Below are 57,272 nucleotides of genomic sequence, written 5' to 3'. Positions count from 1 at the left end.
CTGACCGATTCAAGCTTCTTCGTCATCGAGGCCGACGAATACGACACCGCGTTCTTCGACAAGCGCTCGAAGTTCGTCCACTATCGTCCGCGCACGGCCGTGCTCAACAATCTTGAATTCGATCACGCCGACATCTTCCCCGATCTCGCGTCGATCGAAACGCAATTCCATCATCTCGTGCGCACGGTGCCGGGCATCGGCCGCATCGTTACGAACGGGCGCGAGGCCGCGCTCGAACGCGTGCTGACGCGGGGCTGCTGGTCGGGCGTGGAGCGCTTCGGCGTCGAGGGCGGCTGGCAGGCGTTGCCCGCGGAAGAAGGCGCGCGCGCCGACGAGCAGTTCGCCGTGTACTGGGAAGGCGTGCGGCAGGGCGTCGTCGACTGGCAGGTGCAGGGTGAGCACAATCGCATGAACGCGCTCGCGGCGATCGCGGCGGCGCGCTCGGTCGGCGTGCCGGCGGCGCAGTCGGTGAAATCGCTCGCCGCGTTTCGCAACGTCAAGCGGCGCATGGAAGTGAAAGGCGGCGTCGACGGCGTCACGGTCTACGACGACTTCGCGCATCATCCGACCGCCATCGAAACGACGGTCGCCGGTTTGCGCACGCGCATCGGCAAATCGGACAACACGCGCATTCTCGCCGTGCTCGAACCGCGCTCGAACACGATGAAGCTCGGCACGATGAAAGCGCAGTTGCCCGCGAGTCTCGCCGAGGCCGATCTGGTATTCGGCTATGGCGCGCGCGAAGGCCGCGACAAGCTCGGCTGGGATCTGGCCGAAGCGCTGTCCCCGCTCGGCGACAAGGCGCGGGCGTTCAACGAAATCGAACCTCTGGTGAAGGCGGTCACGGCCGCCGCGCGCCCTGGCGACCACGTGCTCGTGATGAGCAACGGCGGCTTTGGCGGCGTGCATCAGAAACTGCTCGACGCGCTTTCGGCGCGTGGCGCAGGAGGACATTCGTGATTCTCTATCTGCACGGCTTTCGCTCGTCTCCCCAGTCGTTCAAGGCGCGCGTGATGCATGCGCGGCTCGCGGAACTCGGGCGGCTTGGCGAATGGCAGTGCCCGACGCTGCCGGTGTCGCCGTTCGAGGCCGTCGCGCTGGCGGAATCGCTCGCGGCGGGCACCGCGGCGGGCGACGTCACCGTCGTCGGCAGTTCGCTCGGCGGCTACTACGCCACGCATCTCGCGGAAAAGCACGGCTGGCGCGCCGTGCTGCTCAACCCCGCCGTGGTGCCGGATCGCGATCTGAGCCACTATCTCGGCGAGCAGCCGCTCTGGCATGGCGACGGCAGCATCACCGTATTGCCGCGTCATCTCGACGAACTGCGCGCGCTCGCGGTCGAAACGATCACGCGGCCCGAGCGCTACTATCTGATCGCGGCAAGCGGCGACGAAGTGCTCGATTACCGCACCATGCTCGCCCACTATCCCGGCGTGCGGACCACGCTGATTCAGGGCGGCGATCACGCGATCAGCGACTTTCCGGCCTATCTCGCCGATGTCATCGCGTTCTGCGATCAGACGCCGCCGCCGCTCGCGACACCCGCGGCAGCCTGACACCATTCAACCACCGGCGCGAACGACGCGACCCGGTCCACCGTCTTACGAGAGTATTGAGTGAACGTTTTCTTCGAGGAATCGGGTAGTTTCAAGGCCGGATCGGTGCTGTCCAAACAGGGCGACGCATTCCAGGTCGAGTTGCCGGGCGGGCGGCGCGCGAAGGTGCGCGCGAAAGACGTGCTGATCGAATTCGAGAAACCCGCCGCCGGCGACCTGATGCAGGAAGCCGACGCCATCGCGCAGGAGATCGATCTCGACTTTCTGTGGGAATGCGCGCCCGACGACGAGTTTCCGTTCGCCGCGCTCGGCGCGGACTATTTCGGCGACAAGTTCGGCCCCGCCGAACGCGCCGCGCTGGTGTTGCGCATGCACGGCGCGCCGGTGTATTTCCGCCGCAAGGGGCGCGGGCAGTATCAGCGCGCGCCGCAGGAGCAATTGCAGATGGCGCTCGCCGGCCTCGAACGCAAGCGTCAGCAGGCGCTCGTGCAGCAAGGCTACGAAGACGAGCTGAAGGCGGGCAAACTGCCCGAGGCGCTCAAGGGCAAGGCGCTCGGCCTGCTCACGAAGCCCGACAAGAATTCCATCGAATACAAGGCGCTCGAAGCGGCGGCCGCCGCGCGCGGCATTTCGCAGGCGCGGCTGATGCTCGAATGCGGCGGCATCGCGTCGCCGCGGGCGCTGCACGAAGCGCGCTTTCTGTCGGAGTACTTTCCGCACGGCATCGGCTTTCCGTCGGTGCAGCCGGGGCCGTTGCCCGAAGATCTGCCCGAAGCGAACGTCCAGGCGTTCTCCATCGACGACGTCACCACGACCGAAATCGACGACGCCTTCTCCGTCGAGGATCTTTCCGATGGCCGCGTGCGAATCGGCATTCACATCGCGGCGCCGGCGCTCGGCATCGCGCGCGGCGACGCCATCGACGCGATCGCGCGCGGGCGTCTGTCGACCGTCTACATGCCCGGCGACAAGATCACGATGCTGCCCGATAACGTCGTCGATGTATTCACGCTCGGCGAAGGCGGATTGCGCCCGGCGCTGTCGCTCTACATCATTGTGAATCGGGAGACGCAGGATATCGTCGCGACCGAAACGCGCGCCGAACGCGTGTTCGTGAAAAGCAACCTGCGCCACAACCATCTCGACGAGCACGTCACCGAGGAAAGCCTCGCCGCCGGCACAGGCGATTATCCGCACAAGGAAGACATTGCCGTGCTGTGGCCGCTCGCGCAGGCGCTCTTCGAAAAGCGCCAGCAGGCGCGTGCCACGTATGGCCTGAAGCGCGAAGTGCAGCGCAACAACGACTTCAATTTTTACGTGGATGGCGAGCACATCACCATCACGCCGCGCCGCCGCGGTTCGCCGCTCGATCTGATCGTCGCGGAACTGGCGATTCTCGCGAACTCGTCGTGGGGCGCGTTCCTCAACGATCACGGCGTGCCGGGCATCTACCGTTCGCAGCGCGGTTTCGGCGGTCCGGGCCCGAAGCGCACGCGCATGCAGACGACGCCCGCGCCGCACGAAGGGCTCGGCGTCGCGCAATATGCGTGGAGCACGTCGCCGCTGCGCCGCTATGTCGATCTCGTCAATCAATGGCAACTGATCGCGTGCGTGCAGCACGGCGTGACCGCGAAGCTCGCCGCGCCGTTCAAGCCGAAGGACGCCGATCTCTTCGCCGTCGTGCAAGGCTTCGACGATACCTACACCGCGTACGCCGATCATCAGCGCCGCATGGAGTATTTCTGGTGCCTGCGCTGGCTGAAGCAGGAAAACAAGCGGCACGTTCCGGCATCCGTCATCAAGGACGATCTCGTGCGCCTCGAAGAGATTCCGCTGATCCTGCACGTGCCCGGCTTGGGCGTGCATGCGCGGGGCACGCGTGTGATGCTCGAAGTCGTATCCATCGATGAACTCACGGTCGAAGCGTCGTGCCGTCTGCTGAACGTGATCGATGCGCCGGGCGCGGCGGTCGAGGAAGACGAAGCGGAAGAAGAAATCATCGAGGCCGACGATCTCTCCGCCGAGAGCGAAGCCGAAGCGCAGGCGGAAGCATCGACGGCCCAACCCTCCGAAACGCCCGGCAACGCGCAGGAACCGACGCCATGAAAGATCAATACGCGGTGATCGGCAATCCGATCGAGCACAGCAAGTCGCCTTGGATTCACGCGAAATTCGCCGCGCAGACCGGCGAGCCGGTCGAATACGGGCGCATTCTCGGACCGCTCGGCGGCTTCGAGCGTGAAGTCAGGCAATTCATCGCGTCGGGCGGGCGCGGCATGAACGTCACCGTGCCGTTCAAGCTCGACGCGCACGCGTTCGCGGATTCGCTGTCGCCGCGCGCGGCGGCGGCGGGCGCGGTGAACACGCTGGCGTTCGGTCCCGATGGCGTGCGCGGCGACAACACCGACGGCGTCGGGCTCGTGCGCGACATCGAAGTGAATCTGGGCGTGAGTCTGAAGGGCGCGCGCATTCTGCTGCTCGGCGCGGGCGGCGCTGCCCGCGGCGTCGTGCTGCCGATCTTCGATCGTGCGCCGGCGGCGCTCACCATCGTCAACCGGACGGCGGCGAAAGCGCATCAGCTCGTCGATCAGTTCGCGCAGAACGCGGCCGACTGCGGCGTGCGCTTCTCGGGCGGCGGCGCGGACAGCGGGGGAATCGTCGATAGCGGGTGCTACGACGTGATCGTCAACGCGACCGCCGGCAGCCTCGACGCCGCCTTGCCCGATTGCGACGACGGCGCGTTCGGCGCGAACACGCTCGCCTACGACATGATGTACGGCGCGCAGCCCACGGTTTTCATGCAGCACGCAACCAAGCTCGGCGCGCGCGCGTCGGACGGTCTCGGCATGCTCGTCGAGCAGGCGGCCGAATCGTTTTTCATCTGGCGCGGCGTGCGCCCGGACGGCGGCGCCGTGTTGCGCGAATTGCGCCAGATGCTCGCAGCCAAAGCCTGACATGACCACCGCGCCTATCGGCAGTCGCGACCACCGCACGCCGCGCGCGCACAAGGCGGTGCGGCTCGGGCCGGCGCGCTGGATCGCGTATGGCGTGTCGGTGCTGGGTATCGCGTTCATTGCCACGCAGCTTTATTTCTTCGCGCAGATCGGCGTATGGACGGTCGTGAATCCCGGTCCGACCGCGTTCATGCGCGCCGACGCCTGGACGCTCGCGAAGACGCATCCCGGCGTTGCGCTGCAGCGCACGTGGGTGCCGTACGACCAGATTTCGCGCAATCTGAAGCGCGCGATCATCGCATCGGAAGACGCCAACTTCGTCAACAACAACGGCTACGAGACCGACGCGATTCTGCAGGCGTGGGAGAAGAACAAGGCGCGCGGGAAGATCGTCGCGGGCGGTTCGACGATTTCGCAGCAGCTCGCGCGCAATCTCTTCCTCTCGCGCGAAAAGAGCTACGTGCGCAAGGCGCAGGAGCTCGCCATCACATGGATGCTCGAATTCTGGATGGACAAGGAACGGATCTTCGAGATCTATCTGAATTCGGTCGAGTGGGGCAACGGCGTGTACGGCGCGGAGGCGGCGGCGCGCTATTACTACAAGACATCGGCGGCGAAACTTACCGCGTGGCAAAGCGCGCGCCTCGCCGTGATGCTGCCGCGCCCGAAGTATTTCGACGATCACCGGAACGCGCCGTATCTGTCGCAGCGCGCAGGGGTGATCGCGCGCCGGATGGGCGCGGCGGAGCTGCCTCAATGAAATTTAGTTCGCCGCGCTAAACAATATAAAGCCCTGATTTTTCAGGGCTTTTTTGTTTTACAAAGGCTGTCGACCGTCAGCTTTCTTCCCATTATGTGAGCGGTGCGGTCACATATTGAATAAATCAAAGAGCCGGAACTACAATCCGACCAAAGCCTGAACGGCATAGGCGTGCGACGACCCGAAACCCACCGGCGCGCACGACCAGAACAATGGAGACACCGTCATGCATCCGATTGCCTGCCCGCACGCGCGGGCCACTTCGCTCGACTTGCACGTCCGGTCCGCGCCCGCGTGCGCGGATCGATGCGCATCGTGACAGCCGGGAGACCTGCGCCATGACCAAGTTCCAGAACCCGGAAACCGACGCCGCCGAAGCGCAAGCCGCGCATACGAGCGGTCCTCGCGTGAAGCCCGTCGGCACGAGCGCGCCGAAGCACGCGCCCGATCCCGACGCAATCGCACTGCCGAGCGCGCTCGTCGATATCACGCCGCAGCAGGCCGGCACCCAGACGCTCCTGCGCGGTCTCGCGATTCTCGAAGCCGCCGCGAACGGCGCGCGCGATCTGCGCTCGTTCGGCGCGGCGCTCGGTACGACGCGCAGCACGACGCACCGGCTCGTCAGCTCGCTCGTGCAGGCGCGCTATCTGCGGCAAGTGCAGGGCGGCTATCTGCTCGGGCCGAAGCTGATCGAACTGGGCACGATCGCGCTCGAACAAATGCCGCTCACCGCCGTAGCGCGCCCGCATCTCCAGGCGCTCGCCGATCACACGCACGACACGATTCACCTCGGCGTGCGCGATGGCGACGACGTCCTCTATATCGACAAGATTCCCGGCACGCGCGGGCTGGAAATGCGCTCGCGCGTCGGGCATCGCATGCCGCTCGCGTCGACGGGCATCGGCAAGGCGATGATGCTCGATCTCGAATCGGTCGCGTGGAAGCGGCTGCTCGAAGCGTCGCATCGCGCGCTCGCGAAGACGAGTTTCAAGCCCGATAACCGCCCCGACTTCGACACGTTCAACCAGCGCATGACGCGCTATGCGCAGGGCGGCTTCACCTTCGACCTCGAAGAGAACGAAGCGTCGATCCGCTGCGTCGCCGCGCCCGTGCGCGATGCGTCGGGTGCGATCGTCGCGGCGCTGTCGGTGGCGAGCACGATTCCGTATATGCCCCACGAGCGCATGGAAGAACTGATCCCGGTCGTGCAGCGCGAGGCGCGCGCGATTTCCGAGGAACTCGGCTGGCGGGCCCCGCAGCCCGCCCGCAGGATCAAGCGATGACTTCATCCGGATCGAACCCCGCACTCATCGCGCTCGACTGGGGCACGACGTCCCTGCGCGCCTATCTGCTCGGCAGCGACGGCCTCGCGCTCGATACGCGCACGTCGGCGGCGGGCATCATGAATCTGCCCGCGGGCGGCTTCGATCAGGCGTTCGAGGACACCTGCGGCATGTGGCTCGATGCGCATGCGCGCTTGCCCGTCATCGCGGCGGGCATGGTCGGCAGCGCGCAGGGCTGGGTCGAGGCGCCGTATGTCGAGACGCCCGCCGATGCCGATGCGCTCGTCGCCGGCATCGTCACGGTGAAAACGGCGCGCGGCGTGACTTTGCACGTCGTGCCGGGCGTGCTGCAGCAAGGCGCGCTGCCCAATGTGATGCGCGGCGAGGAAACGCAGATCTTCGGTGCGCTGTCGAGCGATGCGTCGCTGACCGCAGCCGATGGCGCGTTGATCGGCTTGCCGGGCACGCATGCGAAATGGGCATTCGTCGCCGATGCGCGCATCGAACGTTTCTACACCTTCATGACGGGCGAGACCTTCGGCGCGCTGCGCGATCACACGATTCTCGGCCGCACGATGCATCCGAGCGCGACGCACGACGAGCCGGCGTTTCTGCGCGGCGTCGATACGGCGCGCGATGCCGGTCATCCCGGCCTGCTCGCGACGATCTTCAGCACGCGCACGCTTGGCCTCACCGGCCAGCTTTCGGCGGAACAGCAGCCGGATTATCTGTCCGGACTTCTGATCGGCCACGAGTTGCGCGGACTGAACGAAGTGCTCGCGCGCCAGCAGTCGTCGCTTTCCGGCAGGACGCTGCGCCTGATCGGCAACGACGCGCTGTGCAACCGCTATCGCGCGGCGCTCGCGCGCTTCGGCTGCCACGATGCCCCGACGGTCGCGCACGCCACCGAGCACGGCCTTCACCGAATCGCCGCACGGGCGGGCCTGATCGCCGCGCCCGCCCGCGCAGCCTGACAAGGAGTCAACACGATGCAGCCCCCCATCAATCTGCCCGCGCCGTACGGCATGCACGACGGTCTCGCGAAGGCGTTCGACGCGTGCCCGCTGATCGCGATCCTGCGCGGCGTCACGCCGGCCGAAGCCGCCGGTCATGGCCGCGCGCTGTACGAAGCGGGCTTTCGCATCGTCGAGGTGCCGCTCAATTCGCCGCAGCCGTTCGACAGCATCGCGGCCATCCGCCAGGCGTTGCCGCGCGACGCGATCGTCGGCGCGGGAACGGTGCTGCATCCGAGTTACGTCGATAGCGTGAAGGCCGCGGGCGGCGAGCTTATCGTCATGCCGCACAGCGATGCCGATGTCGTGCGCGCCGCGAAAGCGCAAGGTCTTGCGTGCGCGCCGGGCGTCGCGACGCCGAACGAGGCGTTTCTCGCACTGAAGAACGGCGCGGACGTGCTGAAGATGTTTCCCGCCGAGCAGCTCGGCCCGGCGATCGCGAAGGCATGGCGCGCGGTGATCGCGAAGGACGTGCCGCTCGTGCCGGTCGGCGGCATCGCGCCGGACAACATGGGACCGTTTCTCGCCGCCGGCGCGAACGGTTTCGGCCTCGGTTCCGCGCTGTACAAGCCGGGCCAGAGCGCGGATGTCACGGCGTCGCACGCGAAGGCGTTCATCGACGGGCTGGCGCTTGCGCGAGGCGAGGCGAAATGAACCGCCTGGCCGGCAAAGTCGCGATGATCACGGGCGCGGGACGCGGCATCGGCGCGGCGATCGCGCTGGCGTTCGCGCGCGAGGGCGCGTGCGTCGTGCTGGCGGAGCTGGACATCGCCACGGCGCGTGAAACGGCGGAACGCATCGGACACGAAACCGGCACGACGAACGTGATCGCGCTCGAAACCGACGTCACGCAGAGCGCATCGGTGCAAGCAGCGGTGACGCAGACCGAAGCGCGCTTCGGCCCGCTCGACGTGCTCGTGAACAACGCAGGCATCAACGTGTTCTGCGACCCGCTCACGATGACCGACGAGGACTGGCGCCGCTGCTTCGCCGTCGATCTCGACGGCGTGTGGAACGGCTGCCGCGCGGTGCTGCCCGGCATGGTCGAACGCGGGCGCGGCAGCATCGTGAATATCGCGTCGACGCACAGCTTCAAGATCATTGCGGGCTGCTTTCCGTATCCGGTGGCCAAGCACGGCGTGATCGGCCTGACGCGCGCGCTCGGCATCGAATACGCGCCGAACAACGTGCGGGTGAATGCAATCGCGCCGGGTTACATCGAAACGCAATTGACGCTCGACTGGTGGGATGCGCAAGCGGACCCGAAAGCCGCGCGCCAGGCGACGCTCGATCTGCAGCCGATGAAGCGCATCGGTCAGCCGCAGGAAGTGGCGATGACGGCGGTGTTTCTCGCATCGGACGAGGCGCCGTTCATCAATGCGAGTTGCATCACGGTCGATGGCGGGCGCTCGGCGCTGTACCACGACTGAAAGACTTGAACGAGAACCAGCAAAAGAATGACGACGCACTGGCCGCGGTGCGCCTCATAAATACAAGACACGGCCACCACCTTCGTAGCGCCCGCGCGCGGGCATTTTTCGACATCGGAAAAAGTCGGGAGACAAAAAATGAAACGCAGACTGTTCCTCACGCTGATCGCCGCCGCCACGGCAACGAGCGCCTCCATGATCGCGGCGCCCGTCGCGCAGGCGGCCGACGAAGTCAAGATCGGCTTCCTCGTGAAGCAGCCGGAAGAACCGTGGTTCCAGGACGAATGGAAGTTCGCCGAAATCGCGGCCAAGAACAAGGGCTTCACGCTCGTGAAGATCGGCGCGCCGTCGGGTGAAAAGGTGATGAGCGCCATCGACAACCTCGCCGCGCAGAAGGCGCAGGGCTTCATCATCTGCACGCCGGACGTGAAGCTCGGACCGGGCATCGTCGCCAAGGCGAAGGCCGACAAGCTCAAGATGATGACGGTCGACGACCGCCTCGTCGACGGTTCCGGCAAGCCGATCGAATCCGTGCCGCACATGGGCATTTCCGCCTACAACATCGGCAAGCAGGTAGGCGACGGCATCGCCGCCGAGATCAAGAAGCGCGGCTGGGACATGAAGGATGTCGGCGCGATCGACGTGACCTACGAACAGTTGCCGACCGCGCATGACCGCACGGCCGGCGCGACCGACGCGCTCGTCGCGGCGGGCTTCCCGAAGGCGAACATCATCGCCGCGCCGCAAGCGAAGACCGATACGGAAAACGCGTTCAACGCCGCGAACATCGCGCTCACGAAGAATCCGCAATTCAAGCACTGGGTCGCCTATGCGCTCAACGACGAAGGCGTGCTCGGCGCGGTGCGCGCGGCGGAAGGCCGTGGCTTCAAGGCGGACAACATGATCGGCATCGGCATCGGCGGTTCGGACTCGGCGCTGAACGAATTCAAGAAGCCGAATCCGACGGGCTTCTTCGGCACCGTCATCATCAGCCCGAAGCGCCACGGCGAAGAGACGTCCGAGCTGATGTACGCGTGGATCAAGGACGGCAAGGCGCCGCCGCCGCTCACGCTCACGACCGGCATGCTGGCGACGCGCGAGAACGTCGCGTCGGTGCGTCAGCAGATGGGCCTGGCGTCGAACTAAGGTGCAATGGCGGGCCGCTCGCAAGCGCGCGGCCCGCGCATGAAAAGGAGGCGATGTGTCAGCGACGCTGCGTTTTGACAATATCGGCAAGGTGTTTCCAGGCGTGCGCGCGCTCGACGGCGTGTCGTTCGACGTCAACGCCGGCGAAGTTCACGGCCTGATGGGCGAGAACGGCGCGGGTAAATCGACCTTGCTCAAGATTCTCGGCGGCGAGTACCAGCCCGATTCGGGGCGCGTGCTCATCGATGAAAAAGAAGTGCATTTCGCGAGCGCGGCGGCTTCGATCGCGTCGGGCATCGCGGTGATTCATCAGGAATTGCAGTACGTGCCGGATCTGACCGTGTCCGAGAATCTGCTGCTCGGCGCGCTGCCGAACCGGCTCGGCTGGGTCAACAAGCGCGCGGCGAAAGCGCACGTGCGCGAGCGGCTCGCGGCAATGGGCGTCGATCTCGATCCGAACGCCAAGCTGCGCAAGCTCTCGATCGCGCAACGTCAGATGGTCGAAATCTGCAAGGCGCTGCTGCGCAACGCGCGCGTGATCGCGCTCGACGAGCCGACTTCGTCGCTGTCGCATCGCGAGACGGAAGTGCTCTTCAAGCTCGTGCGCGATCTGAAGGCGGACAACCGCGCGCTGATCTACATCTCGCACCGCATGGACGAGATTTACGAACTGTGCGACGCCTGCACGATTTTCCGTGACGGCCGCAAGATCGCGTCGCATCTGGCGCTCGCCGAAGTGCCGCGCGACACGCTCGTGCAGGAGATGGTCGGCCGCGAAATTAGCGACATTTACGACTATCGCGCGCGTCCGCTGGGCGAAACGCGGTTCTCGGTGAAGAACGTCGAAGGCGATGCCTTGAGCGCGCCCGCGAGCTTCGATGTAAAGCGCGGCGAGATCGTCGGATTTTTCGGTCTGGTGGGCGCGGGCCGCAGCGAGCTGATGCATCTCGTCTACGGCGCGGACAAGAAGAAGCACGGCGAGATTGTGCTCGACGGCCAGCCGATCAAGGTGCGCAGCACGGGCGAAGCGATACGTCACGGCATCGTGCTGTGCCCGGAGGATCGCAAGGAAGAGGGCATCGTCGCGATGGCGACGGTTGCGGAGAACATCAACATCTCGTGCCGCCGTCATTATTTGCGCGGCGGCCTGTTTCTCGACCGCAAAAAGGAAGCGCAGACGGCCGACCGCTTCATCCAGTTGCTGAAGATCAAGACGCCGAGCCGCAAGCAGCGCATCCGTTTTTTGTCGGGCGGCAATCAGCAGAAAGCGATTCTGTCGCGCTGGCTTGCGGAGCCGGATCTGAAGGTCGTGATTCTCGACGAACCGACACGCGGCATCGACGTCGGCGCCAAACACGAGATCTATAACGTGATCTATCAGCTTGCGGAGCGCGGCTGCGCGATCGTGATGATTTCGTCGGAATTGCCTGAAGTGCTCGGCGTATCCGATCGCATCGTCGTGATGCGGCAGGGGCGGATCGCGGGCGAGTTGCCGCGCGAGAATGCGAGCGAACAGGCGGTGCTGAGTCTCGCGCTGCCGCAGAGCGAGAGCGTCGCGCAGGCGGCATAAAGACAAGAGGAGCGAATCATGGAAGCAAGAGAAAACATCGTGGGTCAGGCGACGGAAACCGTCGCGAACGCGCTGATCCCGCAAAAGAGCGACAAACAGAAGTGGTGGCAGCAGATCACGGAGTACAGCCTGATCGTGATCTTCGTCGTGATGTTCGTGACGATGTCGTTGTCCGTCGATCACTTCTTCTCGATCGAGAACATGCTGGGTCTCGCGCTGTCGATCTCGCAGATCGGCATGGTCGCGTGCACGATGATGTTCTGTCTCGCGTCGCGCGACTTCGACTTGTCGGTGGGCTCGACGATCGCCTTTGCCGGCGTGCTCTGCGCGATGGTGCTCAACGCCACGGACAACACGTTCATTGCGATCATCGCGGCGGTGGCGGCGGGCGCGGTGATCGGTTTCGTGAACGGCGCGGTGATCGCTTATCTGCGCATCAATGCGTTGATTACTACGCTGGCCACGATGGAAATCGTGCGCGGGCTTGGCTTCATCGTGTCGCATGGACAGGCGGTGGGCGTGTCGTCGGATACCTTCATTGCGCTTGGCGGTTTGTCGATGCTGGGGATTTCCCTGCCTATCTGGGTGACGCTTGCGTGTTTCATCGTTTTTGGCGTATTGCTCAACCAGACGGTGTATGGACGTAATACATTGGCGATCGGCGGGAATCCTGAAGCCTCGCGGCTGGCGGGTATCAATGTCGAGCGCACGCGGGTGTGGATCTTTTTGATTCAGGGCGCTGTCACCGCGCTGGCGGGTGTGATTCTCGCCTCGCGGATTACTTCGGGGCAGCCGAATGCTGCTCAGGGGTTTGAGCTCAATGTGATTTCAGCTTGTGTGCTCGGTGGGGTTTCCTTGCTGGGCGGTAGGGCTACGATTTCGGGTGTCGTGATTGGCGTGCTCATCATGGGTACTGTCGAGAACGTCATGAATCTTCTCAATATCGATGCGTTTTATCAGTACCTTGTCAGAGGGGCGATTCTGCTGGCTGCTGTGTTGCTCGATCAGTTGAAGAATCGTGGGGCGCGGGATTGAGGGTTTTATCGTTGTGCTCGGGCTGTTCGGGGGTCTTCTTGGGTCTTCGTGGAATCCTGTTTTCTTGTCGGTCTATTGGCTCTGCCCCTCCCCGGGGCGGGGGTAACTTTCTTTGCTGCTGCAAAGAAAGTCACCAAAGAAAGCAGCTTTTCAGGCCCGCGGTCACACGCAGTTTGGCCAATTTTCTCCTCCAAGGTGGCACTCGCCTAAGTGTCGCCCTCGAAGGACCAACCGGGCGTGGATCGCGCACGGTCTGACGAGCTAGTGCCCAACGGACGCTGGTTCAGCACGAAATGGCTCCGGCACAGCGCTACGCGCTGCCGCCGGGTCTGCGAGGGAAACCGGCAGGAAAGGAAGCGCGGGCGCCCGCGCACCTGATTCACCGGTCGGCCGCGAAGCGGGCCGGAACTTGAAATGGCTGTACCGGTTTGTTGTGCGGTGCGATGTGACGGATCGTGCGCGATCCAAGCCCGGTTGGGCCTGTGGGGGCACTCTTTAGGCGAGGGCCGTTCCCCGAGGAGAAGAGTGGCCAACGTGCGTGTGACCGCGGGCGGTGACAAAGCTGCTTTCTTTGGTGACTTTCTTTGCAGCAGCAAAGAAAGTTACCCCCGCCCCGGGGAGGGGCAGAGCCAATAGACCGACAAGAAATCAGGATTCCACCACAAAAAACGCAAGCAAAGAGAAAGAGACAAAGAGAGAAAAGAGACCCATGGCACCCATAAGCAAGTCACTAGCAAGCTACCCCAGCCTGGAAGGCAAAACCGTACTGATAACCGGCGGCGCCACCGGCATCGGCGAGGCCTTCGTCGAACACTTCTTCGACCAGAACGCGAAAGTCGCCTTCTTCGACATCGACACTAACGCGGGCGAAGCGCTCGCCGACCGCCTGGGCGCAAACCTCCCGCCAGGCAGATCGCGACCGATGTTCCTCAACGTCGACCTCACGGATATCGACGCATTGAGAAAAGGCATCGAAGACGTACGAGCCGCGCTAGGCGCGATCACCGTGCTCGTCAACAATGCCGCCAACGACAAGCGCCACGCGATCGAAGACGTCACGCCCGAGTCCTACGATGCGGGCATCGCGGTCAACATCCGGCATCAGTTCTTCGCGGCGCAGGCCGTGATCGACGACATGAAGCGCGCGGGCGGCGGCTCGATCATCAATCTCGGCTCGATCAGCTGGATGCTCAAGCAAGGCAACTTTCCCGTCTACACGACGTCGAAATCCGCAGTGCAAGGCATGACGCGCGGCCTCGCGCGCGATCTCGGCAAGTTCGGCATCCGCGTGAATACGCTCGTGCCGGGCTGGGTCATGACCGAGAAGCAAAAGCGTCTCTGGCTCGACGACGCCGGCCGCGAAGCCATCAAGCAAGGCCAGTGCATCGACGCGGAACTGATGCCCGCGCATCTCGCGCGCGCCGCGCTCTTTCTGGCATCGGACGACAGCAGCATGATCACCGCGCAGGACATGATCGTCGATGGAGGATGGGTCTGATGAACACGCCAGGCGCCACGTTGTTGATCGACAGCCAGTGCTCGCTCGGCGAAGGCGCGACGTGGTGCGCCGCGAGCGGCCAGTTCTGGTGGACCGATATCGAAGGCAAAAAGCTGTGGCGCCACGATCCGCGCGACGGCTCGACCGATTCGTTCGCCATGCCCGAACGCCTCGCGTGCTTCACGCCCTGCGCCGATGCGCGCTTCCTGCTGCTCGGGCTCGCGTCGCGGCTCGCGTTTTATGAAATCGCGACGGGCGCGATCGAGACCATCATGGAAGTCGAAGCCGATCTGCCGACGCGCCTGAACGACGGCCGCTGCGACCGCGAAGGGCGCTTCGTGTTCGGCACCAAGCATGACGTGGACGACGCGCAAGCCATCGGCGGGTTCTATCGGCTGAACCGCGATTTGTCGCTCGAACGCCTGCCGCTGGGCAATTGCGCGATTTCGAACAGCATCGGCTTCAGCCCGGACGGCAAGACGATGTACTACTGCGATTCGCCGACGCGCCAGATTCGCGTCTGCGATTACGCGACGTTCGCGAACGATCGCGTGTTCGTCGAACTGGCCGATGCGACGGGCGTGCCCGACGGTTCCATCGTCGATGCGGACGGCGGCCTGTGGAATGCGCAGTGGGGCGGCGCGCGCGTGGTGCGCTACGCACCCGACGGCCGCGAGACGGCGCGTATCGGGATGCCCACCGCGCAGCCGAGTTGCGCCGCGTTCGGCGGAGAGGATCTGAGCACCTTGTACGTCACGACGGCGCGCATCGGCCTCGATGAAACCGATGCGCACGCGGGCGGCGTGTTCGTCGCGACGCCGGGCGCGCGCGGCATCGCCGAAGCCGTATTCGCCGGAAAAGCCTGACAACACGAGGCGGCGCGCAACGACGCGCCGTCCGACCGACACCGGCCGCGCCGGGTTATTCGCCTCTCGATGGAGCACGAGTCATGACTGTTGCGCGCACAGAGCAAAGACCGAATCCTGCATCGACGTCCACGGCGCAGGCGAACGCCCGCCGTTCGCGGCTGGCCGCCGCGGCCGAACCGCCGATACGCCCCGGCCCGGGCACGGCGGCCGTGGCGATCGGCGGGGCGCATACCGAAGGCTGCATCACGCTCTCGAACGCGCATCTGCGGCTCGAACTCGCGCCGTCGCTCGGCGGCGGCATCACGCGGTTCGACTGGCGGGACGAAGGCGCGCTGGTGCCGATCTTCCGGCCCTGCGTCGCGCCCGGTCCGGACACCGATCCGAATCAACTCGCGTGCTATCCGCTTTTGCCGTATTCGAACCGCATCGGCAACGGGCATTTTCAGTTTTCGGGACGCTCCATCGACGTGCCGCGCAACCGCGCCTGCGAACCGCTGCCGCTGCACGGCGACGGCTGGCTCGGTGCGTGGGAGGTCGAAGAGGAAACGGCGGGGCGCGCGCGGTTCACGCTGGATCGCAGCGACGGCGAGCCGTACGCGTTTCGCGCCGCGCAGACTTACGCGCTCGACGACGCCACGCTCGTCGTGACGCTCGACGTGCAGAACACCGGCATCGACGCGCTGCCGTTCGGCCTCGGGCTGCATCCCTTTCTGATGCGCGAGGCGGACACGGAGCTTTCCGCGGCGGCGGGCGGCGTGTGGCTATGCGGCGACGACTGGCTGCCCGTGCGGCATGTGCCGACGCCGCCGGCGTGGCAGTTCGGCGTCGCGTATCCGATGCCGTCCGAGATGGTGAACAACGCGTTCACCGGATGGAGCGGCCGCACGAGCGTGCTGTGGCCGAAACGCCGGCTGTCGCTGACGATCGCCGCCGATACCGACTATTACGTGCTGTACGTGCCGCCCGGCGAGAGCTTCTTTTGCTTCGAGCCGGTCGATCACCCGATCAACGCGGTGAACCTGCCGGGTGGCGGCGAAGCGCACGGCATGACGGTGCTCGCGCCCGGCGAGCGGCTGTCGCGCCAGTTCCGTTTCACTGTCGAGCGCACCGGCGAAGCGGCGCGGCGCGCGAGGCCCAAGGCAAGGGCGAGGGCGGCGGCGCGCTGACGCCACGGGAAACCCGACGCCCGCACGTTAAAATGCGTGGCATCGACGTTCAACGAAATCCCGCCATGTCCTTCATCGAATCGCTCAACGCCGCGTGGTCGCGGACTCAATCGCTTTTGTGCGTCGGCCTCGATCCCGAGCCGTCGAAATTTCCCGGCGCGCTCAACGGCCGCGCCGATGCGATCTTCGAGTTCTGCAAGACCATCGCGGATGCGACCGCGCCCTTTGCGTCGTCGTTCAAGCCGCAGATCGCGTATTTCGCGGCGCATCGCGCGGAAGATCAGCTCGAAGCGCTGATCGCGCATATCCACGAGAAGCATCCCGGCATTCCGGTGATTCTCGATGCCAAGCGCGGCGATATCGGCAGCACGGCCGAGCAATACGCGAAGGAAGCGTTCGAGCGCTACAAGGCGGACGCCGTCACGGTGAATCCGTACATGGGTTTCGATTCGATCGAGCCGTATCTCGCGCACGAAGGCAAAGGCGTGATCGTGCTGTGCCGCACGTCGAACGCGGGCGGCTCGGACCTGCAATTTCTGACGACGTCCGATGGCACGCCGCTGTATCAGGTCGTCGCGCGGCTCGCGGCGCAGAAGTGGAACGACAAGGGCCAGCTCGGGCTGGTCGTCGGCGCGACGTTCCCGAAGGAAATCGAAACGGTGCGCGGCATCGTCGGCGAGATGCCGTTGCTGATTCCGGGCATCGGCGCGCAGGGCGGCGATGTCGAAGCGACCGTGCGCGCGGGCCGCACCGCGAACGGCACGGGCATGCTGATCAACTCGTCGCGCGCGATCATCTACGCAAGCAAGGGCGATGATTACGCGCCGGCCGCGGCGGAAGCGGCGAAGAAGACGCGTGACGCGATCAACGCGTACCGGTGAAAGACAGGCGCGGGCTCACCGCTCGCGCTGATCCAGAAACTCCAGCAATGCCCTGAGCGCATGCGCCGCGGCCTGCGAGCGCACCTGCTCGCGGTCGCCCTTGAAGTGCTGCGTTTCCACGCCGGTATGCAGCCGGTTGCTCCACGCGAACGACACCGTGCCGACCGGCTTCGCCTCGCTGCCGCCCGCCGGGCCCGCGACGCCCGTGATCGCCACCGACACCTGCGCGCGGCTGTTGCGCAGCGCGCCTTCGGCCATCGCTTTCGCGACGGGTTCGCTCACCGCGCCGTGCTGCTCGATGAGCGCGGCCGGCACGCCGATCATCTCGATTTTCGCCAGATTCGAATAGGTGACGAAGCCGCGCTCGAACCACGCGCTGCTGCCCGAAATATCCGTGATGGCGGTCGCGACCATGCCGCCCGTGCACGATTCGGCGGTCGCGAGCATCAGCCGTTCGTCGCGCAGCTTGTTGCCGACGCGAATCGCGAGTTGGTGAACGACAGTGTCGGTTGGCATGGCGGTGTTCTCGAAGGGAAGGAAGAAATCAGACGGTCATGCGCCAGAGCGCGATTACGAGCAGCGTGAAGAACGCCGCGACGAGATCATCGAACATGATGCCGAAGCCGCCTTTCAAACGGCGATCGAAATAGCGGATCGGCGGCGGTTTCACCATATCGAAGAAGCGGAACACGATGAACGCCCACAACTGGCCGGTGAAGGTCGCGGGCGTGACGAGCAGCAGCACGAGCCAGAACGCGACGATCTCGTCCCACACGACCGGCGACGGATCGGAGATGCCCATTTTCTTCGCGGTGAAGCCGGTGAACCAGCATCCGGCGATGAAGCCGGCCACGATCAGCGCGCCCCATTCCGCGACCGTCAGATGCGGATTGAACACGACGAACGACACCCAGGCGAAGAGGGTGCCGACGGTGCCGGGCGCGATGGGCGAAAGCCCGCTGCCGAAGCCGAGCGACAGAATGTGCAGCGGATGGTCGAGCATGAAGCGCGCGCTCGCCTTGCGCGGCCTGGGAGTTTGCGGCGAAGCGTTACCCGCAAGCGTGGGGTCAGTCTGCATGAAAATGATCGAAGCCTTGCAACGTCAGAGAGAGCGGAGCGCCCGCGGCATCGCGCCAGGCAATGGCCGGCGCACCGGATGATTCGATTGTACCGATGCGCGTGAGCGGCACATTCACGCTCGTCGCGATATTCGCGAGCGTTTTTCGCGCCGCGACGGGCGCGGTGAAGCACAGTTCGTAGTCGTCGCCGCCCGCGAGCGTGCACTGGCGGCGCGCGGCCTCGGGCAACGCGCGCACGGCGTTCGAGCACGGCACGGCGTCGGCGTCGACGATCGCGCGCATGCCCGAGCGCTTCAGGATGTGCATGAGGTCACCCGCGAGGCCATCGGAGATATCGAGCGCCGCGTGCGCGACGCCGCGCAACGCGAGCCCCAGCGCCACGCGCGGTTCCGGGCGCTCGAGCGCGCGCCGCCAGTCCGAACCTTCCGGCGCGGGCCACTCGCCGCGGATCGCGCCGAGACCCGCGCGCGCATCGCCCAACGCGCCGGACACGTAAATGTCGTCGCCGGGCTGCGCGGCGTCGCGGCGCAAGGCCGCGCCGTTGGGCACGTCGCCGAACACGGTGATGCAGATATTCAGCGGCCCGCTCGTCGTGTCGCCGCCGACGAGCGCGCAATCGTGACGTTCGGCGAGCGCGAAGAGGCCGTCGCTGAACGCTTCGAGCCACGTTTCGTCGGCGCGCGGCAAGGCGAGCGCGAGCGTGAACGCGTGCGGCTTCGCGCCCATCGCCGCGAGATCGGACAAATTCACCGCCAGCGCCTTGTGGCCGAGCGCGTAAGGATCGACATCGGGGAAGAAATGGCGGCCTTCGACCAGCATGTCCGTCGAAATGGCGAGCTGATGGCCGGCGGGCGGCGCAATGAGCGCGCAGTCGTCGCCGATGCCGAGCGGCTTCGCGGCCTCGTCCTCATGGCGCGGCGCGGGCGCCGACGCGCGGCGGGCGAAGAAACGGTCGATCAATGAAAACTCGGAGAGCATGCGTCGGCGAATGAAGTTGGATTGTTGCGATGCACGATGAAAACGGCGCGCAGAAAAACCCGCGCGACGTCCCAAAAATAAGCGCCTCTTGCCCGCGAAGGCTTGCCGCACGGACCGATCAGACCTTTTCCAGTCACGGCACTTGTAGCCGAAATGCATGGGCCGCGGCCCGAAACTGCCTTGGATTGGCGCTACAATGCGTTCGAACTTCCATTCTAATTCCCGCACCGCTAGCCCGCCTTATGACGACTGACGCCAATACCAAGTTGCGCGAAGCCGCGCTCGACTATCACGAATTTCCCGTCCCCGGAAAGATCGCGATCGCGCCGACTAAGCAGATGATCAACCAGCGCGACCTCGCGCTCGCCTATTCGCCGGGCGTCGCATTCGCGTGCGAGGCGATCGTCGAAGATCCGCTCAACGCCGCGCGTTTCACCGCGCGCAGCAACCTCGTGGGCGTCGTGAGCAATGGCACGGCCGTGCTGGGCCTCGGCAATATCGGGCCGCTCGCGTCGAAGCCGGTCATGGAAGGCAAGGCCGTGCTGTTCAAGAAGTTCGCCGGCATCGACGTGTTCGATATCGAGCTGAACGAAACCGATCCGCACAAGCTCGTCGACGTGATCGCCGCGCTGGAGCCGACCTTCGGCGGCATCAATCTGGAAGACATCAAGGCGCCGGATTGCTTCATCGTCGAGCGCGAATGCCGCAAGCGCATGAAGATTCCGGTTTTCCACGATGACCAGCACGGCACGGCCATCGTCGTCGCGGCGGCGATCACCAATGGTCTGAAGGTCGTTGGCAAGAATATCGGCGAAGTGAAACTGGTCGCATCGGGCGCGGGTGCGGCGGCGCTCGCCTGCCTGAACCTGCTCGTCGATCTCGGCATGAAGCGCGAGAACATTTTCGTGACGGACCTGGCCGGCGTGGTCTACAAGGGCCGCACGGAACTGATGGACCCGGACAAGGAACTGTTCGCCCGCGAAACCAGCGCGCGCACGCTCGCCGAAGTGATCGACGGCGCGGACGTGTTCCTCGGCCTCTCGGCCGGCGGCGTGCTCAAGCAGGACATGGTCAAGGGCATGGCCGCGAAGCCGCTGATTCTCGCGCTCGCGAACCCGACGCCGGAAATTCTGCCGGAACTCGCACTCGAAGTGCGCCCGGACGCGGTGCTCGCCACCGGCCGCACGGACTATCCGAATCAGGTCAACAACGTTCTGTGCTTCCCGTTCATCTTCCGCGGCGCGCTCGATGTCGGCGCGACCGTCATCACGAAGGAAATGGAAATCGCGGCGGTGAACGCGATCGCGGAACTGGCGCGTCAGGAGCAAAGCGATATCGTCGCGACGGCTTACGGCATTCAGGATCTGTCGTTCGGGCCGGAATATCTGATTCCGAAGCCGTTCGATCCGCGTCTCATCGTCAAGATCGCGCCGGCGGTGGCGAAGGCCGCGATGGAATGCGGCGTCGCGACGCGTCCGATCGAGGACATGGAAGCGTACGAGCAGCATTTGCAGCAGTTCGTCTACCACAGCGGCACGACGATGAAGCCCGTGTTCCAGCTCGCGCGCAGCGTCGAGCCGGAGAAAAAGCGCATCGTGTTCGCGGAAGGCGAGGAAGAGCGCGTGCTGCGCGCGGTGCAGATCGCCGTCGATGAAAAAATCGCCAAGCCGATTCTCATCGGCCGTCCGGCGGTCATCGAGCAGCGCATCCAGAAGTTCGGCCTGCGTCTGAATGCGGGCACGGATTTCACGGTCGTCGATACGGATCACGACGAGCGCTACCGCGACTTCTGGCAGACCTATTACAAGATGATGGCGCGAAAGGGCATCAGCGAGCAGATGGCCAAGCTCGAAATGCGCCGCCGCACGACGCTGATCGGCTCGATGCTCGTCAAGAAGGGCGAAGCGGACGGCATGATCTGCGGCACGGTGAGCACGACGCACCGCCATCTGCACTTCATCGATCAGGTGATCGGCAAGAAGGAAGGCGCGAAGGTGTACGCGGCGATGAACGCGCTGGTGCTGCCGGGCCGTCAGATTTTTATCGTCGATACGCACGTGAACGTCGATCCGACGCCCGAGCAGCTCGCCGAGATCACGATCATGGCGGCGGAAGAAGTGAAGCGCTTCGGCATCATGCCGAAGATCGCGCTCCTGTCGCATTCGAACTTCGGCACGAGCAACGCGCCGACGGCGCAGAAGATGCGCGACGTGCTCGCGATCCTGAAGGAACGCGCGCCGGATCTCGACGTGGACGGCGAAATGCACGGCGACGTCGCGCTCGACGCGCGTCTGCGCAAGGACGTGCTGCCTGAATCGACGCTCGAAGGCGATGCGAACCTGCTGATCCTGCCGAACATCGATGCGGCGAACATCTCGTACAACCTGCTCAAGACGGCGGCGGGCAACAACATCGCCATCGGGCCGATCCTGCTTGGTGCGGCGCAGCCGGTGCACGTGCTGACGTCGTCGGCGACGGTGCGGCGCATCGTCAATATGACGGCGTTGCTGGTGGCGGATGCATCGGCGGCACGCTGATCGCGGAGTTGGTCCGACGAAAGCGGCGGGTTCTCTCGCCGCTTTTTTCTTTGTCCGGGCAAAAAAAGAGCGTGCCGTGTGACCACGGCACGCTTGCGAGAAGCAGGAACTTGTCTGCTAATAACCGCATAAAGGCAGAACCGGCGGCAGAGCGCGCTGCCGTGAAGCTGGCGACGGGTGAGGCAACCCGCCCAGAGGCCTCAAGATTCCACAGCGAAATTATTATCTCGGGCAAGATAAAAATCTCTCAGATTTGGGCTAAATCGTTAAAGCAAACTCCGTTCGGAATTGCACAACAGACCAAAATTGAGAAAAAAATTCCGATTTTCCGCGCAACGTTGCTTCGCTCTGTCATTAGCGATACCCTTACATCTTTCATGGTCGCCGGATTCTGGTGTAACGCGAGGACAACCGCTTGGTGATACGCGCGAGGGCACTCGCCTCTATCGTCGCCCTGAGCGTCTTTCTGGGCGCGTGCGGCAAGGACGAGCCTCGAAGCGTCGGGGAGCCGGTTGCTTCGGCGAGTCCGTTGCCGGTTTCGCAGGCGGAGTCGGTCCAGGAGCCGCAGGTGCGGCAGCCGGGAGCGACCGGCGGGCCGGTTGACGGGCTGGCCACCGTCCACATTGCGCAGTTGCCCAGGCAGGCGGTCGCGACATTGCGGCTGATCGAAGCGGGCGGCCCTTTCCCTTACGAGAAGGACGGCGTCGTGTTCGGCAATCGCGAGCGTTTGCTTCCGCGGCATCCACGCGGCTACTACCACGAATACACCGTTCCCACGCCTCGCGCGAGGGATCGCGGCGCGCGCCGGATCGTGTGCGGCGGCCCGAAGAGACAGACCGGCGATTGCTACTACTCGGACGACCACTACTCCAGTTTCAAACGTATTGCGGATTAATTACGGGATTAACGGCATGAGCGACAACATCTACGCGCACGACCACAGCGTCGCGAGTGATCTTTTCGCCACCGGCGATGGCAACCTGTTCCAGCGAGTATTGCGGCTACGCATGACAGAACACGACAACAGACCCGACGACGAGACCAGGCCTGAGGAGTCCCATCTGCAAGAGGGCGATCCGGAAGCGCTGTTCGCGACGGTGCGGCCGAACATCGTGCAGTCGATACGCGCGTTCCGCGTGCAGGAGCTCGCGGACGAAGCCAGCCGCCTCGGCCAGCATTTTCTCTACGCGTATCTCGGCCAGGCGCAGAGCAAGCAGGAAGTGCTCGAGACCATCGCACTCTCCTTTCTCTTTCCCAAGCATTTCGGCAAGAACTACGACGCGCTGTACGATTCGCTCACCGATCTCGTTCAGCAGGCGGGCTCGCAGCCGGGCTTCGTGATCGTGCTCGAACAACTGCCGATCGCGCAGAAGTTCGATAAGGAAGGCCGCGAAGTCCTGCTCGACGTATTTCGAGACGCCGCGGAGTTCTGGGCCGAACGGAAAGTGGCTTTCCGCGTGTTCTATTCGTTCGTCTGACGGCGGCAACGCTCAAAAAAGCCCGATGGCGCGGTCCATCGGGCTTTTTCGTTTTGGGCGTCGCGAAATTTACCAGCCGCCCCAGCGCGCGGCCAATGCGGCGAGCACTGCAATGCCCGCCGTCTCGGTGCGCAGCACGCGCGGGCCGAGTCCGAGCGCGGCGAAACCCGCCTCGACGATCGCGCTTTCTTCCGCAGGCGAAAAACCGGCTTCGGGGCCGATGAGCAACGTCACCGGGCCGCGCGGCGCATCGGCGGGCAAGGACGCGAAATTCACTTCGGCGCGCGGCGACAGCAAAAGCCGCCATTCGCCATCGGTCGCGGCGGGCAGGTCGGCGAGCCAGGCGTCGAGATCGCGCGGCGGCGCGACGTCGGGCACGCGGTTGCGTCCGCATTGCTCGCAGGCCGCTCGCGTGAGCGCCTGCCAGTGCGCCTGACGCCGCAGCGCGCGCTCCCCTGCGAGCCGCACGACGCCGCGCTCCGCCGTGATCGGCGCAATGCCGGCGACGCCGAGTTCCACCGCCTTCTCGATCAGCCAGTCCATCTTGTCGCCGCCCGCCACGCCTTGCGCGAGCGTCACGCGATAGGGCGGCTCCGCCTCGCGATCGCTGTGCTCGTCGAGGCGCGCCGTCGCCGCGCGTTTCGCGATATCGACGAGCGTGCCGCGATATTCGCCGCCAGCGCCATCGAAGAGCGTGATCGGATCGCCCGTTTGCAGGCGCAGGACGTGCACGTGGCGCACGACGTCGTCGGGAAGGGCTAAGGTTTGACCCACGGAAAGCGGGCCGTCGACATGAAATCGTGGCATGTAGGTTCGATCGCGGACCGGTTGTCCGCGGATAGTGAAATTGCCTGAAACTCAGCGTAGATGCCGCGCGATCGCCCAGCGATAACCGTCCGGATCTTCAATCTGCGCGAAGCGGTCGCCCCAGAACTGGTCCTGCGGCTCGATGAGCGCCTTCGCGCCGACCGCGAGCGCCTTGTGGAAGATCGCATCGACGTCGTCCACGTAAAGATAGAACGACTGCGGCGCCATCTGCCCCGCGCTTTTCGGCGTGCGCGCCTGCGAGCCGTATGCGCCTTCGGGCGCGAACATCACGATCAACTGCCCGCGATAGGTCATCTCGACGTGGATGATCGTGCCGTCGTCGTTCACGCTGTCGCGCACCGCGAAGCCTAGCGCCTTCTCATAGAACGCGATGCTCACGCGCGCGTCGCGCACGGTGAGGTACGGAGTGAGCCAGGGCACGTCGGCGGGGCGAGGGTCGGTCATCGAAAACACTCCTTGAAGCCTTGCTGCACGTTGACAAACATTTTGCCACGAAGCCGTACGAACATTCGCCGCCACGTCGAGGACGGATTTCGCCGAATGTACGTCCGCTGGCGGCGTACAGGATCGTGTAAGGTGGCGTTTTGCCGGCTTTCGCTGCACGGAACGTGCCCGCGCGAGGCGCGCCGATGCGTTCGGGGGCTGCCCGCCGGCGGGTGTCAATCGGACTGGTCTGCTAGAATGACGGGCTCACGATCCTCGTCGTTTCTCGTCGTTCCGGTCCTGAAAGCGTTGTGTGCCGCGGGTCCGGCGCCTTACTTACGACGGTCAGTTACGACGCTCGGATTCACCACGCATCATTCCAGTTCCAGCCCGAAGCACTCGATACGACATGACGACCCCGACTTCCAGCCAAACCGCCCTCATGGCCAACGCAATCCGCGCGCTCGCCATGGACGCCGTTCAACAAGCCAATTCCGGACACCCAGGCATGCCCATGGGCATGGCGGAAATCGGCGTCGCGCTGTGGTCGCGTCATCTGAAGCACAATCCGACGAATCCGCACTGGTTCGATCGCGACCGTTTCGTTCTGTCGAACGGTCATGGTTCCATGTTGCTGTATTCGCTGCTGCACCTCACCGGCTATGACCTGCCGATGAGCGAACTGAAGAATTTCCGCCAGTTGCATTCGAAGACGCCGGGGCATCCGGAAGTCGGCATGACGCCGGGCGTCGAAACCACCACCGGCCCGCTCGGCCAGGGCGTGGGCAATGCGGTCGGCATGGCGCTCGCCGAAGCGCTGCTCGCCGCCGAGTTCAACAAGGCGGACGCGAAGATCGTCGATCACCACACGTACGTGTTCCTCGGCGACGGCTGCCTGATGGAAGGCATCTCGCACGAAGCCTGTTCGCTCGCGGGCACGCTGAAGCTGAACAAACTGATCGCGCTCTACGACGACAACGGTATTTCGATCGACGGCCACGTCGAGCACTGGTTCCACGACGACACGCCGAAGCGCTTCGAAGCGTATGGCTGGAACGTGATCCGCGCGGTGGACGGCCATAGCGTCGAAGCGGTGGATGCGGCGATCGCGCAAGCGAAGAAGTCGGACAAGCCGACGCTGATTTGCTGCCGCACGGTCATCGGCAAGGGCGCGCCGACCAAGGCGGGCGGTCACGACGCGCACGGCGCGCCGCTCGGCGACAAGGAAATCGCGGCGACGCGCGCGGCGATCGGCTGGAACTTTGGTCCGTTCGAGATTCCGCAGGAAGTGTACGCGGCGTGGGACGCGAAGGAACAAGGCAAGCACGTCGAAACCGAGTGGAACGCGGCGTTCGACGCCTATCGCGCGAAGTACGCGGCCGAAGCCGCCGAATTCACGCGCCGCATGAAGGGCGAATTGCCCGCTGACTGGGCGCAGGCCGCCGCCAAGATCATCGAGGACGCGAACCAGAAGGCCGAGACCGTCGCGACGCGCAAGGCATCGCAGAACACGATCGAAGGTCTCGCGGCCGCGTTGCCGGAACTGCTCGGCGGTTCGGCCGACCTGACCGGTTCGAACCTCACCAACTGGAAGGCATCGAAGGCCGTTCGCGCGGCGGGCGACGCGGAAAACGCGAACCCGGCGCACGCGGGCATCCAGTGGGGCAATCACATCAATTACGGCGTGCGCGAATTCGGCATGAGCGCGGCCATCAACGGTATCGCGCTGCATGGCGGCTATCGTCCGTTCGGCGGCACGTTCCTGACGTTCTCCGACTACAGCCGCAATGCGCTGCGCGTGGCCGCGCTGATGAAGTCGCGCTCGATCTTCGTGTTCACGCACGATTCCATCGGCCTCGGTGAAGACGGCCCGACGCACCAGTCGGTCGAACATGTTTCGAGCCTGCGCCTGATTCCGAATCTGCAGACGTGGCGCCCGGCCGATACGGTCGAAACGGCCGTCGCGTGGACGCATGCGATCGCGCATCAGGGTCCGTCGACGCTGATCTTCAGCCGCCAGAATCTGCAATTCTCGGCGCGCAACGACGTGCAGATCGCCAACATCGCGAAGGGCGGCTACGTGCTGCGCGACTGGAACGACGACATCCCCGCGCGCAAGATCATCCTCCTCGCGACCGGCTCGGAAGTGCAGCTCGCGATGGAAGCCGTGGAGGCGCTCGCGAAGGAAGGCATCGGCGCACGCGTCGTGTCGATGCCCTGCACGAATGTCTTCGACAAGCAGGACGCCGAATACCGCGAGCGCGTGCTGCCGAAGGGGGTGGCGCGCGTGGCGATCGAGGCGGGCGTGACCGATTTCTGGCGCAAGTACGTGGGCCTGGAAGGCGGCGTGGTCGGCATCGACACGTTCGGCGAGTCGGCCCCGGCGGGCGCGCTGTTCAAGCACTTCGGATTCACGGTGGAACATGTTGTCGCGACGGCCAAGTCCGTCCTCGCCGCGGCGTAAAATCCGCGGTCAGCGAAGCAGGTTTTTTTAAGCCAAGGAGATAGACCATGACGATTCGCGTTGCAATCAACGGCTACGGCCGGATCGGCCGCAACACGCTGCGCGCCTTCTACGAGAACGGCAAGAAGCATGACATCGAGATCGTCGCCATCAACGACCTCGGCGACGCCAAGACCAACGCGCACCTGACGCAGTACGACACGGCGCACGGCAAGTTCCCGGGCGAAGTGTCGGTGGACGGCGATTACCTCGTCGTCAACGGCGACAAGATCCGCGTGCTGGCGAACCGCAACCCGGCCGAGCTGCCGTGGGGCGAGCTGAAGGTCGACGTGGTGCTGGAGTGCACGGGCTTTTTCACGACGAAGGAAAAGGCCAGCGCGCACATCAAGGGCGGCGCCAAGAAGGTCATCATCTCGGCGCCGGGCGGCAAGGACGTGGACGCGACCATCGTGTACGGCGTGAACCACAACGTGCTGAAGGCATCGGACACGGTGATCTCGAACGCATCGTGCACGACGAACTGCCTCGCGCCGCTCGTCAAGCCGCTGAACGACAAGATCGGCCTCGTGAACGGTCTGATGACCACGATCCACGCCTACACGAACGACCAGGTTCTGACGGACGTGTATCACGAAGACCTGCGCCGCGCGCGCTCGGCCACGCACAGCCAGATCCCGACGAAGACGGGCGCGGCTTCGGCGGTCGGCCTCGTGCTGCCGGAACTGAACGGCAAGCTGGACGGTTACGCAATCCGCGTCCCGACGATCAACGTGTCGGTTGTCGATCTGTCGTTCATCGCCGCGCGCGACACGTCGGTCGAAGAAATCAACAAGATCATGAAGGAAGCGTCGGAAGGCGAACTGAAGGGCGTCCTCGGCTACAACGACGCGCCGCTGGTCTCGATCGACTACAACCACAACCCGGCTTCGTCGACGTTCGATTCGACGCTCACGAAGGTGTCGGGCCGTCTCGTGAAGGTGTCGAGCTGGTACGACAACGAGTGGGGTTTCTCGAACCGCATGCTGGATACGGCCGTGGCGCTCGCGAACGCGAAGTAAGTTTCGCTGCGTTCAAGCCGTGCATGGAGCCGCTCTTCGGAGCGGCTTTTTTTATGCCTTGTTCGGAACGGGAAAGTGGACGCCCGCGCGCTGCGCGGCATTCACGATATGGCCTTCGATCGCGCGTCCCGCCTTTTCGCCGTCGCGCGCCTTCAATGCCTCGATGATTACCGCGTGTTCGTGGTACGTCGAGAGCACCAGCTCACGCCGATAGAACGGCAGGCGCTGGCTTTCCTTCATGATGTCGGCGCTGCCGCGCAGAATCGATTCGATCGCCGCATTGCCCGCGAGACTCACGATACGCATGTGGAACGCGAAATCCAGTTGCGCGGCTTCTTCGAGCGCGGATTCCGTCAACGCGCCATGCAGCGAATCGAGATTGTCGTCGAGCCAGTCGATATCCGCATCGCCGATGGAATGCGCCGCCAGCCGCGCGACGAATCCTTCGAGCGCAAACCGCATCTGATACGTATCGGGCAACGACGCCTGATCCGCGAAACGCCACGGGTGCGCGTTGCTTGCCTGCGCGCTGCTCACGTACACGCCTTTGCCCGGACGGATATGCAGCATGCCGAGCGCTTCGAGCGTGGAAAGCGCCTCGCGCAGCGACGCCCGGCTGATCGCCAGTTCCTCCGATAGTTGCCGCTGCGCCGGCAGCAGGCTCCCGACCGGATACACGCTCGATTCGATGCGCTCGCGAATCGTGGCGATCGCGGCGTCGGTCACGGTGTGAGGAACGTTTTTCATAAGAAGAAAACTGTATTGGCCGGTCTGACCGCCATTGTATGCGCGTCCCGCGCGCCCGTGTGAACGACCGTCTGGCGTGCATTTCCGTGCCTGCTTTAGACAGGGTAAACCGTTACGAGGACTTCCTTGACTGGGTTATATCGGCTTTCTAATATTCCCCATCACAGCACTGGTCCGACCAGTCGGAACAGTTGCTCTGATCCTGGGACATTACACGAGGAGACGGTCGTGTTGAGATTTCTGAATTCGCTGTTCGGCAGAGTGATGATCGCGCTGGTCATCGGCGTGGTGGTAGGCGCGTTGTTTCCGCATTTCGGCCAGTCGTTGCGGCCATTGGGCGACGGTTTTCTGAAGCTCATCAAGATGGTGATCGCACCGATCGTGTTCTGCGTCGTCGTGAGCGGCATGGCGAGCGCGGGCGATCTCAAGAAGGTCGGGCGCGTCGGGCTGAAGGCCGTGATCTACTTCGAGATCATGACCACGCTCGCGCTCGTCATCGGCGCGATTCTCGCGTGGGTCACGCGGCCGGGCGTCGGCATGAACATCGATCTGCATACGCTCAATGCGGCGTCGCTCACGACCTACACGGAGCACGCGAAGAGCCTGAAGGACACGGCGGGCTTCCTGCTGAAGATCATTCCGGACACCGCGATCGATGCCTTCGCGAAAGGCGACATTCTTCAGGTGCTCGTGTTCGCGATCTTGTTCGGCGCGGCGCTCTCGATGCTCGGCGAGAAGGCCCAGCGCGTGACGGTTTTCATCGACGAACTGTCGAACGTGTTCTTTCGCATCATGGCGTTCATCATCAAGCTCGCGCCGCTCGGCGTGCTCGGCGCGATTGCGTTCACCACCGGCCAGTACGGCGTGGCGTCGCTCAAGCAACTGGGCCTGCTCGTGATGGTGTTCTACGCGAGCTGCTTCCTGTTCGTGTTCGTCGTGCTGGCGATCGTGATGCGCCTGGCTGGCTTCTCGATCTTCAAGCTCGTGCGCTATCTGCGCGAGGAACTGTCGATCGTGCTCGGCACGGCTTCGTCGGATGCGGTGCTGCCGCAGATCATGCGCAAGCTCGAATGGATGGGCGTGAAGGATTCCACCGTCGGCCTCGTGATTCCGACCGGCTACTCGTTCAACCTCGACGGCTTTTCGATCTATCTCACGCTCGCCGTGATCTTCATCGCGCAGGCGACCAACACGCCGTTGTCGATGCATGACCTGATCGTCGTCGTGCTCGTTTCGCTGGTGACGTCGAAGGGCGCGCACGGCATTCCCGGCTCGGCGATCGTCATTCTTGCCGCAACGCTTTCGGCGATTCCCGCGATCCCCGTGCTCGGCCTCGTGCTGATCCTGCCGGTCGACTGGTTCGTCGGCATTGCGCGGGCCGTCACCAATCTGATCGGCAACTGCGTGGCGACGGTGGTCGTCGCCGTGTGGGAGAACGACATCGACCGGGCGCGCGCCCAACGCGTGCTCGACCAGGACGCCGATTACCGCTTCGTGCCCGCCGCGCCGGAACCCGCGCACGGCAACGAACATGCACACGCAATCTGATAACCCTTCAATCACTGAGAGACACGCAAAATGGCCAACCCGATTCTCGACGCAGACGCTCCCGCTTTCGCCCGCCGCTACATGAATCTCGCGGACCCGCGGCTCGGCGCGCAGGCGCTTTTCGCCACCGACGAATTCTTCGCGCCGAAAGACCGCATGCTGGAGCCGCAGCCCGCCGTGTTCATCCCCGGCAAGTACGACGAGCACGGCAAGTGGATGGACGGCTGGGAAACGCGTCGCAAGCGCACGACGGGCTACGACTACTGCATCGTCAAACTGGCGCGCGCGGGCGTGATTCACGGCATCGATGTCGATACGAGCCACTTCACCGGCAACTTCCCGCCGGCGGCGTCGATCGACGCGTGCTATAGCGAAAGCGCGAATCCTCAGGAAGACGGCGACTGGCGCGAGATCGTGCCCTCGACGACCCTGCAGGGCAATCATCATCACTATCTCGAGATCGCCGATACGCGCGCCTACACGCATCTGCGCGTGAACATCTATCCCGATGGCGGCATCGCGCGGCTGCGCGTCTACGGCCAGCCGAAGACGGATTTCTCGCGCGTCGAACGCGGCACGCTGCTCGATCTCGCGGCGATCGAAAACGGCGCGTATCTCGTCGCGGCGAACAATCAGCACTTCGGCCCCGCTTCGCAAATGCTGATGCCCGGACGCGGCGTGAACATGGGCGACGGCTGGGAAACGCGCCGGCGCCGCGAGCCCGGCAACGACTGGGCGATCGTCGCGCTGGCGAATCCCGGCGTGATCCGCGCCATCGAAGTCGATACCGCGCACTTCAAGGGCAATTATCCGGACCGCTGCTCGCTGCAGGCGGCGCGCGTCGAGGGCGGCACGGACGAATCGCTCGTCACGCAGGCGATGTTCTGGCCCGTCCTGCTCGACGAACAGAAGCTCACGATGGACAACGTGCATCGCTTCGAAAAAGAGATTGCCGCGCTCGGGCCCGTCACGCACGTGCGCTTCAACATCTATCCGGACGGCGGCGTATCGCGGCTGCGCATTTTCGGGGAACTCGAATGAAATCGCTCAGATTGGAACCGCTCACGCGCGAAGCCTTCGCCCCGTTCGGCGATGTCATCGAACTCGAAGGCGCGCGCCATTTTCCGATCAACGCGGGCACGACCGAACGCTTTCACGATCTCGCGAACGTGGATGTCGGCTTCGAAAGCGGCGGGCGGCCGCTCATCAACGTGTTTCGAGGACAGCCGCGCGCGCAGCCGGTCGCGATCTCGATGATGGAGCGGCATCCGCTCGGCAGCCAGGCTTTCGTGCCGCTCGGCGACGTGCGCTATCTGATCGTCGTGGCGCCGGCGGGCGAGTTCGATGCGGCCGGCCTGCGCGCTTTCGAGGCGCACGGCTGGCAGGGCGTGAACTATGCGCGCGGCGTGTGGCATCACCCGCTCATCGTGCTCGATACGGCGGGCGATTTCATCGTCGTGGATCGCGGCGGCGATCTGCCGAATTGCGACGAGATCGACTTGCCCGAACGCTATACGCTGATCGACTCGTCGGCGGTGCGCGCGGCGTAATACGCGAATAGAAATGCGACTGCGAATCGGTCGCAGACGCAAGAACGTACGGGCGAAACGAAACCGCCGTCCATCGCGAGATGGACGGCGGTTTTCTTTTCGACGCCGATAAAACCGGCGCGCGACGCTCAGTGCTTGCGGTGCGGGCAGTTTTCCTTCGTGCACGTGCCGTACAGCGCGAGCGCATGCTCGTGGAGCTTGAAGCCGCGTTCCTTCGCGATCGATTGCTGACGGCGTTCGATCTCGGCGTCGAAGAACTCTTCGACACGGCCGCAGTCGATGCACACGAGGTGATCATGATGCGATCCCTCGTTGAGCTCGAATACGGCCTTGCCCGATTCGAAATTGCTTCGCGAAAGCAGGCCGGCTTGCTCGAACTGCGTAAGCACGCGATAAACCGTGGCGAGACCGATATCCAGCTCTTCGTTGAGCAGGCTTCGATACACGTCTTCGGCGGTCAGATGGCGCACCGGACTATGCTGAAAAATTTCGAGAATCTTGAGGCGGGGCAGGGTCGCCTTGAGCCCGATATTTTTGAGATCGGCGGGATTGGTCATGGCTAGGCATCCCTAGAGTACAATTCAAGGTTCTCATAGTAATGCGTTTTTCCAATTCCTGACATCCCGTGAGGAGTCAAGGCGAATCGGACGAAAGGGGCGCGGCCTCGGCGCGTCTCGCGTGAAAGGTCAAATGTTTTCAAAATCTTTATCGAATTGCAGGGAGAGCCGTCGCATGCGGGGAACCGTGATTGCAGCAACCTTGGCCGCATTGCTCGTCGGCTGTTCGGCGTACGACAGCGTTACGCAGAAGATCGCGCAAAGCATCACACCGTATCGGATCACGGTCGTGCAGGGCAACTTCGTTTCGCAGGAAGCGGCTAGTCAGATGCAGGTCGGCATGTCGCGCGACCAGGTGAAGCAACTGCTCGGCACGCCGCTTTTGACCGACATGTTTCACGCGGACCGCTGGGACTACGTGTTCTACTTCAAGCGCGGATCGACGTCCATCGTGCAGCAGCGTGATTTCGTCGTGAACTTCGCGAGCGACCGGGTCGTGAGCTGGTCGGGCGGCGAGAACCTTCCGTCGAACCTGGAGCTGCTCGCGGAAATCGACGGCGACAAGGGCGTCAAGGTCGCGAAGCCGGTTCCCGCGGCGTCGCCCGCGTCGTCGTCGGTGGCCGTGACTGCGCCGGTCGGCGAGCCGTCCACGCAGCCGAACGCTTCCGCGGCCTTCGCAGGCGACGCCAATCAGGAAGCCGCCCAGGCCGCCAACCGCGCGACGGCGCAAGTGGACATGCCTACCGGCCGTCAGCGTTCGTCCGCGTTCAGCAATGCGCCGACGACCTCGGGCGGCGCGCCCGGATCGAACAGCAGTTCCGGCAGCAATTCGCAGATTCAATTGCAGCGCCGGCCGCAGACGATCAACATTCCGGACAGCAGCGCGGTGGGGCCGGCGAGCACGTCGCCGACACCGGCCAACGCAAGCGGCCAGACGCAGTTCACCATGCCGCAATAAACACGGCTCTCTGGCCGCGAAGCGCGTCCCTCACGGCGCGCTTCGCGCCGGAAGGGCACAGCCGCATCATTCGCCGCGCGTTCGTCGCGCGACTCATCGAGAGACAGCCATGAAGATCGCCATCGCCGGCGCATCGGGCCGCATGGGCCGGATGCTGATCGAAACCGTTCTCAACGATCCGGACGCGCAACTCGCCGGCGCACTCGACCGGCCGGGCGTGCCGCAGCTCGGGCAAGATGCGGGCGCGTTCCTCGGCAAGACCACGGGCGTGCTGCTGACCGACGACATCGAGCGCGTCTTTGCCGATGCCGATTATCTGATCGACTTCACGCGCCCCGAAGGCACGATCGCGCATCTCGAAGCGGCGCTGCGCCACGGCGTGAAGATGATCGTCGGTACGACCGGTTTCTCCGATGAGCAGAAGGCGCAACTCCACAAGGCGGGCGAGAAGATCGGCGTCGTGTTCGCGCCGAACATGAGCGTCGGCGTGAACGTCACGCTCAAGCTGCTCGAATTCGCCGCGAAGCATTTCGCGCAGGGTTACGACATCGAGGTGATCGAGGCGCATCACCGGCACAAGGTCGATGCCCCGTCGGGCACGGCGCTCGCGATGGGCGAAGTCATCGCCCATGCGCTCGGCCGCGATCTGAAGGACTGCGCCGTGTACGCGCGCGAAGGCGTGACGGGCGAGCGCGATCCGTCGACCATCGGCTTCTCCGCGATTCGCGGCGGCGATATCGTCGGCGATCACACGGTGCTCTTCGCGGGCATCGGCGAGCGTGTCGAGATCACGCACAAGTCGGCGAACCGCCTGTCGTACGCACAGGGCGCGCTGCGCGCCGCGCGTTTCCTGCAAGGGCACGACAAGGGCTTCTTCGACATGCAGGACGTGCTCGGCCTGCGCTGATCGCTGCTTTCGACGATGGCCGCAACGGGCGTTATCCACTATCTGCAATCCGGCGATGCCGTCACGCACGCGGTCGCCGGCCTGCTGCTCGCCATGTCGCTCGCGAGCTGGTGCTTCCTGCTCGTGAAAGCGTGGATTCTCGCGCGCGCGAAGTGGCAGGGCCCGCGCGCCTTGCAACGCTTCTGGCAGGCGGCGAACCTGAAAGACGGCATCGGCGCCTTGCAGCGCGCGGATCGCGAGCGCGTGTTCCTGCCGCTCGCCGAAGCCGCGTGGCGCGCGTCCGAAGCCGAGATGCCCGGCGCCATGCTCGCGCGCGTCGAGCGTAGCGAGCGCGTGCTGCGCGCACTGCGCCACGCTTTGCTGCGTTCGCAACGAAGGCTCGAATTCGGCCAGGTTCTGCTCGCATCGGTGGGCAGCACGGCGCCGTTCGTCGGCTTGCTCGGCACCGTGTGGGGCATCTATCACGCGCTCGGCAGCATCGCGTCGAGCGGGCAGGCGATGATCGAAAACGTCGCCGGGCCGGTCGGCGAGGCGCTCATCATGACGGCGTTCGGGCTCGTGGTCGCAATCCCCGCCGTGCTCGCGTACAACGTGCTTGGCCGCTACGTGCGGCAGATTTCCGAGGAGCTCGACGGCTTCGCGCACGATCTGCACGCGTTCGTCTGCGGCCCGGCGGAGTAGGAGCGCGCGGCGATGGCGTTCGGCGGACTCGACAAGCAATCCAACGGCCAGCCGATGGCGGATATCAACATGACGCCGCTCATCGACGTCATGCTCGTTCTGCTCGTCATCTTCATCATCACCGCGCCGCTCTTTACGCACGCGATCCGGCTGGATTTGCCCAAGGTCGCGTCGCAGCCCGTGCGCGAGACGCCGCAGACCATCACACTTTCCATCGACGACGCCGGCAAGCTTTTCTGGAACGATACGCCGGTCAGTTTCGATCAGATGCGCGCGCGCTTCGCCGAGGCGGGGAAGGCGGCGCAGAAGCCGGAGCTGCATGTGCGCGCGTCGGGCGCGACGCGTTATGACGTCATCGCTCAGGTGATGGGCGCGGCGCAGGGGGCGGGGCTGGAACGCATCGGTTTCGTCACGCAGCCAGTGCGGCCGCCGGCAAAAAGCCAGGCGCAGGCCCCGGCGCAATAAGCGCGCGAGTTGCCGCGCATCGAACGGTATAATCGCGATTTCCCCGTTCGGCGGGCTTGGCTACGGCCAGCAGGCCCGAATTCCGACGCCGCGCCGTGTCAGCAATGCCGCAGCGCTTGGACTCGCCGCCCGACGCACTGAAGCGAAAGCGGCCGGTCCCGAGGTCCGTTCCCAGCATTTGCCGAAAGCCAAACCACACCATGCACGATAAATACGTACCCGCCGACGTCGAATCCGCCGCGCAGAGCAACTGGCGCGCGAACGACGTCTACCGGACGACCGAGACGTCGGCCAAGCCCAAGTTCTACTGCGTCTCGATGCTGCCGTATCCGTCGGGCAAGCTGCATATGGGGCACGTGCGCAACTACACCATCAACGACGTGATGTACCGCTATCTGCGCATGAACGGTTACAACACGCTGATGCCGATGGGCTGGGACGCGTTCGGCATGCCCGCGGAAAACGCGGCGATGGCCAACCACGTGCCGCCGGCGAAGTGGACGTACGAGAACATCGCGTACATGAAGAAGCAGATGCAGTCGATGGGTCTCGCCATCGACTGGTCGCGCGAAGTCGCCACCTGCTCGCCGGATTACTACAAGTGGAACCAGTGGCTGTTCCTCAAGATGCTCGAAAAGGGCATCGCGTACAAGAAAACGGGCACGGTGAACTGGGACCCGGTCGATCAGACCGTGCTCGCGAACGAACAGGTCATCGACGGGCGCGGCTGGCGCTCGGGCGCGCTCGTCGAAAAGCGCGAAATCCCGATGTACTACCTGCGCATCACCGATTACGCGGATCAACTGCTCGACGATCTCGAAGGCCTCGGCTGGCCCGAGCGCGTCAAGATCATGCAGCAGAACTGGATCGGCAAGAGTTTCGGCGTGAACTTCGGCTTCCCGTATGAAATCGACGGCGAAGCGAAACTGCTGCGCGTCTTTACTACGCGCGCCGACACGATCATGGGCGTCACCTTCGCGGCGGTCGCGGCAGAGCATCCGCTCGCCACGCGCCTCGCGCGCGATAACGCCGACTTGCAGGCGTTCATCGACGAATGCAAGCGCGGCGGCGTCGCGGAAGCCGACGTCGCGACGATGGAAAAGAAGGGCGTGCCGACCGGCTTCTTCGTTACGCATCCGCTGACGGGCGCTCAGGTCGAGGTGTGGATCGGCAATTACGTGCTGATGTCCTACGGCGAAGGCGCGGTCATGGGCGTGCCGTCGCACGACGAGCGCGACTTCGCGTTCGCGAAGAAGTACGGCTTGCCGATCAATCAGGTCATCGAGATCGAAGGCAAGACGTATTCGACCGACGCCTGGGAAGAATGGTACGGCGACAAGACCGCGGGCAGGCTGATCAATAGCGGCAAGTACGACGGCATGACCACGGAAGAAGCGATCAACGCGATCGCCGCGGACCTGAAAGCGAAGGATCTCGGCGACAAGCAGGTCACGTGGCGTCTGCGTGACTGGGGCATCTCGCGCCAGCGTTACTGGGGCACGCCGATTCCGATCATCCACTGCCCGAGCTGCGGCGACGTGCCGGTGCCGGAGAAGGATTTGCCCGTCGTGCTGCCGGAAGATCTCGTGCCGGACGGCACGGGCAATCCGCTCGCGAAATCCGAAGCGTTCCTGAACTGCGCGTGCCCGAAGTGCGGCGCGGCGGCCAAGCGCGAAACCGACACGATGGACACGTTCGTCGATTCGTCGTGGTACTTCTCGCGCTACAGCGCGCCGGATGCCAAGACGATGGTCGACGAGCGCACCGACTACTGGATGCCGATGGATCAGTACATCGGTGGCATCGAGCACGCGATTCTGCACTTGCTGTACTCGCGCTTCTGGACCAAGGTCATGCGCGACATGGGCCTCGTCAAGTTCGGCGAACCGGCGAAGAACCTGCTCACGCAGGGCATGGTGCTGAACGAAACGTTCTATCGTGAAGACGCGTCGGGCAAGAAGACCTGGTACAACCCGCTCGATGTCACCGTCACGCACGACGACAAGGGCCGTCCGACCGGCGCGACGCTGAACGCGGATGGTCAGCCGGTCGTGCTCGGCGGCGTCGAGAAGATGTCGAAGTCGAAGAACAACGGGGTCGATCCGCAGACGCTGATCGATCAATACGGCGCGGACACCGCGCGCCTGTTCGTGATGTTCGCGGCCCCGCCCGAGCAGTCGCTCGAATGGTCGGGCGCGGGCGTGGAAGGCGCGAGCCGTTTCCTGCGCCGCGTGTGGCACTTCGCTCACGGCAATGCCGAGGCGCTGCGCCATCACGCGAAGCTCGACGCCTCGAAGCTCGACGACGCCGGCCGTGCGCTGCGCCGCGAAATCTACACCGTGCTCAAACAGGCCGATTTCGACTACGGCCGCCTGCAGTACAACACGGTCGTCTCCGCGGCGATGAAGATGCTCAACGCGCTCGAAGGCGCGAAGAGCGCGGGCGAAGGCCTGCTGAATGAAACCTTCGGCGTGCTGCTGCGCGTGCTGTATCCGGTCGTGCCGCATCTGACGTTCCAGTTGTGGTCCGAACTCGGCTACGAGAAGGAATTCGGTCCGCTGCTCGACGCGCCCTGGCCGAAAGTCGACGAAGCCGCGCTGGAGCAATCGGAGATCGAGCTCGTGCTGCAGGTCAACGGCAAGGTGCGCGGCGCGCTGACGGTCGCGAAGGATGCGTCGCGCGAGAGCATCGAACAGGCCGCCATCGCGCATGAAATGTTCGAAAAGTTCTCGGAAGGCCGCGCGCCGAAAAAGGTCGTCGTGGTGCCGGGACGTCTCGTGAACGTGGTCGTCTGATGCGCAAGATCAGGGGAGTCGATGTGAATCGTGAAGCCGGCATGAGCAGACGCTCGTTTCTGGCGCTGCTGGGCGGCGCGGCGGCGCTGTCCGCGTGCGGCTTCCAGTTGCGCGGCCAGCAGGATTACGCGTTCAAGCGGCTCGCGATCGCGGGCGGCACGCCGCAGATGGTCGCGCGCCTCGAACGCATGGTTCAGGGCGGCAGCGACACGGTGATCGTCCGGCCGTCCGAGAAGCCCGAGGCGACCCTCAATCTGTCGGAAGGCCAGGGCCTGCGCACGCTCAGCCTGAACGCGCAAGGCGTGGTGCAGGAATACGAACTGGTCTACAACCTGAACTATTTCCTGACCGGCGCCGACGGCACGGTGCTGATTCCGCCGAGCGCCATCGCGCTGAATCGCTCGATGACATATAGCGATCAGTACACGCTCGCGAAATCGCAGGAGGCGACGCTGCTCTACAACGACATGCGCAACGACGCCGTCGATCAGTTGACGCGCCGGCTCGCCACGGTGCGCTCGCTGCATCCGGCGCCGGGCGAGCAGACGCCGGGCATCGCGCCGCGGGCGCCGCTGCCGGTGCCGCCGCTCTGATCGACCGCAATCGACCGGCACATGCAACTGAAGCTCGACGCGCTCGAAGCGCACCTCGCGAAAGGCCTGAAGGGTCTGTATGTCGTCTACGGCGACGAGCATCTGCTCGCGCAGGAAGCGTGCGACCGCATTCGGGCGGCGGCGCGCGCGGGCGGCTTCACCGACCGCGCGGTGTTCACCGTCGAGCGCGGTTTCGACTGGAGCGCGCTCATCGGCGCGACGCAGTCGATGTCGCTTTTCGGCGACCGGCAACTCATCGAACTGCGCATTCCGACGGGCAAGCCGGGCAAGGAAGGCGGCGAAGCGCTGAAGACGCTCGCCGCCGCCGACAACCCCGACGTGGTCACGCTCGTCACCCTGCCGCGCGTGGACGGCGCGACGCAGAAAACCGCGTGGTTCACGGCGTTGACCGGCGCGGGCGTCGCGCTGAAGATCGATCCGATCGAACGTGCGCAATTGCCGATGTGGGTCGGCCAGCGCCTCGCGCAGCAAGGTCAGCGCGTCGCGCCCGGCGAGGAAGGGCGGCGCGCGCTGTCGTTCATCGCGGAACGGGTGGAAGGCAATCTGCTTGCCGCGCATCAGGAAATTCAGAAGCTCGGGCTGCTGTATCCCGAAGGCGTGCTCACCTTCGAGCAGATCCACGACGCCGTGCTGAACGTCGCGCGCTACGACGTCTTCAAGCTCAACGAGGCCATGCTGACCGGCGATGTCGGCCGGCTCGCGCGCATGCTCGATGGCCTGAAGGGCGAGGGCGAGGCCGCGGTGCTCGTGTTGTGGGCGCTCGTCGAGGAAGTGCGCACGCTCTTGCGCATCAAGCGCGGCGTCGCGGCGGGCAAGCCGCTTGCCACGCTTCTGCGCGAGAACCGCGTCTGGGGGCCGCGCGAACGGCTGATCGGTCCGGCGCTCTCGCGTGTGACCGATGACGCGCTGGAAAAGGCGCTGTCGCTCGCGGCGCGGCTGGATCGGCAGGTGAAAGGCCTGTCGGGCAGCACGGGCAAGCGCGGCAGCGAGCCGCCGCCCGATCCGTGGGCCGGCATGTTCGAACTGGCGATGGCCGTCGCGGGCGGCAAGCCAGCGCAGGCGGCGCCCGCGCCGCGACCGCGTCGCTAGGACGCTTTGTTGCAGGCTGTTGCAATTCGCGCAACGGCTTAGAATCATCCTCCTGGGTGTCTGTATTCGCATCGAAACGGATGCCGCCCGAAACGCGCTGAGAACCCCACGATGAACATCGATCAATACATGACCGACCTCGGCCGCCGCGCACGTGCGGCGTCGCGCGCGATGGCGCGTGCGTCGACGGCCGCGAAGAACGCCGCGCTGCTGGCGGTCGCCGAGGCGATCGAACGTGAGCGTGAGGCCCTCAAGCAGGCGAACGCGCGCGATCTCGCCCGCGCCCGAGAAAAGGGCCACGACGCAGCCTTCATCGACCGCCTGACGCTCTCCGACAAGGCGCTGAACACGATGATCGAAGGCTTGCGCCAGGTTGCCGCGCTCGCAGATCCGATCGGCGAGATCAGCGGGCTCAAGTTCCGTCCGAGCGGCATCCAGGTCGGGCAGATGCGCGTGCCGCTTGGAGTCATCGGCATCATTTACGAATCGCGTCCGAACGTGACGATCGATGCTGCCGCGCTGTGTCTCAAGTCCGGCAACGCCACGATTTTGCGCGGCGGCTCCGAGGCGCTCGAATGCAACACCGCGCTCGCGAAGCTGATCGGCGTCGGGCTGAGCGCGGCCGGGTTGCCGCAGGACGCGGTGCAGGTCGTGGAGACGGCGGATCGCGCGGCGGTCGGCAAGCTCATCACCATGACCGAATTCGTCGACGTGATCGTGCCGCGCGGCGGCAAGAGCCTGATCGCGCGTCTGATGGAAGAATCGCGCGTGCCGATGATCAAGCACCTCGACGGCATCTGTCACGTCTACGTCGACGACCGCGCGGATCTCGCGAAGGCCGCAGCTATTTGCGACAACGCGAAGACGCATCGCTACGGCACCTGCAACACGATGGAAACGCTGCTGGTCGCGCGCGGGATCGCGCAGCAGGCCTTGCCGCAACTCGCGCAGGCATTTCAGGCGAAAGACGTCGAATTGCGCGTCGATGCCGAGGCGCGCGCGGTGCTGGAAGCGGCGAACGTCGGCTCGCTCGTCGACGCGACTGAGGAAGACTGGAGCACGGAATATCTTGCACCGGTGTTGTCGATCAAGATCGTCGGCGGCCTCGACGAGGCGATCGAGCACATCAACACTTACGGCTCGCATCACACGGACGCGATCGTCACCGAAGATCACGACCGCGCCATGCGTTTCCTGCGCGAAGTCGATTCGGCGAGCGTGATGGTCAACGCGTCGACGCGCTTTGCGGACGGCTTCGAATTCGGCCTGGGCGCGGAAATCGGCATTTCGAACGACAAGCTGCACGCGCGTGGGCCGGTTGGGCTGGAAGGCCTGACATCGCTCAAATACGTGGTGCTGGGACGCGGCGAGATTCGTCAGTGAGTCGCCAGTAAGCCACCAATAACAATCGAGAACGATGCTCTGGATTAAATCGCTGCATATCGTGCTGATCGCCTCGTGGTTCGCGGGGCTCTTTTATCTGCCGCGAATCTTCGTGAATCTGGCGATGGAAACCGATCCGGCGGCCACCGCGCGTCTGCTGCTGATGGCGAAGAAACTCTTTCGCTTCATGACGTTCATCGCGGTGCCCGCGCTCGCGTGCGGACTGTGGCTGTGGCTCGTCGTCGGAATCGGCGCGGGGCAGGGGTGGCTGCATGCGAAGCTCGGCATCGTCGTGCTTTTGATCGCTTACCACGCGTACTGCGGCCGCTTGTTGCGTACGTTTCAGCGCGGCGAGAACACGCGCTCGGACAAGTGGTACCGGATGTACAACGAACTGCCCGTGCTCGGTTTGCTCGGCGCGACGCTGCTGGTGGTGATCAAGCCGTTTTGAGCAGCGGCTTCAAACCGGCGGCGTTTCTCCCGGGATAGGCGGGTTCACGAGGTCCAGCACCATTTCTCCGAAAACCTCCGGACGGCCTTCGAACAGACGTTGAACGACATTTCGTTCGAGCATGCTCGATCGCAGCGATTCGCGTTCCCTGCGATTCGTGGCGAGGCGCACGGCCGCATCGACATATTCTTCCACCGTATCCGCCACTAGCCATCCCGGCATCCACGCCCGCGCGAACAATGCGCCGTCGATGCGTTCGAACACCTCCGCTCCGGTTTTGCAGACACCGGGCAACCCGACGGTGAACGCATCGACGATTCCGTTGGTATTGCCGAATGGAAACGGACTCAGAAACATGTCCATCTGGTTCAGGCTGCGTATGTACTCGGGATAAGGCTCGAAGCCGTGGATCGTGAAACTTCCGGCGGGCAGCGTCTGATCGAGCAGCCAGCTCAAGTGCATGAGGGTGAAAACCGCACTGCCGCTCGTGAGGAAATGCAGATGGATATTCGCGCATCGCTCGACGATGGCCCTGCATGCGTCCAGGAAGCGGGGATTGAGCTTCATCATGCTGGCTGCCACGGCGATATGCGTGCGCTGGCGTTGCGGGGGAACGCCCGGCGTGAACATTTCGAGCAGAGCGGACGGCTGATAGGGCTGTCCGTCCTTCGGTAATCGCAAGAGCTTCTCGCTGAAGCACTCGGGATCGCCCACGAAGTCATCCTCGACGCTGATGTAGTCGATCCTTTGAGCATGCGTCGTCGCAGGATGGCCCAGTCCGGCGATCTGAAGCGGCGCAACGCGAAGATTCGACAAGAAGAGCGTCAACGGCGACATGCCCACGCTCGGCATGTAGAGGACATCCGGACGCTCTTTCTCCGCGAACTCCCGGACCTGCCGGACGCAACCGGGAAGGTCGGCGAGCGAAGGCAGATCGTAGGTTCGATCGAACAGACTGCGTCCATCGTCGCCGATGGAATCGGGCGGGCAGAGCGCCACCAGTTCGAAGTGCTCGCGGGCGGCCGCAAGCGTTCGGGAATGCGTTCGCATAATCGAATGCCCGCGGACGAAACGCTCCGCCACGACGAGCATGAGCGGCCGGGCTTTTTCGATCGGGCGTTCGCCGCCAGAGACTGCGAGATCCGTAAATCCAAACTGGTCGAGTTTCGCCCGTACGAGCGCATTGATGCCGCGCTTGACCGCATGGCGCCGGGCAGTCGAGGCGTAAGTGCAATGCATGTAGAGGGCGAACAAGCCACTTGCCTCCACGCGGCTCAGGTCGCCGATTTCCTCGATGTGGAGGGCAATCCAGTCCAGCCATTCCTCACGTCTTGCGTGCGCCGTTGCACTGCCGGGAAACAACTCGCCAGCAATGCCGATGCACAGATTGGCCGCCGCGTTTCGATCCAACTGCCACAGCGTGCGCATGTCGATGCTCAGACGCGACTCCGGGCTGAGCAGCAAACAGAGTCGCTTTGCGGCGTCGTCGGTGGGCAGCGATGCCGTGCCATCCGGCGAGATGACGGGGAGGAATCGCGCAGCGGCCGCGTCAGCGTTGCGCGTTGCACTCGCGCCGAACAGTTGCCAGATTCGCGGGCGTAAAGCCAGCAATTGGAGCATTCGCGTGTCCGTGATCTCGAAGCGAGCGCCGGACAGCATGCGTGCAAGGGCGGCGGACGCGCTCATCGTGAAGCGCTCGCGCTGCATGTCAGCACGCTCCGCCAGTTCCGCGGGAGATTCGGATAGGAGTCGGCCCAGATCGTAATAAGGCCAGCGCCCCAGCAATTGATCGAGACGAAAAAGCATCGCTATGGCTTCGTCATAAGCGCCATCGTCGATGCAGGATTCGAAACGTTCGAGAGAAAAGACTTGCATGTTTCGTGATGCCGAGAAAACCGCGGAAAACGCCGCTAGTGATCGAAACAGGTGGAAACGCCACCGGCAATCGCTCGCATTCCCAACGGTCGAGCCTCTACGCGTCGACCCGCCGCCGTTCCAGCACGTCCTTCGCTTCCGCGAGCTTCTCCGCCAGCGCCGGCCCACGCGCGAGGGCCAGCCCGACCACCAGAATATCGCCGATCGCGAGATGCGAGACGCGCGAGGTCATGGGCGAAAAGATGTCCGTATCTTCATCGACATTCGCAAATAGCCCTACGGTGGCCAAGCGTGCGAGCGGAGAATTGCCGTGGGTGATCGCGATCACTTTCGCGCCGCCGCTCAGTGCGGATTTGCATGCGTCGAGTATGTCTTTCGTGCGGCCCGTGTTCGAGATCGCGATAACGGTATCGCCCGGGCCGAGCAGCGCAGCCGAGGTGGTGTAGGTGTGCGGATCGGCGTAGGCGACCGAGGGCACACCGAGCTTGAAGAACTTGTGCTGCATGTCGAGCGCGGCGATGCCCGAGCCGCCTGCGCCATAGAACTCGATACGCCGCGCCTCAGCGAGGATCGCGATGGCCGCAGCGACGCTGTCCGACGACAGGCTGTTGCGCACCGCAATCAGCGCGCCGATGGTCCGGTCGAGCACTTTTGCGGCGACGCCGGCGGGCGGTTCGTCCGCGCGCACATCGCGATACACGGTGGGAACGTCCGCTGCTACGCCTTGCGCCAGGCGAATCTTGAATTCGCGGAAGCCGGAAAAGCCAAGCGCCTGGCAGAACCGCGCGATGGTCGGTTGGCTCACGCCCGCGCGCGCGGCGAAATCCGTCATGGAAAGGTCGAGCACTTCGCGCGGCGCCTCCAGCACATAGTCCGCCAGCTTGCGCTCGGACGGCCGCAGTTGTTCGCGCATCGCTTCGACTTGGGACAGCAACATCGGAAATCTCGCCTATGCTGAAAATTGCTTGGGACTATAGCCGATGACCGAGCTTGTACAAATACTACATTTTCAAACGCGTCAAAGCCTCAGGGATTTCCCTGATTCTCGCATGCGCAAGGTTCTCAGGCTATGCGGTCGCTTAACGAGATAGCATCGCAGCGTCGTTGTCATCGTGTAGTTTTTCTACTAATATGCCCGTACACGGCGAAATAGAAGACCAAGCGCCGTCCCTCGCAATGATCAACCAACCTCGACGGCAGGCGCGCCGGGAGTGAGACGAAGGAGCTTCGATGGTTTCCCCGCATTCGCAACTCAAAAAAGTCACCGATCGCATCATCGAGCGCAGCAAGCCGACGCGCGCGGCCTATCTTGCGCGCATCGACGCCGCGCACGGCATGTTCCCCGCGCGCGGCGCATTGTCGTGCGCGAACCTTGCGCACGGCTTTGCCGGACTCGAAGACAAGGAAAAGTTCGCGATCAAGGCGGTGCGCGAGCCGAACATCGGCATCGTTTCGTCTTATAACGAGATGCTTTCGGCCCACGCGCCCTACAAGAGTTTTCCGGACATCATCAAGCAGGCGGCGCGCGAGCACGGCGGCATCGCGCAGTTCGCGGGCGGCGTGCCCGCCATGTGCGACGGCATCACGCAGGGCAACGCGGGCATGGAACTGTCGCTGTTCTCGCGGGAAGTCATCGCGATGAGCACGGCCGTCGCGCTCACGCACAATATGTTCGACGCGGCGCTATGCCTCGGCGTGTGCGACAAGATCGTGCCGGGGCTGGCAATCGGCGCGCTGCAGTTCGGCCATCTGCCGACGATCTTCGTGCCCGCAGGCCCGATGACGAGCGGCCTCACGAACGACGAAAAAGCCAAGGTCCGCCAGGAATTCGCGACCGGCAAGTGCGACCGCGGCGCGCTGCTCGAAGCGGAAGCGGCGGCTTATCACAGTCACGGCACCTGCACGTTCTACGGCACGGCCAACAGCAATCAGATGCTGATGGAAGTGATGGGCCTGCACCTGCCGAGCGCGGCGTTCGTGCATCCGCACACGCCGCTGCGCGATGCGCTCACCGCGGAGGCGGCGCGCCGCGTGCTCGACCTGACGATGGAGCGCGGCAACTACACGCCGATCGGCCATGTCGTCGATGAAAAAGCGATCGTGAACGGCATCGTTGCGCTGCTGGCAACGGGCGGCTCGACCAATCACACGCTGCATCTGGTCGCGATTGCGCGCGCGGCGGGCATCGTGATCGACTGGAACGATTTCGACGAACTCTCGCAAGTGGTGCCGCTGCTCGCGAAGATCTATCCGAACGGCAAGGCCGACGTGAATCATTTTCACGCAGCGGGCGGCGTCGCGTTTCTCGTGCGCAATCTGCTCGAAGGCGGGCTGCTGCACGAAGACGTGCAGACGGTCGCAGGCCGCGGACTTTCGCACTATACGAAGGAGCCGAAGCTCATCGACGGCAAGCTGCAATGGGTCGATGGCGCGCCGGAAAGTCACGACACGAAAGTGCTGCGCCACATCGGCGAGCCGTTCCAGCCGGACGGCGGCCTGCGTCTGATGCAGGGCAAGCTCGGCCGGGGCGTCATCAAGATTTCGGCGGTCGCGCCGGAGCATCGCGTGGTGAAGGCGCCGGCCATCGTGTTCGATTCGCAGGAGCAAGTGCAGGAGGCTTTCGACAAGGGCGAGCTGAAGCGGGATTTCGTCGCCGTCGTGCGCTTCCAGGGCGCGCGCGCGAACGGCATGCCGGAGCTGCATCGTTTGACGCCGCTGCTCGGCGTGTTGCAGGATCAGGGCTTCCACGTCGCGCTCGTTACCGACGGGCGCATGTCGGGCGCATCGGGCAAGGTGCCGGCGGTCATTCACGTATCGCCCGAGGCGTTGTTGCAGGGACCGCTCGGCAAGGTGCGCACGGGCGACATGCTCGTGATCGACGCGCCCGCGGGCGTGCTCGACATCGAGATCGACGCGAAGGAATGGGACGCGCGCGACGTGCAGGCGCCGCTGCATCAGGCGGAGAACGAAGTGGGCTTCGGGCGCGAGCTGTTCGGCGTGTTCCGTAGCGCGGCGTTGCCGGCGGAAGAGGGTGCGTCGGTATTCGGCGCGCTGATCGGCGCGATGTCGCCGCACGACGGCCACGCCCATGCCACGGCGCCCGGGCACGAACGCAATCCGCTGCGCGAAAACGCGCGCGCGGCGGCATCGGCGTTGAACAAGGCGCACGCCACGCGTCACTGAGCGGCATCCATCAGGCACAGACAAGGAGCATCAATGAAAACGGTAAGTGAAATCGTGCGTCTCGGGCCGGTCATTCCGGTTCTGGCTTTCGATTCGGTCGAGCAGGGCGAAAACGTGTCGCGCGCGTTGCATGCGGGCGGCGTGAAAGTGCTGGAGATTACGCTGCGCACGGCGGCGGGCATCGCCGCGATCGAGCGCGCGAGTCAACTGGCGGACGATATCGTCGTTGGCGTGGGCACCATCACGAAGCCGGAGCACTGCGCGCAGGCGAAGAAAGCGGGCGCGCAATTCGGCGTGTCGCCCGGCCTGACGAAGGACATGCACAAGGCCGCGCAGGACGCCGGATTGCCGCTGCTGCCGGGCGTCATGACGCCGAGCGACATCATCACGGCGATGGAACTGGGCTACGAGATCGTCAAGTTCTTCCCGGCGCAGCAGGCGGGCGGCATTCCGATGCTGCAAGCCTTCTACGGTCCGTTTCCGAATCTGAAAATCTGTCCGACGGGCGGCATCACGGCCGAAACCGCGACGAGCTTCCTCGCGCAACCGAACGTGGTGTGCGTCGGCGGATCGTGGCTGACGCCGAAAGCGGCGCTCGCCGCGCAGGACTGGGCGGAAGTCACGCGGCTCGCACGGGCGGCAAGCGAACTCGCGCCGCATCAGTAAGCGCATCACCTACGGCGCGCACTTGCCCCATCGCGGGCGTGCGCGCCGCTTTCATGCCTGCCGGCCACTCGTCGCCGGCGCCCCCACCTCGTTGTTTTCGTCTCGATCCTTCCGCTGCGAGTCGGCTGTCGATTTCAAATTCAAACTGCGCAATAGAAAATAAAAAAACGCGCAATAAACGAGTCATTAAGCGGCTCGGACTGATTTGAGATTCTGATAAGAGAAGTCTCATTAATCCCGCGTTTGCTGGGAATTTTCAAAATTTTTCGATATATTTGATACGAAAGACGGTTCGTTAAGAACTCTGGTCTCTCTGGAAAAGCCTCGCGCTCCGTGCCGGACGCCGTGCCTAAGCGAACGACTAGGCGAATTCCCATTTTCTAATCGCGTAAGCTGTGTCATTGGATACTGATTCGATGAAAATCCGTATTGGAATTTCAGTTGTTACTCATCAAGGGCAAAACATCTGGCAAAACGGTTTGGGCCAGAATGTGATTTTTCTGGCGGAAGCGTTGCAAAAGCTGCCCTTCGTCGAAACCATTTCGTTAATCGACGTTGGCGATCAGAACGCCATGCCGCCGCAGGTGGACACCTTATCGAAGAACCTGCGCATCATGCGCACCCACGACGCGACCGATGCGGTGGACGTGATTTTCGAAATGGGCGGCGCGCTCGACACGCCGTGGCTCGACCTGATGCGCGCCCGTGGCAAGAAGGTCGTGTATTACTGCTGCGGCCAGCCGTACGTGGGGCTCATCGAGGCGCCGGTGTTCGAGAAGCCGGTTCATGTCATGCGCCCGGATCGTTATGACGAAATCTGGCTCATGCCGAAAGACCGCCTTTCGGTCCCCATGATGCGCACGCTGCACCGGTGCGACGTCCATCTCGTGCCGTTCATCTGGCATCCGCAATTTCTCGAGCGGCGCATCGCCGAAGTGAACGAGCACGGGTTGCAGTACGGTTATCGGCCGCGCGCGGAAGTCGCAAGCGCGCAGGAATTCCGCGTCGCCATGTTCGAACCGAACATTTCCGTCGTCAAGACGTCGAGCATCCCCATGCTGATCTGCGAGGAAGCGTATCGTGCCGATCGCTCGAGCGTTTCGCACATGCACGTTCTTAACTCCATGCACATGAAGGACCATCCGACGCTCACGCACATGGCCAATTCGCTGGATATCGTGAAGGATGGCAAGGCTACGTTCCACGGACGCAACGATATCGTCGGTTTCATGTCGCAGTTCGCCGATGCAATCGTGTCGCACCAGTGGGGCAACGATCAGAACTATCTCTATCTGGATGCGCTCTACGGCGGCTATCCGCTGGTCCACAACTCGCCGTGGCTCGACGCCGGCTACTACTACCCCGCGTTCGATGCCCAGAAGGGCTCGCATCAATTGTTGAAAGCCGCGCGCGAGCACGATGCGACGCTCGGCGAATATCGCGTACGGGCGCAACGTGTGATCGATTCCGTGAACCCGTTCAATCAAGCCAACCTGGATGCCTTCGCGGACCGGTTGTTGCACCTCTGTAACCGTAGCGAGGCGAAGCTGGCCGTATGAAAAAGCAAAGCAAATCCCGCATGCCCGAACGGGTCAACGTCGGCGTGTCGATTTTTATCCGCAAGGGCGAGCAATCGCTGTGGGAAAACGGCATCTTCCAGAACTGCCTCTACCTCGTCATGCTTCTGATGCGTTCGCCGCGGATCAAGAACACCTACCTGGTGGCGGGCGGCGGCGATGGCGGTCCCGAGGATGCGAAGCGCTTCCTCTCCGATGCGCCGGTGCCGCTCATCGATATGGAAACGGCCATGTCGAAGCTCGACGTGATGATCGAAATGAGCGCGCAGCTCAACCGCGAATGGTCGGTGAAGTTCCGTGAGCGCGGCGGCAAGGTCATCACGATGCGTGTTGGCAACGACTACGTCATCGATATCGAGCGCATGGTTTTCAACCTTCAGCATGCGCTCCTGATCTCGGGTGCTCCGTACGACGAAGTGTGGACCCTGCCCGAATATGAATCGAGCTGCGCGCCCTATTTCGAGACGCTGTTCCGCGCGCCGGTGAAGCTCATGCCGCACCTGTGGAGTCCGGTCGTGCTCGAACGGGAAGCGGCAAAGCTGCCGCAGGAATTCAGCTTTGGCTATCAACCGGGGCGTTCCCGCTGGCGCGTCGGCATCTTCGAGCCGAATGTCTGCATGGTCAAGACGAGCTATATCCCGTTGCTGGCGTGCGAGGCGGCGCATCGGGCCAATCCGGACATGATCGAGCGCGTGTGGGCCTACAACACGTTCAAGCTCAAGGATCAGGCGGCGTTTGTCGGATTCGCGCAAAGCCTGGACATCAACAAGCACGGCCTCGCGTCTTTCGAGGGGCGGTTTCCGTTTGCGCAGATCGTGCCGCGGTCGGTGGATGCGGTCGTCAGCCATCATTGGGAAAACGCCCAGAATTACGTGTACTACGAGGCGCTGTACGGCGGCTACCCGTTGATCCACAACTCGCACCTGATCGGCGATTGCGGCTACCGCTATCACGATTTCGACTGCGAAGAGGGTGGCCAGGCGCTCAGGCGCGCGTTTGAAGTGCACGACGCGAACCTTGACGACTATCGTGCAACGGCGAAAGCGTTCCTGCGCAAACTCGATCCTGAGAGCGAAGAGAACGTACGCATTTACACAGAAGCGATCGAAGCCGTTTTCGCAAGAACATGACCTTCAAATTCAGCAAATTCGCATTGATGTACTTGGAGTAACGGGCAATGAAGAAACTGCGTATAGGAATCACCATCGGCCTGCATCATGCGGCCGAGACGCTCTGGAACAATGGCATCAAACAAAACGCCGTGTTTCTGGCCGAAGCGCTGCGTCATTGCCCGAATGTCGAAAGCGCGGTGCTCGTCAACACGACGAACGTGCCGATCACCGATCAACTGCCCTGGGACCTGAAGCGCTGGCCCACCGTCACGTTCGAAGATGCAAAAGACAACGTCGATGTCCTGATCGAACTCGGAGGGCAGATCGATCCAGCCGCTACCGACTATCTCAAGCGGCGCGGCGCCCGGCTCATATCGTACTGTTGCGGCTTCGAGTACGTTCACGCAATGGAATCGGTGTTGTTCAACAAGCCGAGCTTTGGTGAACATCTGTTCGTCAACCAGCGTTACGACGATATCTGGATGATTCCCCAGGTCGCCAACATCAGTCAGGCGTATTTCGAAGTGTTGCGGCGGCAAACCGCCCAGGTCGTGCCGTTCATCTGGAGCCCGGTCTTTCTGAACGCGCGCACGGAGCGGTTCCCGCAGTCAGGCGAATATCAGCCGCATGATGGCCCAAGGCGTTTGAGCGTCATGGAGCCGAACATCAATGTTGTCAAATTCTGTCTGTATCCGGCGATGATTGCGGAATTGGCATATCGCGAGCGGCCGGATTCGATTGCGCGACTGCAAGTGACGAACGCCGAGCATCTTGCAATAAATTGCAAAGAATTTATTTCGCTGATGAACCAGTTGGATATCGTCCGTGAGCACAAGGCGGTTTTCCTTGGCAGGCATGAAACGCCGGCCTTTCTGGCCGAAAGCACGGATATCGTGATTTCCCATCAATGGGAAAATCCGTTGAACTATTTTTACCTCGAAGTCTGTTGGCAGGGGTATCCGCTCGTGCATAACGCAACGTTGTGTACGGATCTCGGCTATTACTACGAAGCCAACAAAGTCAGCCACGGTGCTCAGCGGGTCGTCGAAGCGATCGATCAACACGATCGGAATGCCGACCACTACAAGTCAGAGCAACGTCGAGCGATCTCCCGCTTCGTTCCGGGTGCGGCTGAGATGACGGAAGCCTACGCGCGGCTGCTCGACGCGCTCCAGCGCAAACCTGCGCGCTAACGCGACACACCGGTAGAACCGGCAAGCGCTCCGAAGCGGATTTCCATCCGTCCGGAGCGTTTTCGCGTTGATGGCCTGCGGCCCCGATCGGCGGGCCGCCCTTACCTCGAACACGCTTCTTATTCTCATCGCCATTCGTCTGCGGACCGGTAGCGGGACGCAGAGCCGTTGGTTCGACAGAGCGCGAGACGCCCACGTTAAACGCATGGTGGCCGTCCATGCGAATCAGTTTTTTCTGAAAAGAATCCGAATCAAATATTTTTTATTGCCGACGGCTTCTGCGCTGGACGTTTTAGGACGAGTCCGCTTCAAGTGCGTATTCGTCGCGAATATCCTGCGCAGTGGTCAAAGGTGTTTTCCTTTTGTTTGTAAGAGACGCTCGTTTTCAGTGGGTCAATTCGGTTTATGAATAAGTCATACCGCAGTATTTGGAATGAAAAGGTAGGGACGTTCGTCGCGGTCGCGGAGACCGCGATGGCGTGTGGCAAGAAAAACTCTGGCGCAGTAGTGGATTGCATCGGCGGAGGTCGGGAAGAGCAGAGGGCATCCAGCGTTCCCTTCAAGGCTGTGGCTGGATTCGGAGCCGCTGTAGCGCTTCTTCTCGGTGCAACGCCTTCTTGGGCTCAGTATGTACAGACGTGTACCTCGTCGGGTTCCGGCGGCTAGAGGTCGACACCGACAGGCTGTTCATACCCGTCGACAGATTGCTGATGCCCGTGGAAGTCGACACCGACAGGCTGTTCACGCCAGTCGACAGCGAATTCACGCCCGTGGAGGTCGACACCGACAGGCTGTTCACGCCAGTCGACAGCGAATTCACACCGGTGGACAGGCTGCTGATGCCCGTGGAGGTCGACACCGACAGGCTGCTCATACCGGTCGACAGGCTGTTGATGCCCGTGGAGGTCGACGCCGACAGGCTGTTCAGGCCCGTCGACAGCGAACTCACGCCCGTGGACAGACTGCTGATGCCCGTGGAAGTCGACACCGACAAGCTGCTCACGCTCGTCGAGAGCGAGCTTACGCCTGTGGACAGCGAACTTACGCCCGTGGACAGGCTGCTGATGCCCGTGGAGGTCGAAACCGACAGGCTGCTCATGCCAGTCGACAGCGAATTCACGCCCGTCGACAGACTGCTGATACCCGTGGAAGTCGACACCGACAAGCTGCTGACGCCGGTCGACAGCGACGACACACCGCTCGACAGGCTGCTGATGCCCGTGGAGGTCGACACCGACAGCGAACTCACACCCGTGGACAGCGAATTCACGCCCGTCGAGAGCGAATCCACGCTGCTCGACAGCGAACTCACGCCCGTGGACAGGCTGCTGATACCCGTGGAGGTCGAAACCGACAGGCTGTTCAGCCCCGTCGACAGCGAACTCACGCCCGTCGACAAGCTGCTCAGACCCGTGGAGGTCGACACTGACAGCGAGTTCACACCCGTCGACAAGCTGTTCAGACCCGTGGAGGCGGATGCCGACAAGCTGTTCAAGCCCGTCGAGAGCGAGCTTACGCCCGTGGACAGCGAGCTCACGCCCGTGGACAGGCTGCTGATGCTCGTGGAAGTCGACACCGACAGCGAACTCACGCCCGTCGACAGCGACGACACACTGCTCGACAAGCTGCTGATGCCCGTGGAGGCCGACACCGACAGCGAACTCACGCCCGTCGACAGCGAGCTTACGCCCGTGGACAAGCTGCTGATGCCCGTAGAAGTCGACGCCGACAGCGAACTCACACCCGTGGACAGGCTGCTGATACCCGTGGCGGTCGAAACCGACAGGCTGTTCAGCCCCGTCGACAGCGAATCCACGCCCGTCGACAGACTGCTGATGCCCGTGGAAGTCGAAACCGACAGCGAGCTCATGCCCGTCGACAGCGAATTCACGCCCGTCGACAAGCTGCTGACACCCGTGGAGGTCGACACCGACAGCGAACGCACGCCCGTGGACAAGGAGTTAATGCCCGTCGAGAGCGAATTCACGCTGCTCGATAGCGAGCTCACGCCCGTGGACAAGCTGCTCATGCCCGTGGAGGTCGATGCCGACAGGCTATCGACAACGAGATCAGGCCCGTCGAGAGGCTCGTCACCGAACTATTGGTGGTGGACAGGCCCGTCGAGAGGCTCGTTACCGAGCTGTTGGTCGTGGAGAGGCCCGTAGAAAGGCTGCTCACCGAACTGGTCGTTGTGGAAAGACCGGTCGAGAGGCTGCTCACCGCGCTGTTGGTGGTGGACAGACCCGTCGAGAGACTGCTCACCGCGCTATTGGTGGTCGAAAGACCCGTCGAAACGCTGCTTACCGCGGTGTTCGTTGTGGACAGGCCCGTGGAAAGACTGTCGACACGGCTGCTGGTCGTGCTCAAACCCGTCGACAAGCTGCTCACCGAACTATTGGTCGTGCTCAAACCCGTAGAAAGGCTGCTGACCGCGCTATTGGTCGAACTGAGGCCCGTAGAGAGACTGCTGACCGAGCTGTTCGTGGTGCTGAGGCCGGACGAAAGGCTGGAAATGCCGCTGTTGGCGGTGCTCAGGCCCGTGGACAGACTGCTGACCGAACTATTGGTCGTGCTCAGGCCGGTCGAGAGACTGCTGACCGCGCTATTGGCGGTGCTCAGCCCGCTGGACAAGCTGCTTACTGAACTATTGGTCGTATCGAGTCCGGTGGACAGACTGCTTACCGCGCTATTGGTCGTGGAAAGCCCGGTCGACAACGAACTGTAAACGGTCGACGCCGAAACGGACAGGGAACTCAGCCCCGTCGACAAGCTGTTCACGCGGCTTCCAACGGTGCTGACGCTCGACGACAGCGAGTTTGTCGCCGTGGATAGCGAGGAGACCGACGTGGACATCGAACTCACGCTCGACGACATGCTCGACGAAGTCGAAGCCCATGTGGTCGACAACGAGCTGTAGCCGGTGGAGAGACTGGTCGAAGCCGAGCCCCACGAAGAGGAGATCGATGACACGCCGGTCGACATGCTCGATGACGCGGAGGTCCAGGCAACGGACAACGACGACATCGAGGTCGACATGGAACTGATGCTGGTGGACGGCCATCGGTGCGGGTAGCAAGGCGGCGGCGGACGACTCCGTGGCGCTGGGTGCAAACTCGGTGGCGGATCGTGCAAACACGGTGTCGGTTGGCGCGGCGGGAAGCGAGCGTCAAATCACCAACGTGGCTGCCGGTACGCAGGCCATGGATGCTATCAACGTGGGCCAATTGAACCAGGCAGTGGCTGAGTCCAACAGCTACACTGACCAGCAAGTTGGCGCACTGCAAAGCAACGTGTCCAATGTTGCGCGTACCGCCTACTCGGGTATCGCTGCGGCAGCTGCAATGGCGATGATTCCGAATATCGACCAAGACAAGGCCATGTCGGTTGGTGTGGGTGGGGCGTCTTATCAGGGCTACGCGGCCGCCGCCGTTGCTTTGAACCTGCGCGTTACTCAAAACCTGGTGCTGAAGGCGGGGGCAGGTACGAGCCGCAACGGTACGGTGTACGGAGCAAACGCGTCGTACCGGTGGTAAGGCGACTTATCCCGAGCCTCGGTTCGGGAGAGCCTGGATGGTCGACTGAAAAGTGATCATCCAGGCGGTTGCTAAGCCAAGTCACCTTCGGGAGAAAGACAGCTCCTGAGTACAACGCGAGTCGACCCGACTTGCCTTTTCTGAATACCGACGCCCGCGCGTCGGTATTTTTCTTTGTGCATCTGGAAAACCGGATCGCCGAGAGATAACGGGCGCGATTCCCGTCGCCGGCGAGTTGTCGCGTTTTTCCGCCGCTTTCCCAGCTTACAAGTAAAATTCCGTTGCCCAGCGCCGTGTTTGCGCTTGCCGGACATTGCCGCGGTGTGCAGTGCAGCGACGGCAAACGCATACATAGCGCAAAAACCTCAACAAAATCAAAGGAGGCGTTATGCCAGCCGTCCACGGGAGCATGCTTTTGCTCTACGCGGTGATCGCGATCGCGGTTCTGATCCTGATGATCGCGCGCTATAAGGTTTACCCGTTCCTCGTCCTCATGATCGTGTCCGTGCTGCTCGCGCTCGCGGTCGGCATGCCGATGGACAAAATCGTGAAGTCGTTCGAAACCGGCAACGGCAACACGCTCGGCCATATCGCCGTGGTCGTCGGCCTCGGCACGATGCTCGGCAAGATGATGGCCGAATCGGGCGGCGCCGAGCGCATCGCCAATACGCTGATCCATCTGTTCGGCGAGAAGAACATCCACTGGGCGATGATGGTCGTCGCGATCATCGTCGGCTTGCCGGTGTTCTTCGAGGTCGGCTTCGTGCTGCTGATTCCGATCGCGTTCAACGTAGCCAAGCGCACGGGCAAGTCGCTGCTGCTGATCGGTCTGCCGATGGTCGCCGGCCTTTCGGTCGTGCACGGTCTGATCCCGCCGCACCCGGCCGCGTTGCTTGCGGTGCAGCAATATCACGCGGATATCGGCAAGACGATCGCTTACGGTCTGATTGTCGGCGTGCCGACCGCGATCGTCGCGGGCCCGCTGTTTGCGCTCCTGATCCACAAGTACATCAAACTGCCGGATGCCAACGCGCTCGCCGACCAGTTCACCGAAAAGCACGGCGATACCTCGGTCAAACGCGAATTGCCGAGTTTCGGCATCACGTTGTTCACGATTCTGCTGCCGGTCATTCTGATGCTCGTCGGAAGCTGGGCGGATCTGGTCTTCACGCCGAAAACCCTGCCGAACGACTTGCTGCGCTTCATCGGCCAATCGGACATGGCGCTGCTTATCGCCGTGCTGGTCAGCTTTTGGACCTTCGGCGCGGCGCGCGGCTTCAACCGCGATCAGATTCAGAAGTTCTGCGGCGAATGTCTCGCGCCGATCGCGGGCATTACGCTGATCGTCGGTGCGGGCGGCGGTTTCGGGCAGGTGCTGCGCGACAGCGGCATTTCCCAGCAGATCGTCGCCACTGCTTCGCAGGCGCATCTGTCGCCGCTGTTGCTCGGCTGGTTCGTCGCCGCCCTGATTCGTCTGGCGACCGGTTCCGCGACCGTCGCGATGACGACCGCGTGCGGCATCGTCGCCCCGATCGCCGCGGCGGCGGGCGGCCATACGAGCCCCGAATTGCTGGTGCTCGCCACCGGCTCGGGCTCGCTCATCTTCTCGCACGTGAACGATGGCGGCTTCTGGCTGATCAAAGAGTATTTCGGGATGACGGTCGGCCAGACGTTCAAGACGTGGTCGTTGCTCGAAACCATCATTTCCTTGATGGGCCTCGGTCTGACGTTCGTGCTTGCGGCGTTCGTGTAAGGAGAAATCGATGATTCTGATCGCAATGGGTGTGTCGGGCGCCGGCAAATCGCTCATCGGCGAGATGCTGGCGGAACGCCTGCACTGCGCGTTCACCGATGGCGACGCGTTTCACAGCGCCGCGAACAAGGAGAAGATGCACAAGGGCATTCCGCTGACCGACGAAGACCGCTGGCCGTGGCTGAAGACGATCCGCGCGGCGATCGAGGAGAAGCAGCGGGCGGGGGAGACGGCGGTGTTCACGTGTTCGTCGCTCAAGCGCTCGTATCGCGACATCCTGCGCGACGGCGACCGGGACGTGTGCTTCGTCTATCTGCACGGCACCATGGAGATCCTGCGCGAACGGCTGGGCTCGCGCACGGGCCATTTCTTCGATCCGTCGCTGCTGCAGAGTCAGCTGGACACGCTCGAAGAGCCGGGCGAGGACGAGGCGATCACGGAGAGCATCGAGCTCACGCCGGAGCAGATCGTCGACAACGTGATTGAAAAGCTGAAGACGCGTAAGTAACCGTCGTTAAGCGACAGTAAGCGCCAAGAAAAAAGCCCCGGATTTGAACTGCACCCCAAAAGTTGGACACCCGTTCAACGATTTGGGGTGTTTTTTCATGAGCAAGTACAGCGCACGACTC

Annotated in this window: 53 protein-coding genes and 1 pseudogene (1 of these 54 running past the window's edge); 44 read left to right on the top strand and 10 right to left on the bottom strand. The window is 63.6% G+C overall.

Annotated elements, in window-relative coordinates; translation table 11 throughout:
- The 16 genes from mpl to pyrF form a co-directional block, all read left to right on the top strand.
- Nucleotides 1–960, top strand: the 3' portion of a protein-coding gene (gene mpl / locus AWB70_RS29070) for a UDP-N-acetylmuramate:L-alanyl-gamma-D-glutamyl-meso-diaminopimelate ligase (protein WP_374730264.1). The gene continues 537 nt to the left of window position 1, outside the view; 960 of the gene's 1,497 nt are visible here — the last part of the coding sequence; its start codon lies off the left edge, out of view; it ends in the stop codon at nt 958–960.
- Nucleotides 957–1,556, top strand: a complete 600-nt coding sequence (locus tag AWB70_RS29065; protein ID WP_053568782.1) for a YqiA/YcfP family alpha/beta fold hydrolase — start codon at nt 957–959, stop codon at nt 1,554–1,556. Before mpl ends, AWB70_RS29065 begins: the two co-directional genes overlap by 4 nt.
- Before the next feature lie 60 nt (nt 1,557–1,616).
- Nucleotides 1,617–3,662 (top strand): ribonuclease catalytic domain-containing protein, encoded by a 2,046-nt coding sequence (locus AWB70_RS29060; RefSeq protein ID WP_053568781.1) that lies wholly within the window; start codon nt 1,617–1,619, stop codon nt 3,660–3,662.
- Nucleotides 3,659–4,510, top strand: coding sequence for a shikimate dehydrogenase (gene aroE, locus AWB70_RS29055; RefSeq protein ID WP_053568780.1), 852 nt, complete (start codon nt 3,659–3,661; stop codon nt 4,508–4,510). Before AWB70_RS29060 ends, aroE begins: the two co-directional genes overlap by 4 nt.
- A 1-nt stretch (nt 4,511) precedes the next feature.
- On the top strand, nt 4,512–5,270 hold the full coding sequence (mtgA, locus tag AWB70_RS29050; RefSeq protein WP_045451058.1) for a monofunctional biosynthetic peptidoglycan transglycosylase: 759 nt from the start codon (nt 4,512–4,514) through the stop codon (nt 5,268–5,270).
- Between the two features lie 338 nt (nt 5,271–5,608).
- Nucleotides 5,609–6,553: an IclR family transcriptional regulator gene (locus AWB70_RS29045; protein WP_053568779.1), complete on the top strand. Its 945-nt coding sequence runs from the start codon at nt 5,609–5,611 to the stop codon at nt 6,551–6,553.
- Nucleotides 6,550–7,527 (top strand): 2-dehydro-3-deoxygalactonokinase, encoded by a 978-nt coding sequence (locus AWB70_RS29040; RefSeq protein WP_143281720.1) that lies wholly within the window; start codon nt 6,550–6,552, stop codon nt 7,525–7,527. Before AWB70_RS29045 ends, AWB70_RS29040 begins: the two co-directional genes overlap by 4 nt.
- A gap of 15 nt (nt 7,528–7,542) precedes the next feature.
- Complete coding sequence (locus tag AWB70_RS29035) at nt 7,543–8,220, top strand: 2-dehydro-3-deoxy-6-phosphogalactonate aldolase (protein WP_053568778.1); 678 nt, start codon at nt 7,543–7,545, stop codon at nt 8,218–8,220.
- Complete coding sequence (locus AWB70_RS29030; protein WP_053568777.1) at nt 8,217–8,996, top strand: SDR family oxidoreductase; 780 nt, start codon at nt 8,217–8,219, stop codon at nt 8,994–8,996. Before AWB70_RS29035 ends, AWB70_RS29030 begins: the two co-directional genes overlap by 4 nt.
- A 138-nt stretch (nt 8,997–9,134) precedes the next feature.
- Nucleotides 9,135–10,142 (top strand): arabinose ABC transporter substrate-binding protein, encoded by a 1,008-nt coding sequence (locus AWB70_RS29025; RefSeq protein WP_014192278.1) that lies wholly within the window; start codon nt 9,135–9,137, stop codon nt 10,140–10,142.
- Between the two features lie 55 nt (nt 10,143–10,197).
- Nucleotides 10,198–11,712, top strand: coding sequence for an L-arabinose ABC transporter ATP-binding protein AraG (gene araG, locus AWB70_RS29020; RefSeq protein WP_053568776.1), 1,515 nt, complete (start codon nt 10,198–10,200; stop codon nt 11,710–11,712).
- 18 nt (nt 11,713–11,730) lie between these two features.
- The gene (gene araH, locus AWB70_RS29015; RefSeq protein ID WP_053568775.1) at nt 11,731–12,747 is read left to right on the top strand and encodes an L-arabinose ABC transporter permease AraH; all 1,017 of its coding nucleotides are present in this window, start codon (nt 11,731–11,733) and stop codon (nt 12,745–12,747) included.
- Between the two features lie 709 nt (nt 12,748–13,456).
- A complete protein-coding gene (locus AWB70_RS29010; RefSeq protein WP_053568774.1) occupies nt 13,457–14,245 on the top strand; it encodes an SDR family NAD(P)-dependent oxidoreductase in 789 nt (262 codons plus the stop codon).
- A complete protein-coding gene (locus tag AWB70_RS29005) occupies nt 14,236–15,111 on the top strand; it encodes an SMP-30/gluconolactonase/LRE family protein (protein WP_053568773.1) in 876 nt (291 codons plus the stop codon). Before AWB70_RS29010 ends, AWB70_RS29005 begins: the two co-directional genes overlap by 10 nt.
- An 83-nt stretch (nt 15,112–15,194) precedes the next feature.
- Entirely contained in the window at nt 15,195–16,280 is a 1,086-nt protein-coding gene (locus AWB70_RS29000) for an aldose 1-epimerase (protein ID WP_053568772.1), read from the top strand.
- 65 nt (nt 16,281–16,345) lie between these two features.
- A complete protein-coding gene (gene pyrF / locus AWB70_RS28995; RefSeq protein ID WP_014192272.1) occupies nt 16,346–17,161 on the top strand; it encodes an orotidine-5'-phosphate decarboxylase in 816 nt (271 codons plus the stop codon).
- Nucleotides 17,162–17,176: 15 nt separating this feature from the next.
- On the opposite strand, the gene AWB70_RS28990 is transcribed toward pyrF, so the two are convergent.
- The 3 genes from AWB70_RS28990 to thiL are packed head-to-tail and all read right to left on the bottom strand — an operon-like array spanning nt 17,177 to nt 19,218.
- Nucleotides 17,177–17,677 (bottom strand): CinA family protein, encoded by a 501-nt coding sequence (locus AWB70_RS28990; protein ID WP_014192270.1) that lies wholly within the window; start codon nt 17,675–17,677, stop codon nt 17,177–17,179.
- Between the two features lie 28 nt (nt 17,678–17,705).
- Nucleotides 17,706–18,239, bottom strand: a complete 534-nt coding sequence (locus AWB70_RS28985) for a phosphatidylglycerophosphatase A family protein (protein ID WP_200826448.1) — start codon at nt 18,237–18,239, stop codon at nt 17,706–17,708.
- On the bottom strand, nt 18,229–19,218 hold the full coding sequence (gene thiL, locus AWB70_RS28980; RefSeq protein ID WP_053568823.1) for a thiamine-phosphate kinase: 990 nt from the start codon (nt 19,216–19,218) through the stop codon (nt 18,229–18,231). The genes AWB70_RS28985 and thiL overlap by 11 nt, the downstream gene beginning before the upstream one ends.
- 242 nt (nt 19,219–19,460) lie before the next feature.
- Between thiL and AWB70_RS28975 the strand changes: the two genes are divergently transcribed.
- From AWB70_RS28975 to AWB70_RS28965, 4 genes are all read left to right on the top strand, one after another.
- Entirely contained in the window at nt 19,461–21,755 is a 2,295-nt protein-coding gene (locus AWB70_RS28975) for an NADP-dependent malic enzyme (protein WP_053568770.1), read from the top strand.
- Nucleotides 21,756–21,865: 110 nt separating this feature from the next.
- Nucleotides 21,866–22,177: a hypothetical protein gene (locus AWB70_RS38505; RefSeq protein ID WP_143281719.1), complete on the top strand. Its 312-nt coding sequence runs from the start codon at nt 21,866–21,868 to the stop codon at nt 22,175–22,177.
- Nucleotides 22,178–22,323: 146 nt separating this feature from the next.
- Nucleotides 22,324–22,650, top strand: a complete 327-nt coding sequence (locus tag AWB70_RS28970) for a ribonuclease (RefSeq protein ID WP_231927742.1) — start codon at nt 22,324–22,326, stop codon at nt 22,648–22,650.
- A 16-nt stretch (nt 22,651–22,666) separates the two neighbouring features.
- Nucleotides 22,667–23,233, top strand: a complete 567-nt coding sequence (locus tag AWB70_RS28965) for a barstar family protein (protein ID WP_041730641.1) — start codon at nt 22,667–22,669, stop codon at nt 23,231–23,233.
- 69 nt (nt 23,234–23,302) lie between these two features.
- Here AWB70_RS28965 and AWB70_RS28960 read toward each other — a convergent pair whose 3' ends face one another.
- Both AWB70_RS28960 and AWB70_RS28955 read right to left on the bottom strand, forming a co-directional pair.
- Complete coding sequence (locus AWB70_RS28960) at nt 23,303–24,040, bottom strand: 16S rRNA (uracil(1498)-N(3))-methyltransferase (RefSeq protein ID WP_053568769.1); 738 nt, start codon at nt 24,038–24,040, stop codon at nt 23,303–23,305.
- 51 nt (nt 24,041–24,091) lie between these two features.
- Entirely contained in the window at nt 24,092–24,505 is a 414-nt protein-coding gene (locus AWB70_RS28955; protein ID WP_014192263.1) for a VOC family protein, read from the bottom strand.
- Nucleotides 24,506–24,893: 388 nt separating this feature from the next.
- Here AWB70_RS28955 and tkt point away from each other — a divergent pair, with 388 nt between their 5' ends.
- On the top strand, nt 24,894–26,948 hold the full coding sequence (tkt, locus tag AWB70_RS28950) for a transketolase (RefSeq protein ID WP_053568768.1): 2,055 nt from the start codon (nt 24,894–24,896) through the stop codon (nt 26,946–26,948).
- A 47-nt stretch (nt 26,949–26,995) separates the two neighbouring features.
- On the top strand, nt 26,996–28,006 hold the full coding sequence (gap, locus tag AWB70_RS28945; protein WP_014192261.1) for a type I glyceraldehyde-3-phosphate dehydrogenase: 1,011 nt from the start codon (nt 26,996–26,998) through the stop codon (nt 28,004–28,006).
- A gap of 51 nt (nt 28,007–28,057) precedes the next feature.
- Here the strand turns inward: gap and AWB70_RS28940 are convergent, their stop codons facing one another.
- Nucleotides 28,058–28,753, bottom strand: a complete 696-nt coding sequence (locus AWB70_RS28940) for a FadR/GntR family transcriptional regulator (RefSeq protein WP_014192260.1) — start codon at nt 28,751–28,753, stop codon at nt 28,058–28,060.
- Between the two features lie 228 nt (nt 28,754–28,981).
- Here AWB70_RS28940 and AWB70_RS28935 point away from each other — a divergent pair, with 228 nt between their 5' ends.
- Genes AWB70_RS28935 through AWB70_RS28925 form a run of 3 tightly spaced genes read left to right on the top strand, consistent with a single transcriptional unit; the run spans nt 28,982 to nt 31,851 of the window.
- Nucleotides 28,982–30,301: a C4-dicarboxylate transporter DctA gene (locus tag AWB70_RS28935; RefSeq protein WP_053568767.1), complete on the top strand. Its 1,320-nt coding sequence runs from the start codon at nt 28,982–28,984 to the stop codon at nt 30,299–30,301.
- Between the two features lie 30 nt (nt 30,302–30,331).
- Complete coding sequence (gene alc / locus AWB70_RS28930) at nt 30,332–31,342, top strand: allantoicase (protein ID WP_053568766.1); 1,011 nt, start codon at nt 30,332–30,334, stop codon at nt 31,340–31,342.
- Complete coding sequence (locus AWB70_RS28925; protein ID WP_053568765.1) at nt 31,339–31,851, top strand: ureidoglycolate lyase; 513 nt, start codon at nt 31,339–31,341, stop codon at nt 31,849–31,851. The genes alc and AWB70_RS28925 overlap by 4 nt, the downstream gene beginning before the upstream one ends.
- A gap of 128 nt (nt 31,852–31,979) precedes the next feature.
- Here the strand turns inward: AWB70_RS28925 and fur are convergent, their stop codons facing one another.
- Nucleotides 31,980–32,408, bottom strand: a complete 429-nt coding sequence (fur, locus tag AWB70_RS28920) for a ferric iron uptake transcriptional regulator (RefSeq protein ID WP_014192256.1) — start codon at nt 32,406–32,408, stop codon at nt 31,980–31,982.
- Between the two features lie 175 nt (nt 32,409–32,583).
- Between fur and AWB70_RS28915 the strand changes: the two genes are divergently transcribed.
- From AWB70_RS28915 to AWB70_RS28875, 9 genes are all read left to right on the top strand, one after another.
- Nucleotides 32,584–33,366, top strand: coding sequence for an outer membrane protein assembly factor BamE (locus AWB70_RS28915; RefSeq protein ID WP_053568764.1), 783 nt, complete (start codon nt 32,584–32,586; stop codon nt 33,364–33,366).
- A gap of 109 nt (nt 33,367–33,475) precedes the next feature.
- Nucleotides 33,476–34,273 (top strand): 4-hydroxy-tetrahydrodipicolinate reductase, encoded by a 798-nt coding sequence (dapB, locus tag AWB70_RS28910; protein ID WP_014192254.1) that lies wholly within the window; start codon nt 33,476–33,478, stop codon nt 34,271–34,273.
- Nucleotides 34,274–34,288: 15 nt separating this feature from the next.
- Nucleotides 34,289–34,954 carry a MotA/TolQ/ExbB proton channel family protein gene (locus AWB70_RS28905; protein ID WP_014192253.1) on the top strand — a complete coding sequence of 222 codons (666 nt, stop codon included), beginning with the start codon at nt 34,289–34,291 and terminating at the stop codon, nt 34,952–34,954.
- Nucleotides 34,955–34,966: 12 nt separating this feature from the next.
- Complete coding sequence (locus AWB70_RS28900) at nt 34,967–35,419, top strand: ExbD/TolR family protein (protein WP_053568763.1); 453 nt, start codon at nt 34,967–34,969, stop codon at nt 35,417–35,419.
- A 200-nt stretch (nt 35,420–35,619) separates the two neighbouring features.
- Nucleotides 35,620–38,214, top strand: a complete 2,595-nt coding sequence (leuS, locus tag AWB70_RS28895; RefSeq protein ID WP_053568762.1) for a leucine--tRNA ligase — start codon at nt 35,620–35,622, stop codon at nt 38,212–38,214.
- Nucleotides 38,215–38,255: 41 nt separating this feature from the next.
- A complete protein-coding gene (locus tag AWB70_RS28890) occupies nt 38,256–38,807 on the top strand; it encodes an LPS-assembly lipoprotein LptE (RefSeq protein ID WP_053568822.1) in 552 nt (183 codons plus the stop codon).
- 21 nt (nt 38,808–38,828) lie between these two features.
- On the top strand, nt 38,829–39,917 hold the full coding sequence (gene holA, locus AWB70_RS28885; RefSeq protein ID WP_053568761.1) for a DNA polymerase III subunit delta: 1,089 nt from the start codon (nt 38,829–38,831) through the stop codon (nt 39,915–39,917).
- Between the two features lie 111 nt (nt 39,918–40,028).
- The gene (locus AWB70_RS28880) at nt 40,029–41,300 is read left to right on the top strand and encodes a glutamate-5-semialdehyde dehydrogenase (protein WP_053568760.1); all 1,272 of its coding nucleotides are present in this window, start codon (nt 40,029–40,031) and stop codon (nt 41,298–41,300) included.
- Nucleotides 41,301–41,334: 34 nt separating this feature from the next.
- Entirely contained in the window at nt 41,335–41,751 is a 417-nt protein-coding gene (locus AWB70_RS28875) for a CopD family protein (RefSeq protein WP_053568759.1), read from the top strand.
- A 9-nt stretch (nt 41,752–41,760) separates the two neighbouring features.
- On the opposite strand, the gene AWB70_RS28870 is transcribed toward AWB70_RS28875, so the two are convergent.
- Together AWB70_RS28870 and AWB70_RS28865 are read right to left on the bottom strand one after the other, a co-directional pair.
- Nucleotides 41,761–43,557, bottom strand: a complete 1,797-nt coding sequence (locus AWB70_RS28870) for a glycosyl transferase family 1 (RefSeq protein WP_143281718.1) — start codon at nt 43,555–43,557, stop codon at nt 41,761–41,763.
- A 166-nt stretch (nt 43,558–43,723) separates the two neighbouring features.
- On the bottom strand, nt 43,724–44,563 hold the full coding sequence (locus tag AWB70_RS28865; protein ID WP_053568757.1) for a MurR/RpiR family transcriptional regulator: 840 nt from the start codon (nt 44,561–44,563) through the stop codon (nt 43,724–43,726).
- A 293-nt stretch (nt 44,564–44,856) separates the two neighbouring features.
- On the opposite strand from AWB70_RS28865, the gene edd reads away from it, so the two are divergent.
- The 6 genes from edd (at nt 44,857) to AWB70_RS39745 (ending at nt 52,023) form a co-directional block, all read left to right on the top strand.
- Nucleotides 44,857–46,809, top strand: coding sequence for a phosphogluconate dehydratase (edd, locus tag AWB70_RS28860; RefSeq protein WP_045451035.1), 1,953 nt, complete (start codon nt 44,857–44,859; stop codon nt 46,807–46,809).
- A 33-nt stretch (nt 46,810–46,842) separates the two neighbouring features.
- A complete protein-coding gene (eda, locus tag AWB70_RS28855) occupies nt 46,843–47,475 on the top strand; it encodes a bifunctional 4-hydroxy-2-oxoglutarate aldolase/2-dehydro-3-deoxy-phosphogluconate aldolase (protein WP_053568756.1) in 633 nt (210 codons plus the stop codon).
- Nucleotides 47,476–47,891: 416 nt separating this feature from the next.
- Nucleotides 47,892–49,034, top strand: coding sequence for a DUF2827 domain-containing protein (locus AWB70_RS28850; RefSeq protein WP_321167007.1), 1,143 nt, complete (start codon nt 47,892–47,894; stop codon nt 49,032–49,034).
- Between the two features lie 20 nt (nt 49,035–49,054).
- On the top strand, nt 49,055–50,182 hold the full coding sequence (locus tag AWB70_RS28845; RefSeq protein ID WP_235024382.1) for a DUF2827 domain-containing protein: 1,128 nt from the start codon (nt 49,055–49,057) through the stop codon (nt 50,180–50,182).
- Nucleotides 50,183–50,229: 47 nt separating this feature from the next.
- Nucleotides 50,230–51,357, top strand: coding sequence for a DUF2827 domain-containing protein (locus AWB70_RS28840; protein ID WP_053568754.1), 1,128 nt, complete (start codon nt 50,230–50,232; stop codon nt 51,355–51,357).
- Between the two features lie 405 nt (nt 51,358–51,762).
- On the top strand, nt 51,763–52,023 hold the full coding sequence (locus AWB70_RS39745) for an ESPR domain-containing protein (protein WP_075644239.1): 261 nt from the start codon (nt 51,763–51,765) through the stop codon (nt 52,021–52,023).
- Here the strand turns inward: AWB70_RS39745 and AWB70_RS39790 are convergent.
- A pseudogene (locus AWB70_RS39790) lies at nt 52,019–54,339 on the bottom strand (beta strand repeat-containing protein); the annotation flags it as partial. The gene AWB70_RS39745 and the pseudogene AWB70_RS39790 sit on opposite strands and share 5 nt — an antisense overlap.
- Between AWB70_RS39790 and AWB70_RS39645 the strand changes: the two are divergent.
- The 4 genes from AWB70_RS39645 (at nt 54,278) to AWB70_RS28810 (ending at nt 57,151) form a co-directional block, all read left to right on the top strand.
- Nucleotides 54,278–54,430: a hypothetical protein gene (locus AWB70_RS39645; RefSeq protein WP_159680334.1), complete on the top strand. Its 153-nt coding sequence runs from the start codon at nt 54,278–54,280 to the stop codon at nt 54,428–54,430. The pseudogene AWB70_RS39790 and the gene AWB70_RS39645 overlap by 62 nt on opposite strands.
- A 22-nt stretch (nt 54,431–54,452) precedes the next feature.
- Nucleotides 54,453–54,890: a YadA-like family protein gene (locus AWB70_RS28820; protein WP_053568751.1), complete on the top strand. Its 438-nt coding sequence runs from the start codon at nt 54,453–54,455 to the stop codon at nt 54,888–54,890.
- Between the two features lie 388 nt (nt 54,891–55,278).
- Entirely contained in the window at nt 55,279–56,643 is a 1,365-nt protein-coding gene (locus AWB70_RS28815) for a GntP family permease (RefSeq protein WP_045451034.1), read from the top strand.
- Nucleotides 56,644–56,653: 10 nt separating this feature from the next.
- Nucleotides 56,654–57,151 (top strand): gluconokinase, encoded by a 498-nt coding sequence (locus tag AWB70_RS28810; protein ID WP_053568750.1) that lies wholly within the window; start codon nt 56,654–56,656, stop codon nt 57,149–57,151.
- Nucleotides 57,152–57,272: the final 121 nt, after the last annotated feature.

The sequence above is a fragment of the Caballeronia cordobensis genome (assembly GCF_001544575.2).
Classification (GTDB): domain Bacteria; phylum Pseudomonadota; class Gammaproteobacteria; order Burkholderiales; family Burkholderiaceae; genus Caballeronia; species Caballeronia cordobensis.
The sequence above is the reverse complement of the archived record's forward strand: the minus strand, read 5'-3'. Positions and strand labels throughout refer to the sequence as shown.

Bases quoted from the DNA above. Each gene is read 5' to 3' on its own strand.
- AWB70_RS28940 (WP_014192260.1), bottom strand. From the start codon at position 28,753: ATGAAAAACGTTCCTCACACCGTGACCGACGCCGCGATCGCCACGATT.
- mtgA (WP_045451058.1), top strand. From the start codon at position 4,512: ATGACCACCGCGCCTATCGGCAGTCGCGACCACCGCACGCCGCGCGCG.
- fur (WP_014192256.1), bottom strand. From the start codon at position 32,408: ATGACCAATCCCGCCGATCTCAAAAATATCGGGCTCAAGGCGACCCTG.
- aroE (WP_053568780.1), top strand. From the start codon at position 3,659: ATGAAAGATCAATACGCGGTGATCGGCAATCCGATCGAGCACAGCAAG.
- AWB70_RS28915 (WP_053568764.1), top strand. From the start codon at position 32,584: ATGCGGGGAACCGTGATTGCAGCAACCTTGGCCGCATTGCTCGTCGGC.
- holA (WP_053568761.1), top strand. From the start codon at position 38,829: ATGCAACTGAAGCTCGACGCGCTCGAAGCGCACCTCGCGAAAGGCCTG.
- AWB70_RS29030 (WP_053568777.1), top strand. From the start codon at position 8,217: ATGAACCGCCTGGCCGGCAAAGTCGCGATGATCACGGGCGCGGGACGC.
- AWB70_RS28890 (WP_053568822.1), top strand. From the start codon at position 38,256: ATGAGCAGACGCTCGTTTCTGGCGCTGCTGGGCGGCGCGGCGGCGCTG.
- AWB70_RS28815 (WP_045451034.1), top strand. From the start codon at position 55,279: ATGCCAGCCGTCCACGGGAGCATGCTTTTGCTCTACGCGGTGATCGCG.
- AWB70_RS29010 (WP_053568774.1), top strand. From the start codon at position 13,457: ATGGCACCCATAAGCAAGTCACTAGCAAGCTACCCCAGCCTGGAAGGC.
- AWB70_RS39745 (WP_075644239.1), top strand. From the start codon at position 51,763: ATGAATAAGTCATACCGCAGTATTTGGAATGAAAAGGTAGGGACGTTC.
- tkt (WP_053568768.1), top strand. From the start codon at position 24,894: ATGACGACCCCGACTTCCAGCCAAACCGCCCTCATGGCCAACGCAATC.
- AWB70_RS28870 (WP_143281718.1), bottom strand. From the start codon at position 43,557: ATGCTTTTTCGTCTCGATCAATTGCTGGGGCGCTGGCCTTATTACGAT.
- AWB70_RS28900 (WP_053568763.1), top strand. From the start codon at position 34,967: ATGGCGTTCGGCGGACTCGACAAGCAATCCAACGGCCAGCCGATGGCG.
- AWB70_RS29025 (WP_014192278.1), top strand. From the start codon at position 9,135: ATGAAACGCAGACTGTTCCTCACGCTGATCGCCGCCGCCACGGCAACG.
- AWB70_RS29045 (WP_053568779.1), top strand. From the start codon at position 5,609: ATGACCAAGTTCCAGAACCCGGAAACCGACGCCGCCGAAGCGCAAGCC.
- AWB70_RS28905 (WP_014192253.1), top strand. From the start codon at position 34,289: ATGGCCGCAACGGGCGTTATCCACTATCTGCAATCCGGCGATGCCGTC.
- AWB70_RS28880 (WP_053568760.1), top strand. From the start codon at position 40,029: ATGAACATCGATCAATACATGACCGACCTCGGCCGCCGCGCACGTGCG.
- AWB70_RS29005 (WP_053568773.1), top strand. From the start codon at position 14,236: ATGGGTCTGATGAACACGCCAGGCGCCACGTTGTTGATCGACAGCCAG.
- AWB70_RS28965 (WP_041730641.1), top strand. From the start codon at position 22,667: ATGAGCGACAACATCTACGCGCACGACCACAGCGTCGCGAGTGATCTT.
- gap (WP_014192261.1), top strand. From the start codon at position 26,996: ATGACGATTCGCGTTGCAATCAACGGCTACGGCCGGATCGGCCGCAAC.
- AWB70_RS28840 (WP_053568754.1), top strand. From the start codon at position 50,230: ATGAAGAAACTGCGTATAGGAATCACCATCGGCCTGCATCATGCGGCC.
- AWB70_RS28955 (WP_014192263.1), bottom strand. From the start codon at position 24,505: ATGACCGACCCTCGCCCCGCCGACGTGCCCTGGCTCACTCCGTACCTC.
- eda (WP_053568756.1), top strand. From the start codon at position 46,843: ATGAAAACGGTAAGTGAAATCGTGCGTCTCGGGCCGGTCATTCCGGTT.
- AWB70_RS28865 (WP_053568757.1), bottom strand. From the start codon at position 44,563: ATGTTGCTGTCCCAAGTCGAAGCGATGCGCGAACAACTGCGGCCGTCC.
- thiL (WP_053568823.1), bottom strand. From the start codon at position 19,218: ATGCTCTCCGAGTTTTCATTGATCGACCGTTTCTTCGCCCGCCGCGCG.
- AWB70_RS28925 (WP_053568765.1), top strand. From the start codon at position 31,339: ATGAAATCGCTCAGATTGGAACCGCTCACGCGCGAAGCCTTCGCCCCG.
- AWB70_RS28985 (WP_200826448.1), bottom strand. From the start codon at position 18,239: ATGCAGACTGACCCCACGCTTGCGGGTAACGCTTCGCCGCAAACTCCC.
- alc (WP_053568766.1), top strand. From the start codon at position 30,332: ATGGCCAACCCGATTCTCGACGCAGACGCTCCCGCTTTCGCCCGCCGC.
- AWB70_RS28850 (WP_321167007.1), top strand. From the start codon at position 47,892: ATGAAAATCCGTATTGGAATTTCAGTTGTTACTCATCAAGGGCAAAAC.
- AWB70_RS29035 (WP_053568778.1), top strand. From the start codon at position 7,543: ATGCAGCCCCCCATCAATCTGCCCGCGCCGTACGGCATGCACGACGGT.
- leuS (WP_053568762.1), top strand. From the start codon at position 35,620: ATGCACGATAAATACGTACCCGCCGACGTCGAATCCGCCGCGCAGAGC.
- edd (WP_045451035.1), top strand. From the start codon at position 44,857: ATGGTTTCCCCGCATTCGCAACTCAAAAAAGTCACCGATCGCATCATC.
- AWB70_RS28810 (WP_053568750.1), top strand. From the start codon at position 56,654: ATGATTCTGATCGCAATGGGTGTGTCGGGCGCCGGCAAATCGCTCATC.
- AWB70_RS28845 (WP_235024382.1), top strand. From the start codon at position 49,055: ATGCCCGAACGGGTCAACGTCGGCGTGTCGATTTTTATCCGCAAGGGC.
- AWB70_RS29000 (WP_053568772.1), top strand. From the start codon at position 15,195: ATGACTGTTGCGCGCACAGAGCAAAGACCGAATCCTGCATCGACGTCC.
- AWB70_RS28960 (WP_053568769.1), bottom strand. From the start codon at position 24,040: ATGCCACGATTTCATGTCGACGGCCCGCTTTCCGTGGGTCAAACCTTA.
- pyrF (WP_014192272.1), top strand. From the start codon at position 16,346: ATGTCCTTCATCGAATCGCTCAACGCCGCGTGGTCGCGGACTCAATCG.
- dapB (WP_014192254.1), top strand. From the start codon at position 33,476: ATGAAGATCGCCATCGCCGGCGCATCGGGCCGCATGGGCCGGATGCTG.
- AWB70_RS28975 (WP_053568770.1), top strand. From the start codon at position 19,461: ATGACGACTGACGCCAATACCAAGTTGCGCGAAGCCGCGCTCGACTAT.
- AWB70_RS29040 (WP_143281720.1), top strand. From the start codon at position 6,550: ATGACTTCATCCGGATCGAACCCCGCACTCATCGCGCTCGACTGGGGC.
- AWB70_RS28875 (WP_053568759.1), top strand. From the start codon at position 41,335: ATGCTCTGGATTAAATCGCTGCATATCGTGCTGATCGCCTCGTGGTTC.
- AWB70_RS28990 (WP_014192270.1), bottom strand. From the start codon at position 17,677: ATGCCAACCGACACTGTCGTTCACCAACTCGCGATTCGCGTCGGCAAC.
- araH (WP_053568775.1), top strand. From the start codon at position 11,731: ATGGAAGCAAGAGAAAACATCGTGGGTCAGGCGACGGAAACCGTCGCG.